The organism is Rhodopirellula halodulae (genome assembly GCF_020966775.1).
Lineage (GTDB): Bacteria > Planctomycetota > Planctomycetia > Pirellulales > Pirellulaceae > Rhodopirellula > Rhodopirellula halodulae.
The window spans coordinates 1,150,756-1,208,426 of sequence record NZ_JAJKFV010000029.1; the positions used below are offsets into that span (position 1 = coordinate 1,150,756).

Sequence of the window (57,671 nt, forward strand, 5' to 3'; positions counted from 1 at the left end):
GAGCATGCTCGAAACAGCAGGTTCCCTATGCTGGAAAGAAATGCTTCGTGCCTACCCCGTCATCAAAAATGGTTTCGATGAACTCGCCTCAAAATGTCGCTGGATCGCCAACTCCGGTTTCGCGTTTGCTTGCCAGCGTCGCAAAGTGCACGGTGGCCTGTGTCCTCCTTTTGCAAACGACAGGATGCGGTCGTCAACCCGAGGCGACCGATGGTTTGCAAGCGATCTCTGTCCAACTGAACTGGTACCCGGAAGTCGAGCACGGTGGCGTTTACCAATCCGTGGTGGATGGGACTTACCGATCGCTGGATTTGCAAGTTGCAATCGAGCCTGGCGGGCGAGCTACCCCGATTGCACCCGAACTCGAAATGGAACGCAGCCAATTCGCCATCACCAACGCGGATGACGTTGTGCTCTTTCGGGTTCAAGGGGCCGACGTGGTGGCGGTGGCTGCGGCGGTGCAAAATCATCCTCGTTGCATCTTAGTGCGTGCCGACAGCGGTGTGATGGAATGGTCCGACTTGGCGGGCATGACGCTTCAAAGGCAGGCCGGGCGTGCGTTTTTAGACTTTTTGGAGCAACGAGGGCATCTGAACGATGTGCGGCAGGTTCCCTATCACGGCAGCATCGCCGGAATGCTGACGGATCCAAAAGTGGCGGTTCAAGCTTACAGCGTTGCCGAACCGTTGATTGCTCAACAGCAAGGTTTGGAAGTCAAGACTTTGATGGTCAGCGACCTTGGTTGGAATCCCTACTCCAGTGTCCTGGTCACCACGGGAGATATGATTCGCGATCAACCGGAGGTGGTTCGTGCCATGGTGAAAGGCACCGTGGACGGTTGGCGTCAGTACCTGCAGTCGCCAGACGAGGCCAATGCAGCGATACTTCAGGCGAATCAACATGGAATGACTGCAGAGGCGTTGCAATTCGGAGCAGAGCAAATGCGACCGTTGGCGATGCCCAATGGAGACCTTGACGAGGTCGGGCAGATGACATCGGAGCGATGGACCGAACTGGTTCAGCAGATGTCTGAGTTGGGGCTGGTGGATCTGGAAAAAGTCCAACCGTCAGATTGCTTCACAACAGAGTTCTTGCAGCTCTGAGAATGAAGGCTTCGGCGTGTCTGGCCGCCCAGGGCGACTCATGAGATCAAGCGGCGTTTGAAGACGGTGGAGTTGCGGTGTTGCTGGCGGACAAACGTTCTGAGGAGTTGATTTGCATTTGACGCCGCTTTTCGCGTTTCTTTTCCAACCGAGCTGCAACCTTCTCCGGTGGAGTTCGCCAGCGTCGGTGCAGCCACCAATATTGTTCTGGCGCGATGTCGATCATGGCTTCCAGTTGTGAGTTGTACCATTCGGTCATCTGACCCACCGACTGAGCGTTCTCGTCATCGGTGATTGGATCGACCACGCCTAGCAATCCGGATTCGAATTGCATCGGCTTGCCATTCAGTCGACGGGTGTAGACGCTCAACATCGGTGCTTTCGATGTGAGCGAGAACAACGCCAGTGCCTTGTGGCAGGATGCGGGGACGCCACAGAAATCGGTCCAGTATCCTTTGTGGCCCGCATGTTGATCCGCCAACAAAGACAACAAACCGCCATCTTGAAGGTGTTGGTCGACGATTGGAGCGCAGCCAATTTTGTCGACCATGTCTTGACCCTTCGCACTCCGAAAATCTTCGACCCAGTCATGGAGATAAGGATTGTCCAGCCGACGGGCAATGGCCAGCGTGCGAACTCCCATCAACCCCATCGTGTAACCACCCACTTCAAAATTTCCGAAGTGACCGGTGACGTAAACGGAGGGACGCTCGCTCAGCATGTGCTGCAGCATCGTTTGGTTGCCGCGAAAGCGAACATGCTGGTGCCAATTGCAGCGATGCAGTCGACGCTGCGCCCACGCGACTTCGCAAACCATCAGCATCAAATGGTGCCACATGTCAAAAGTCAGTCGATGCTGGTCTTCCAATGACAAACCAGGCAGGACTTGTTGGAACGCGGAGTCAATCACGTTCTTGCGAATCGGCAGCGGGCCAGAAAGCAACGCCGCCACCACTCGGCAGAAGCGGTCTCCCATGTCCAAGGGCATGACTTGGATGACAGCAACGATCATCCGCACCAATGCGTAGGCAGAAGCGTCGATCAATCGTTGACGCATCGCACGCATGGGCGTCTTCACGTTGTCCGTCCTTGGAATTGAATGAGTTCGTGCAGGCTGGGATTGCTATCCCTTTCGCCTACCGCCGTGGCGGCAGCGATGATCGCTCGACCCCTCATTTTGCCGAAATTCGCAATCCGTCGCCAGACAGATTCAGCGTCTGCCCAACGCCGAAGACGCCCGTGGATTCATGGGAGCACGGACGGTCGTTTCGATCACCAAACGATTTTCGTCGCGAAATTCGGTGACGGTTCCAGTGATCGTCCAGCGGTCGTCGTTGGGGTCTTCTTCAATGGCCCGAGAAATTCGATCGAGCATCAAGTTTTCATTGACCAACGTCATCGGGACCGCGATCGCGACGGGAGCAATTGGCAGGGTGGGATCGTCCAGGTGAGACCCGTCCAAGGATTCAACGCCTCGCCCCATTGGAGTTTTGCGACCGAGTAAACTTTCTTCTTCATCGGTTGGCTTGCGAGCCAAACCGTGTTCCACCAGCGTGTCCACGTGCGAATCGTGAACCGAGTTGGATTGTTCGGGAATGAATCGCCAGCGTTGGCCACTCATGACGAATCGACCAGTGACCGGACCAACGCGGGTTCCCTCACGAAGAATGATCCCCGCCGCGGTCAACGGATCGGTCGAGCTTTCGCGGCCGGTGCCGTTGGCTGGACCGGCTGAGGAAGACTGTCGTCCGAAACCAGGCGACGCTCCGGCGGAATCCGCAGCACGGACCTGCGAAGGGTGGCTCTGTCCGGCAATCGCAACGGCGATCAATGCGGCAACAAAGAACCGATCATTTGAAAGACGCCACATGAGAGCACTCGTGAATGTTTGGAAGACTTGATTTCTTGGAATCACCCAGAGTGAAAACGGGCGTTCACTCTCGGGGCATGGCAATCGCGTGCAAGCTGACAACGGTTCCCACGGCGATCATGGCCAGACCCAACCAACGAGGTGGATGGACTCGTTTGGTGGGTTTGGGATGCACTTGCATCAGGAAATTGCTGAAGGAATCCTGGGCGACCACGTTCGATTTGCGCGACATCTTTGCCATCGCCCGAGTGGTGGGTTCATTCAAAACAAATGAGTCGACCATCCGAAACTGAACGCCCAGCAAAATGAGCAGAACGCCGATCAGGAAGTATTTGTTTCGATTCATGTCCATTGCGATCATTCCCATCACGCGTGAAGCCTACGCTCCGAATTGAGCGCTGCTGGAAATCATCGACTTGGACCACGGGAACGCTCGAACGTTCCGAGGGCGATTTGCTTTGTCGTGACTGGTGCAAATGTCACAAGCAGTTTCAATGCATCGATCGCAACGATTGCATCACTTGGCGAACAAGCCGTCGACCAATGAATGGACGTCGTTTCGAAAGCCAGAAAGAGCCGAATCGGACAGCACTTCAGAACGGTTGCTGTTCATGATCGCGGCCGCCAAAGGCTTGTGACCTTTCCAATCTTCCAGCGTGAATTCACGAATGTCGACGTAGACGTCCTGGAGGTTGTTGCTGATCTTCGGAACCAGAAAGAAACCGTCGTCGCCACGTACCAGGTGATAGTGCATCGACCCGTGCATCAGCACGGCACCGGTGATCATTCCGAAGAAAAAACGAGACATCCAACCATTCCTTGATCAACAAATCGAGGCTCAAAACACCTCGTCTTCCTTCATCGTTCGCCATCGACGCCGGAAAATCAAGGGGCTCAAAGTCATCGCGACGGTTGCGTTGGACCCGTGTGGACAAATTCGATCATTTGCTCGCAGACCCGATTCACCAACCATTTACGGTCTTCGCAGAGCATTGCGACGTGGTCCATTTCAGGCCGAAAATCCACCGTGGCATGATTCTTCCAACGCACACCGTGAAGCATGTCGAAAAACTGATTCTCGTAGTTGTAGTATTCCGAAACGCCGCCGGTGTAGACCAGATGCAGGCGACATCCTCGATCGACCAGCCTTTGAAATTCCCGCAACGCAATTTTTCGCGACGGGAATTCGCGAAGGTCGGTGCCCATCGGAATGCTGCGGTACGCGGGGGCCGAGTTTTTGCTGCGACGCGGCAACCGTCGACCGAGCATTCGTTTCCATGCGCGTGCGGACACCAAACGCGATGCGTAGTGGCCAACTCGATGAATCCAAAAGCGACCAGTTCGATAACCACATGCGTCCATGGCAACCACACCGCTGACGCGAGGATCCCGAACGGCGGCGTGCAGCGAATCGTCGGCTCCTGAACACAGGCCAAACAAGATGACTTGTTCAATTCCGTGCTCTCGTTGCAACCAGTCGATCGCCTGTCGAATCTCGTCGGTGGCTCGTTCGATCGATTGACCGCGGGATCCGACCGGCAAACTTTCCCCGATTCCCGATAGGTCAAAACGGAAGGAGGCGAGACCTCGACAGCCAAGCGTTCTCGCCAGATCGACATGCAGCCGAAATGGGCCGACATGATGCAGCATGCCAGGAGTGACAAAGATGGCGGCCGTTTTCGCATCGATGGATTGCGCCGGTTGATGATAGACGCCCACCAAGTGGTGATGACTCCCAAAAACCACCGCCTGTTCGGCGAATGTCTCACCGCCACGTGTGGTCGGCACGTCGGTCGACTTGGTTGCGGCAACCGTCGCGGGTGTTGTGGTGCTGGCGAAGGAGGCAGGAAAAAGATCGGTGGTACTCATGTGGTCACCTCCTGATTGGATGAACAGGTTTCACTGACTAGCAGCGAACTGATTTTTCGCATCGCGTCGGGCGAGGCAAACGCCGATTCGTTCCAGTGAGCGACATGCCACCCAATCTCATCACTCAAAGGCACTACCGTTTTGGACTCAAGGTGTGTTGCATCGATGCCTTCCATCGATGCGTAGTCTTGGCTGAGCAAAAATGTGCACGACGAATGGTCGGTCGATATGTCGGGAGCAAGCTTGAGTTCCTCCAGTTGCCGTCGTACGACATGGTTGAGTCGTACGCCGTAGGCTTGATCAATCGAGCCCGCCAATCGAGGTTGTGAGAATCTGGATCCATTGACCAGAGTTGCCGAATGCAGATCATCCAATCGCCGCAAGAACGTTTGGCCATTCACGACTGGGTCCCAAAGCAATCGTTGATCGACCATCGGGTGCTGGCATTGACTTGCAAGCGTGGCACCCAGCCGGATGCCCAACAGTGTCACCGGAGTGGTGGAATGACGTTGCGTCATCCACTGGACCGCGTCGTGAATGTTTCGTTTCATCACCTGCGGAGCGGCCTCCACCGCGGTGCCATGTGAATTTCCGGTTCCCGCGTAATCAAATCGAAGCACGTTCCATCCCTGTTGCGTCAGATGCACCGACAGTTGTTGTAAGTTTCGATAGGAACGTTGGTATTCGTGTCCGATCGAATGGCAAATCACGACAGATCGATTTGCGACCGGCTGGTTGGCCGGCGGTGTGTAGTGAACTCCGAATAGGTCGTGCGAGCCGCTTCGAAAGAAGAATGCTTCGACCTGAGGTAGCCGGGCCCGCTGTGCTTCCACTTGCGAAGAGTCGTTGTTTGCCGAGCAAGGTTGGTCACGCATCAATGATTGAAGATGGCGAGCCGCCAATTCAATCGTTGGATTCGCGAAAAAGTCTCGGACAGGCAGTTCGATACCAAGCTGGTCTTTGATCTTGGCCACAACCTGCGTCACCAACAGCGAACTACCGCCAAGCAAGAAAAAATCGTCGTCGATACCCATTTCTGGGATTTGCAGCACCGTGCACCAAATGTCGTGCAAGCGATGCTCTAGCTCAGTTCGCGGTGCCACCAAACGGTTGTCTCGTGCCACCACCGCCGCATGATGGTCGGGCAGTTGAGACCGATCGATCTTGCCATTGATGGTCTTGGGGAAACGATCCAGCAACACAAATCGCGATGGGATCATGTAGGCCGGCAATTCCTCACGCAGTTGTTCGCGTAGATCATGTGCGATTTGCGATCGCACCGCGTCAGACGATTGTTCGTAAGAAACTTGCGAATCACTGTCGAAACACAACGCAACGAATGCGATCAAGTTGGTTTGTCCATCGATCTTGTCGGCACGAACGAGTGCTTCGCTGACGTTCGTGATGGAGGTCAACGCGGCTTCAATTTCACCCGGCTCGATTCGGTACGAACCCAATTTGATTTGATGGTCCAAGCGTCCGCCGAAGTCGATGTTTCCGTCGGGCATCCATCGAGCAACGTCGCCTGTGCGATAGAGTCGACGTTGGACGCCAGTGTTATCTGTGTGCTGTACGAAGGCAGCCTCGGTCAAGTCTGGTCGATTCAGATAGCCGTCCGCGAGTGCTGGGCCGGCTAAAAAGAGTTGTCCCGTTTCCCCCATCGCGACTTCTCGCATGTCGGAATCGAGAATCAACGCTTCGTAGCCAGGAAGAGGCTTTCCAATCGGCATGTTGGCATCCGAAAACTCACCGTCGGGAATGAACACCGTCGCTGAGACGGTGGCTTCTGTCGGGCCGTATGCATTGCACCAGAGCACTTCTGATTCACAGATGGAAAGCCACCGTTGATAGTGATCGACACTGATCTTTTCGCCCGTCACGACCATCAGACGAATGCAATCGGGGACTTTCGCGTCGGTTGCGATCATCAAATCAACCCACTCGTGCCAGTAGGCGGTAGCCAGGTGAATGGCGGTGATTTGATGTTGCTGGATCAAGTGCGAAAGTTCGTTGACTGAATCGGCCCGCTCCAACGGACGCACGACGACGCAGCTCCCCACCAGCAACGGAGGAAAAATCTCCTCCATGGCGATGTCGAACGTGAGTGTTGAGAACTGAAGCGTCCGATCGTTTGGGAGCAAGCGGTAAATGTCGCAGTCAGCCAAGCAATAGGTGGTCAATGCGGTATGGTTGATCAACACGCCTTTGGGGCGGCCAGTCGACCCCGAGGTGTACATCACATAGGCGAGGTGATCGCTGTCCAAATCCGGAAAGTCACCGCGAAAAAAAGTGGTGCTCGAAAGGTTGCCGGTGACTAGGCGGTCGGCATCCAACCAAAGCCGTTGTTGATCTCCATCAACCTGGGGTGCATGGTCGTGGTCGACACTTCCGGGGAATAGCGATCGGTGATGTGCGTGTCCAATCAACGTGCGGATATCAGCGTCATCGACCATGTACTGCAAGCGGTCGGCCGGATAGTCGGGATCCAGCGGAACAAAGGCGGCTCCGGCCAAATGGGTGCCAAGCATCGAAGCAATCGCGATGGGTGTTCGATCCAAACACATTCCGACGCGGTCCCCCGGGCAAACGCCAACCTCTTTCAATTGCTCCGCGACCAAACAGCTTTGGACACGGAGTTCGCGGTAGGTCCATTCCTGGTCTCCTTGGACCACGGCAATTCGGTCCGGTGTCGCATCGCATTGTTGCCAGAAAAGGTCAATGAAGGGACGTGCCGGAGGAGGTGTTGTTGCGGCACTCACGAGATGACCTCACCATTGCAATCAACGGGGTTTGCAGCCTTCTTCGAGGCAGACGCTGTTTTGGGCGAGGTGCCACTTGCCATCGCTTGACGAAGGCTTTGACCGAATCGTTGAAGTCCTTCCTCCAGCAAAGGCATAGGGATGTTCAACGCCGGCATGAACTTCAAGACCTCATCCTGTGATCCCGAAGCTTCCAACAGCAAGCCATTCTTGAATGCGACATCGATGATGCGTCGAGCCAGCTTGCCGTCGCCCACATCCAGGCCCCAGATCATTCCTCGACCGCGCACATCCCAGTTCGGCTGAGGCGACTGCCAAAGCAGCGACGAGAGAAATTCCCGCAGCACATCGCTGCGTTGCTGGATGCCACGGACGAAGTCATCGTTTTGCCAGTTCTGAAGGACTTCCGTTGCCGCGATGAAAGCCAAGTTGTTGCCACGGAAGGTGCCGGTATGTTGTCCAGGCTGCCAAACATCGCATTCAGGACGCATGAGCAAAACGGAGAGTGGCAATCCTCCGCCGATGGATTTGGAGAGGCAAACCATGTCAGGTTGCAGTCCCACTCTTTCGAAGCTGAAGAACTCCCCGGTTCTTCCATTGCCAACTTGGATGTCGTCGACGATCAGCAACACATCGTGTTCGCGACACAGCGATTGAACCCGTTGCAACCAAGGGTCACTGGCAACGTGGATGCCGCCTTCACCTTGGACGGTTTCCAGAATCACCGCCGCGGGAAGTGGCAAACCACTGCTGCGATCGGACAACATTTTTTCGAGCAAAATGGTGGTGTCAAAATCACCAAGGTATCCATCGAATGGCAGGAAGCTGACGTTGTTGTGCGAACCGAAGTATTCGCTGTGGTAGCTTTGATTGCCAGTCACGGACAGTGAACCCAGCGAGTGCCCGTGGTATCCGTTCGTGAAGGCGACGATGTGAGAACGCTGCGTCCGCTTCTTGGCCAATTTCAGTGCCGCCTCAACCGCATTGGTGCCGGTTGGACCTGTGAACTGAAGCTTGTAGTCCATTGATCGTGGTTGCAGGATCACCTCGTCGAACGTCCGGAGGAACCGTTCTTTGGCCTGCGTCATCATGTCGAGCGAGTGAAGAATGCCGTCGCTAGACACATAGTCAATGAGGGCTCGCTTCACCTCGGGGGGATTGTGCCCATAGTTCAATGATCCCGCGCCGCAGAAGAAGTCGATCAGTTCTCGTCCATCGTTGGTTCGCATGACGGAACCCACGGCGGAAGTGAACACGTTCGGGAAGAGTCGGCTGTACCCACGGACTTTTGATTCCAAACGGTCAAAGGTTGCGGTGGGAACCGATGTTTGGAAAGACTGGCTCAAGCGATGACCTGCGATCAATGAAGTTGCCGAATAGAAATTGGGTTCGAGCGCAGAAGGCTGGCAAACTCGAAAAGCATTGAAAGCTAGGACGCAACTGATCGCCGCGATTTCGTCGTTGAATGACGTCGTTCAGTTCTGGCAGTGGGACGACCGGGTTTGAGGATTGTGCGGGTTGCACGGACGCGAATTGGTTGAGTCTTCGCAGACCGAGTCACGCTGAAGCATGAGCCCGTCGTAACTCAATCGTCGCCGGACTTCTGGTCTCGAAACCCCTTGCGGTCTGCTTCGTACTGCTCCGAATCGGGCAGGTCAATCGCATCTGGTTGTGCGGCTTCGAACAGCCGTTGCAAGAAGGGACGGCACCAACCGCAGCCGGTCCCCGCACCGTAGCACTGCGAGAGCTCACTTGCTCGGCGGGGTTTCTGAACGCGAATGAACTGCTCGACCTTGCGCCGCGACACATGAAAGCACAGGCAAAGGTCTTCTTCGGGCTTCATGAGAGATGCAGTTGAAGAGGTCGAGACGCGGAAGAGGATCTGCAATCAACGATGAGATCAGAACTTCCAACGATACTCCATTCTCGTTCCGTACACGTCAGGAAGATCGCTTCGCCAGCCGTGCATCACGTCGAATCGCAACAGTGTGCTGTTGGAAACCGGGAATTGATAACGTGCCCCCAATCCGAACTGATCGCCTTGAACAAACGGATTGGAATCGCCGTGTTCGGTCAGATAGGAAGCTTCCAAAAGCAACTGCCGGTCCAATTGGTTTCCGATCAAATCAATTCCGATGGAGCCACCGGCGGTATCAAAAGCATTCGGATCCAATGTGGCAAACCCGTTCAGGCCATCCGTGTCAAAGTTGATCCCGGTGTTTCGAAGGATACCACCACTCCCGCCTGCTCGTGCCACGGATTGAGGACGTCCCCAACCAAAGAAGAAGTTGGCGTACGGGACCACGGTCAATGGCGACGACGTGATCCAGCTATTTTCCCACAGAAACAAACCACCATCTGCGGTGACGTCGGCGTCGGAAAGGTTTTGGCCCGTGTTGATGATCAATCGCAATGAGTTGCTGATGCGATCGAAGTAGCGTTTCGTGAAGCTGACGGTCATGTTGTGATAGCTGCGACGCGAATCGTCGCGGTCACGCAGGTAAGCGTAGCCTGCCTCGATGTACCCGTTGTAGGCTTCGATAAAACACGCCGTGCCGAAGACTTGAGCTGCATGGTCGTCGGAACCAAATGCTGCGCTGTCAATTCGATCGATCGCAGCAAAGAAGGTCCAGTCGAAATTGGCCCAGTTCAACGCGCGACTGTGACGTGCCGGGAGTGCAAATGCGGCACCGGTCACAGCGTCTTCCATCCAAATGCCGTTTTGGAAAAGCAGCGGAATCAAACCAATGGTCACCGGCAATTCCGCGGGCGAGGATTTACCGTGAAAGCCTCCCCACATCGCACCCAGGTCACCTTCGAAGAACGCGGTGACAAAGTTCGGATCAAAGACGCCTTGGTAGTCGAATTTACCATCCTGAAAATCGACCCGAGTGAATTGCCCATTGCGATCCAAGGGGCCAATGAATCCGTGGAAACGCTCCGAATCCGTCAAGCGTAGATCGAGATCCAGGTTCAATCGCGATGCCCAGTTGTCGGTGCGTCCAGCGGCATTGCGGCCGGTGATGATTCCGGAACGCATGTCACCGTAGAGGTAGAACTGCGGCCGAGCCAAATTGGTTGGTCCGAACCAGTTTTTACCGCGAGGCGTGATGCCATTGCCGTAGAAGGTCCGCCCCCATTCGATCCAGGGACTCTGCGTGGGAACCGCCGCTTTCGCGTCATAAACCCACTGTTCGCGACTGCCGTCGTGCCAATCCGATTGATGCGGCAATGGCGTTGGCGAGAAGTCGTGAGCGAAATGCTTGAGACTACCCATCCCTGCTGCGTGAGCGAAATCCGCTGCGGTTTCCTCTTGCAATACGGAATGGCCGGTCAGAGACGGAGTGCCCAAAGAGGCGCTCTTCGAGGCAGTCGTTAAGCCAGGAAAAACTGCTGTTTCCGGGATGGATGTTTGCGCTGGATGGACAGAGATCGCTGGAGTTGGCTGTTTCTGTGTGACCGCTGCGGCGGTGGCGGCCGATGGATCCGGTGCAACGATTGGTAAACGTTGGGGACGGCGATGCGGTGATTGCGCACTCAGTGGTGTACCGACCAACCCAATCAGGCTGCCGGCCAAGACTGCAATCCAGTGCCACGGCTTTGAGCTGCGAATGAACCGCATGATCAACGCACCATGAACGTGTGCGAGCCATGGCAGATGTCAATCATCCGCTCGTTCATTCGTCGAATCATATCGGGTGTGCTATTGATCTGACGCATGAAGTACATCGGTTCGGTGCGGCTGCGCATCCGGACGCTCAATCGATAAGGTCCAGGAACACGAAATGCCTCCGCGGGAATCGTGTACTTGGCGATGCGGTGATCCAGTGGCGGGATGCTGTGCGCTTCCATGCGAATCAGCGGCGGATGGTTCAGCACGCTGATGGGCAGAGCCCCCGGACGCAGAAAGGCGAGTTGATCCAGACTGAAGTTCAGGGGCAGGGCCGCTTCACGGTCGGTGCCACGAACGTTGTTGATCAAAAACTTGGTTTGCAGGTTGAACAGGTTCTTGTCACGCGGAATCCGGCCTTTGGCAACTTCGACGCTGTGCATATCACACAGGTCGGCGTTGGCGTCCAAGTAGCCCGTTTCCCAAACCCGTTGTCCGTTGGGATTGATCAACACGGCATTGAGCCATAGCTGCGGCTGGGCACCCAGGGAACCGGTTGGCAAGTTGTGGCCAGTGCTGATGTTGTCGACTCGGTAGCCGAGTTTCAGCGGCATGCCAATTTGGGGCTTGGTGTAGAACATCGGGTCGCTAACGTGTGCTCCTGCTTCCAGCGTCATCGCGGAATAGCCACGCTTTTCGTTCATCTTCGCGATGTTTGTATCGATCACTTTTCTCGCGTCACGACGATCGTCGGCGTTGTCCCAAGGTTTGGGGAAGTGCATGCCGTCGGGAACATTCTTTTCAAACGCTTCCGTTCCCCAACCCGCGCGATCATCAAACGTCAGCCACTGGCGAGGCGTGAATGCTTTGGCCTTGGGGTTGTGTGGGAAAATTCCGGGATGTGCGATGGAATATCCCGGACCCCAGAACGTATGGTTGGAATGTTTGCGAGGTTCTCCGTAGGGCTTGCCCGACAGCTCAGCCACATGGCATTCCTCGTAGCCTTCGGCTTTTCCAGGCACCGCGCCCATGTGGCAATCTTGGCAGGAAATGCCCGCCTTCGCCGCCGGACCACTTCGGTATTGTGCGTGAACCACCTCCAGCCAAATGCCGGGGTGCACGGCGACTTGATGGCACGAGATGCAAATGTCCGTCTTCGTCAGCGGTTCGAAGAAGTAAGAACCATTGTGAATGGCTTGGCCGGTGCCCTTCTGCGACGCATCCGTTTTGAGTTTGTTCTTTTCCGCGTTTGCCAGAGCTTTCGCCAAGCCCGCGCCGTTTCCACCGCTGCCGACGGGAGCGTGAATGTTGCCCGGTTCGATGCGACGGTCGCCGTTGCTGCGGCCGTAGTGCTCGTTGATACGGTGGCAACTGATGCAGGTCACGCCCTCACGCGCAACGGGTGGTTGATCCAGAACGCTGACCGTGCGAGGAATGTTCAGTTGGGTTGCGACGGGCGAATGACATCGCATGCAAAAATGGCCAACTGTCCCTTCAGTCAATTCCGTCATGGCCTGTTCGAATCGCTGGAACATCGGGGAGACCGATGCGTAGGCGTGGCTGCTCACGCTCCATTCGTCATAGTGCTTGGGGTGGCATGCTCGACAGGATTCGGCTGAGGGATAGCAATCCTCCGTCCAAAGGTCTTCGTGAGGGTCCTTCTTACCAGCATCGTCAGGTGATTTCGCGGGAGGCGAAATTGGTTCCTCGCTGCCCAGCCCCGCAAGTGGATCATCGCCGAAGTCTCCCAGCGGGTCGACATCGGCCGCCAATTGCCCGGCGTCGTTGGCGGACACCGAATGCATGGGAACTTGGTTGCCGAACAGATGATGAATCGATGGTTCCACACCGCCCGTGGGGTGACGGTAGGCGGAAGGCGTCGGTTGAGAGGTTGGTCGATGGGCCGGTTCTGCCGTGGCGATTCGGGCCGCGGGTTGTCGTCCGTAGAGTCGGTTGCCAACGCCCAATAACTCGCCGACCTGCAGCAACTCTTCATCGCTCATCGATGGTTGCCCACGCCATGCCGAGCCGTCGTCCGCGGTGACGGACGGGGGCTGCGAGAGGATGCCTGCTATGCCAATCGCGGCAAACAGCGACATCAAACCATTGGTGATCGTTTCACGACGAGGAATGATGGGCATCACCGTGTGAACCTGAACAACCCGAAAGAGCCTGGACAATCGGCACAATGCCGACAAACACACTGCCTCCATCGTCTGGTGCTCAGCGGATTGTCCAGAAGCATCCGCGGGACGCGACCAAAGGACTCAATCGATAAACTTTGCCACCTTTGAGCATGCGCCGAAACGCATCCCGGTTTCACTGGCAATGTTTCACGATGGGGCGGCCCTCGGGCTGAATTCGCTATCGGCGAACGTGCTTCATTCGCCGCCGGCAGCACTCATCATTCGAATCGCCTCGGGCAGCGCTTCGCATTCAATTTCGAACACGCGAGCGGCTAGGTCATCTGGCGAATCAGTGGGCAAAACCGGGCACGTCCGTTGATGAATGATGGGACCATTGTCGTAGACGTTGTCCACGTAATGAATCGTGCAGCCGCTGATTTTGACACCACGCTGGATGGCGGCTGCGTGGACATTGTGCCCGTACATTCCTTTTCCACCAAAGGCCGGCAACAGCGACGGATGGATGTTGATCACACGATGTTCAAAATCGCTGGGGATCAACACATGTTTCAGAAAGCCTGCCATGATCACATGCGTCGCGCCCGCATCGCGGCAAGGCCCAAACATTGCGTCACGATAAGATTCATCCGTTGAGTGATCCGACTTGCGAACCACCTGAGTTGGAATCCCTGCGTCTTGGGCGATCTTGATGCCGCCCAATCCTTCGCGACTGGCGATCACCAAACGGAAATCGATGGGCAGTTTGTGTTCATCACGATGCCGAATCAGGTTAGCGAGCGTGCGGCCGCCCCCGCTGAGGAACACGGCCGCTTTCATGGCGTGGGAATCGGTCACGCGTTTTCCACCTTCGCAACAGACAGCTCGCCACCTTCGATCGTGGTCGTGGATGAACCGGGGATGGTTCCCGACTTCAACTCCTCGGCCAACGTTTCGTTGCAGATCATTTCGCGGTGAGCCTCGATCGCGGATTGCAAGTCAGCATCGGATGTTTCCACGGCAACGCGAATGCGATCGGTGTATTGGCAATCGATCTCTTTGCGTTGACTTTGGATCGCACGGATCAAATCCTTAGCCAAACCTTCGCGACGGAGTTCGTCGGTGACCTCGGTGTTTAGCACGACCACGCAACCGGCACCCTGTGCAGCCGCCCATCCATCGCGAGCTTGCAAACGCACCTCAATGTCATCGCTGTCGAGTTTCAACGGTCCCGATGGAAGTTCCAGTTCGACATAGCCGGTCGATTGCAACTGGGTGAGCAGCAGATTTCCATCGGCTTCCCCGAGCATCTTTTTGACAACCGGAATGTTCTTACCGACTTTTGGGCCAAGTCGTTTGAAGTTGGGAACGATGGTGTACTGCACGTAATCGCCGCCATCCGTGGTGTACTCCACCGATTTCACATTCAATTCTTCGCGAACCAAAGCGTCGTGACTTTGCAGCCATCCGATTGCGGAATCGTCGGTCAGGATGACCTCGACCTTGGAAAGTGGCAAACGAACTTTCAGCTTGGCATCGGCCCGAGCGGATCGGCCCATCGAAGCGATTTCTCGCAGCAGACGCATTGAGTCGGAAAGTTTCTGATCGACGCGTGAAGCATCGGGTTGAGGAAAGTCGCACAAGTGAACGCTGGGCAGGACTTTGTCACCAAACGGCGCGGTCAGCTCACGCCACAGTGTATCGGCCAAGAACGGCACAAACGGTGCGATGACCTTGGTCAGCTCCACCATGACTTCGTACAGCGTCCAATAAGCGTCGTGCTTGTCGGCCGAGTCCGAATCCGATGCCCAGAAACGATCTCGAGAACGACGAACATACCAATTGCTCAAACCATCCAGCAGATTCGTGATTGCTTGGCAGGCGTTGTAATTGTCAAACGCATCCATCCGATCGACGACGGTTGCCAACGTTCGATTCAACTCGGAATGGATCCACCGATCGATCTCACTACGTTCGCTGATGGGCCGGTAAGTCGGAGCCGATGCGAGCGAAGCCGATGTCAGCTGGTCATCCGCTTCGGTTGCGACCGTCGGATCAAAGCCGTCGATCTCCGCGTAGATGGAGAAGAAGCTGAACGTATTCCAAAGACGCAGCAGGAACTCAGGGATCGAATCGCGAATGGCTTGATCCGCGTAGATGATCGAATTCCATGGGGCTTGGTTGGCGAAGAAGTACCAACGCATCGCGTCGGCACCATACTTGTCAAAGATCTCCGACGGGCTGCGATAGTTCCGCAGACTCTTGGACATCTTGCCGGTCTTCTTGGTGAATTTGCCGTCGGCTTGTTCGACCTCCGCCTCTGAAAGCAGGACCGTTTTGGGTTGTCCCTCTTTTCCAGCCGACTCGTACCACTGCGATAGCATCAGTCCCAGCACGATGCAGTTTCGGAATGGATGCGGGTAGTCCGAATCGCTCTTGGGAGCGTTGACGTTGTCCGCCCCGGGCGTGCCGGCTTCTTGGATGGACGCCCCTTCGCCGAACAGCATCGTGCTGATCGCCAACTGGCTGTAGAACCAGCCTCGCGTTTGATCGATCGCTTCGCTGATGAAGTCCGCCGGGAATTGTTCGGCGAATTGATCCGCGTTTTGGTGAGGCCATCCCCATTGAGCGAACGGCATCGCTCCGCTGTCGTACCAGCAATCGATGACCTCGGGGACACGTTGCATCCGCGCGTCCGATTCAAACGGCGAATCGTAAGTGATGGCGTCGATGTAGGGTTTGTGAACTCGCAGGTCGTCGGGCAGTTCAGGGTTCGCGGCTTTGGCTTGTTCCCAAACTTCGGTGCCCTGCACTCCCGTCTTGGCCAGCAATTCATCGTAGCTTTCGATGGCTTCCATTCGGCCCGTCGACTCGCAGACCCAAATCGGCAGGGGCGTTCCCCAATAGCGTTCTCGCGACAACGCCCAGTCGACGTTGCTTTCCAAAAAGTTGCCGAACCGACCATCGCGAATGTGCTCGGGCAACCAGCCGATCTTGGAATTGTTCTTCAACATCAAGTCGCGGAACTTGGTCGTGCGAATGAACCAACTTTCGCGAGGGTACTGGATCAACGGGTCGTCTTCCGCACGCCAGCAAAACGGATAGTCGTGCAGGTACTGTTCGAGGTGCAGCAAGCGGCCCGCTTCACGAAGCGTTCGCGTGAGTGTCTTGTCCGCTTCCTTGACCCAGACGCCTTTCATCGAGGGGAATTCGTCCGTGAACTTTCCATCGGGTCCCACCGCGCACAGCAAACCGGGACGCTGGCCGTCTTTGAATCGCGTCCGCTCGGTGATCAACACCTCGTAGTCGACTTCACCAAAGGCCGGTGCCAAGTGGACCAAGCCACTTCCTGATTCCGTCGTGACAAAGTCCGCCGCGACAACTCGCCAGTACAACGATTCCTCACCACCGGCAACCAGTTCGCCGGTCGGATCGTTCAGTCGTGTGTGGTAGTCCTCAAACGGTGGTTGATACCGTTTCCCGACGAGCGATTCACCGGACACGGTATCGATCACGGTCAGGTCGCGTTTTAGTTTTCCGGCCAAGGTTTCCACCAAGGCGGCGGCTAAAACCAGCTCCTGTCCCGTTTCTGAGTCCTTGACAACGGCGTATTCCAAATCGGACTTCACCGCCGCATACATGTTGCTGGGCAATGTCCATGGTGTCGTGGTCCAAACGACCAACGATCGTTCGGGGTGATCCACCAAGGGGAACAGCACATAGACGCTGGGGTCGGCGACCTCTCGGTAGCCCTGTCCAACTTCGCCCGACGACAGCGCGGTGCCGCCTTGTGCCCACCACCAAACGATCTTGTGCCCTTGGTACAGCAAGCCACGATTGAACAAGTTCTTCAGCGACCACCAAACGCTTTCAACATACGATTGGTGATAGGTGACGTAGGCTTCTTCCAGGTTGACCCAGAACCCCAAACGTCGGGTGAGCGTTTGCCATTCCTGCATGTAACGCCAAACGCTGGATTGGCATTTTTGGATGAACGGCTCGACACCGTAGGCTTCGATTTCTTCTTTGCTATGGATGCCCAGTTCTTTGCCGACTTCGACCTCGACGGGTAATCCGTGCGTGTCCCAGCCCGCTTTGCGTTCGCATCGATAACCCCGCATGGTTTTGTAGCGAGGGAAAACATCCTTGATTGCTCGGGTCAAACAGTGCCCCGGGTGAGGCATGCCGTTCGCCGTCGGTGGGCCTTCGTAGAAAACGAAGGTGGGAGCATCGGCGCGGCGGGCGAGCGACTGCTCATAGATCGAGTGCTGGTCCCAAAAAGCCAGCACTTGTTCTTCGAGAGTCGGGAAATGGGGGCTCGCGGCGGCGGCCCGAAAAGCAGCGGTCGAATTCGCGGACACGTGATAACCGAACGAATGGGATGGGAATGTCAAAATCAACGCCTAGTTTTATGCGTTGAGAGGCATTTTCCCTACCCCCAGCGTTTTGGCCGGTGGCAAATTTTCGGTCGCGATGAGCTTGGTCACCAGTCGCCCACACAATCTGGGTGCGGCGGCTGAATCGGTCAGGACGCGGTGGCCGGATTGGAGCTGGCGGCGGCTCGTTTGGCCGCCACCATTTCTTGGTACTTCAGACGCAGGACGTTCAGCCAATACATCAAATACAAATTGGCAACGAAGGATACCAGCAGCAATGCGTTGAACAGCGTCTGCGTGGCCACTTTTTCTCGGTCGGAACGCGAATCTTGGTTGCCACTGTCCATTCCACCGCCGGATGTGCTCGTCGAGTTGCGATCTCCTGGCGAGGAGATCGAGCGATCGACGTTCGAGCTTCCCGTGGTGGGTGGCTGGTTCGCATTGGCGATCAGCGGGGGAACGGTCGGCGAGTAGCCGACGTTCGTGTAGGGCTGGCCCGTCATGGGTGCGTTGGGCTGAGCACCAGGAGCGTACGGCACCGTCGGTTGGTTGTAGTTTGGAACGGTGGGGTAGCCCGGTGCTTGGTTGGCGTAGGCTGGATGCTGGCTATTGGGGTTTGCCGCGTACTGAGGTGGCTGGTTGGTGTAGCCGCTGGGCGGCTGCACACCGGGGGTCTGAGCGTTGGGCTGATTCGTCGCTGTGTATCCTGGATGGGTTCCACCGTTCGCATTCGGATTGGGGTACAGCGAATTCGGTTGTCCAGAATTCGCATTCGCGTTCGTGTTGGCAGCGGACGAGTTGCCAGCGGACGAGTTGCCAGGATGGCTCGCGAAGGTCGGGTCCGAGTAGCCTTGTCCGAGGTGGTTGGAAGCCGTGTTGCCGGTAGCGGTATTTCCTCGAGAAGCGTTCGGCGACGCACCGGTTGGCGGGGTGTTGGCGAAGCCGTTGTTGGAACCCGGCGTCTGCCCGTTGGTGGCGGTGTAGTTGGTGTCGCTGAGGGGACGCCCGTAGGCATCGATTCGTTGACCGTATGCATTCAGGCGATTGCCTTCGCGATCGATTGGCTCGCCCGCGGCGTTGAAGGAGTAGCCGTTCTGCGGCAGACGATCCGCTTCCGCGGGCGTGAGTCGAGGGTCGTATTCGTTGGGCTGAATGGTGCTTGAGGAACTGTTGCTGGCCGATCCGGTGGAAGCGGCGTAGGCATTCGTATTGCCCAATCCGCTTGGGAATTGATTGAAATTGCCGGTGCTGAATCCATTGCCGCCGGCGGTCGGCGCGGTTGTTCGGTCTTGGGATGTGCTGGCCGCGGTGGCGTCGGTGCTGCTTCGCGGAGTGGTCGACGGGCGGCCTGCGGGACGGTTGTTCAGGGAGTACCAATCCTGATCGTCGCTTGCCCATGGGCGTTGACCGGAGTTTGTTGTGCTGGAAGCTCCCGTGCTGGGTGCGGTCGAAGGGCCACCGGCTCGCGCTGCGCGATCTGTGTTCATGCCGGTGTTGGTGTTACCGGTGAAGGGTGGAGGAGCAACGGTGGACGAAGCCGCGGTGTTGTTGGCGGAGTTGGCAGTGGGTTGTTTGTCCAATCCAAAGTTGCGACGTGCGGCATCGCTGAAGCTTTCGGCAGCGGAGCGAAGTGCGTCGTTCATGGTGCCTTGCATGGAACCGGCTGCGTCGTTCATCGCGTTTGCCGTGGTCGAGGCAGCCGGCGTGGCGCCTTGCGTCAACGAAGGTGGGATTCCGAATCCATTGCTGGGGGCGGCTGCTCCGGCGGCCGCGGAATTGGCGGCTGTGGAGGGTGCGGTGGATGGCATATCAAAACCGCCGGGCAGATTCATGCCGCCGGACTGCGGTTTCATCAATCGCGTGGTGCTGGGCGAATTGACGTTTCCCGGAATGATCGTGGGTTGGCCGAGGTAAGTTGGGCCGGTGGCGGGAATCGGAACCGGGCAAAGATCATCCGACGCCAGTGGCAGTCCGTGCAGAGCGTTCTCGTCCGAAACGACGTGGGAAACACCGGAGGGATGCGACGCGTTGGTGGTTTTCCAGGAAGCGGGCGTCACGCGTGGAACGTTCCCGTTTCCAATGCGGATGACGATTTCGCTGACACGTCCTCGCACCTCAGGCGATACCGTGCTGCTGATTTCGCCGACGCGGCTCAGCTGATCCAACTGGTCAGGCGGAACCTGGATGATGTATTTCACTCCATCGGCACCGTCCGGAGTCCATCCGAAGGTGATGCCCATTGTCGCGACCATCAATAACATCACAGCGCCACCCATGGCACAATCCTTTGCTGTGTTTGGTTCAGGCCTCGCAATCACACTCCCGGTGATTCAGCACGCGGCCCGTCAAGTTTCACGCCAAATCGTACCGGCGATGCCCGATCGGGGTAAAGCCCGATGTGGAATGAAATGAAAACTGCAATGCGATCGCGAGTCTTCGGTCCCAGACGACCACGCATTTTTAGGTTGGTTAGCAGTCAAGTTAAGTTTCTGCTGCACCCAAAATCGTCCGGACCTCCAGGTGTCCAGCGTTGCGCAAAACCGAATAATGTCGTTGGCGGGACCGGTTTCAGTGGTTTGGGGTCGATTATTTCTCGTTAATTCCGTCGGAGCGGAAGCGGGTTTCGCGTCCTGGTGCCGATTTGTCCCTAAGATGGAATATCGACGCTGCGTTTTTTGCAGTGCTTTCTTCGTTTTCGTTATGGGAGATTTCGTTATGAAACGATCTGAAGTTCGGCCACAGGGTTTCACATTGGTGGAGCTCTTGGTGGTCATCGCCATCATTGGCGTTTTGGTGGGGTTACTTCTGCCAGCTGTGCAAGCGGCTCGAGAAGCGGCCCGTCGAATGAGTTGCAGCAACAATTTCAAGCAATTGGGGCTCGCTATTCACAATTATCATTCGGCCTACAATCAATTGCCGATGCACGGGGCAGGAACAGACGGCCCTGGTGGTACACCAGCGATCGCTCGGGGCAATTCTGCCAATGCATCCACTGATTGGTGGGGCAACTTTGCTACCAACAATTCATGGCGATTGTCGGCGTTGGTTGGAATGACTCCCTTCATCGAACAGCAGGCAATTTGGGAAGAAATTAGCAATCCAAGCACATACAACGCGTTGGCGCCAGATACACCACTTGGAACTCCTTGGCCACCGATGGGGCCCACAATGGAGTTTCTCGAGTATCGTCCATGGGTGACAAACATTGCGACGCTTCGATGCCCAAGTGACCCAGGGCAAGGGTTGCCCGGTCAAGGACGCACGAACTACGGCATTTGCCTTGGCGATTCCATGGAATGGTCAGTTCGAGGGCCAGCGAACCCACCGATCCGCACCGGTGGAGGCGGGACGCCCAACTGGAAATACGCAAAACATAGTGGTTGGGCCCAAAGGTCGCGTGCCGCTGACCGAGGTATTTTCGTTCCGCACGACGGTGCCAAATTTCGTGACATCTTGGACGGTCTGTCCAACACGATTGCGATGGCGGAATTGGTGACTGATTTGGGAGACCGGGATACTCGTGGCATCCAGTCGATCAATGGGAACCCACCCAATGAAGTTCGCGCCAATCCCTCGTTCTGCATCGACGATGGCCAGATCGATGCGCAGCGACCTCAGTTTTGGGCTGCAGGCGTTCCCACGCAGAATGCAAATGGCGGACGTGGCTTTAAGTGGGCCGACTTCCGTCCGAACTTTAGCGGTGTGCACACGATCGCTCCACCAAATGCTGCCATCTGTGGTGGTAATAACGCGGGGCAAACTGGCATGTTCCCGCCTTCGAGTCGTCATCAAGGAGGTGTGCACGTGTTGATGGGAGACGGTGCCGTCAAGTTCATCACTGATTCGATCGAGGCGGGAAACCAGCGTCATGAGATGGTGTGGCAAAACGCGTCGACGCCCACGGCAGCCCCGGGGTCAAAAAGTCCCTACGGTATTTGGGGAGCTCTGGGAACCAAGGCCAGCAAAGAAGTGGTAGACCAAGAGTTCTAATTGGCAGTCTTCCAATTCGCTGCAATGCTCAGTTCTGTGAATTAGAAAAAAGCTCGCTCCAGGTTTGGGGCGAGCTTTTTTTGTTGAAAGACGGTTGGGCGTTTCTATTTGCTGCCGGTTTCCATTTCGCCGCTGAGTGCAGCTTGCTCTTCAGCTTGCAAGGCCATGTATTTGTCAATTTCGGATTGCTCAGCGTTTTCCACTGCACTGGAGTTGCTGCCGGAGCAACCGGTGTGGAACATCAATGTGGCTGAAAAGAGTGTGCACAGTAGAAGGCGTGTCATGGGTTGGCCTTTACGAAGAAGGGATGGAGAATATGTCTTTGATTATAGCGCGTTCATCTGCTCAGTTGTTTTGTTTTGAGTGTTTTATCTGATTGCCATATCCTTCTTTGTTTGCGATGTCCCAACAAAAAAATGCCGAGCCACGGAGGTGACTCGGCATTTGCGTTTTGGGAGTGGATTCGAGTTTCCAACACAGTGGCTTTCATTCGAATCGGCTCAGCAGCCTGGGCCGGAATCGCGGATCAGACGCCGGCGGGAACGTTGGCTGTCTTGACCGTTGCGATGATTGCGCTGGCGACCATGTAAGGGTCAGCGTTCGATGCGGGACGGCGATCTTCCAACCAGCCCTTCCAGCCTTTTTCGACAGTCGCGATTGGAATGCGGATCGATGCACCACGGTCCGAAATGCCGTAGCTGAACTTGTCGATCGATTGCGTTTCGTGCAGACCGGTCAAACGCTGATCGTTGTCGGCACCGTAGACGTCGATGTGCTCGGTGATACGAGGCTCGAATGCTTGGCAGATCGCTTCGTAAACTTCTTTGCTGCCACACGTACGCAAGGTCGTGTTGCTGAAGTTCGCGTGCATGCCGCTGCCGTTCCAGTCGCCTTTGACTGGTTTGCAGTGGTAGTTGATCTGCATGCCGTATTTTTCAGCGGTGCGGTCGAGCAGGTAACGGGCGATCCAGATTTCGTCGCCGGCTTGTGCAGCACCTTTGGCGAAAATTTGGAATTCCCACTGACCCATCATCACTTCGGCGTTGATGCCTTCGACGTTCAAGCCAGCTTGCAAGCACAGTTCGAGGTGCTCTTCGACGATCTCGCGACCGACGGCTTTGCCAGCACCGACCGAGCAGTAGTAAGGGCCTTGAGGACCGGGGAAACCTTCGGCTGGGAAACCGATTGGCTTGTTGGTTTCAGGATCGAAGATCGTGTATTCCTGTTCAAAACCGAACCAGAAATCGTTGTCGTCGTCTTTGATGGTCGAACGACCGTTGCTGCGGTGAGGCGTGCCATCAGCGTTCAGCACTTCGCACATCACCAAGAATCCGGTGCCCAAACGATCGGGATCGGGAACGCAGAAAACGGGCTTCAGCAAGCAGTCACTGGCACCACCAGGAGCCTGTTCGGTCGACGAACCGTCAAAGGACCACATTTCGGCGTCTTCCACTTTGCCGCTGAAGTCGTCGACGATCTTGGTTTTGCTGCGCATGCTCTGGGTCGGTTGATAGCCGTCGAGCCAGATGTACTCCAACTTGCACTTGGTCATGGATGCGAGTCTCCTAAAGACTTTTGGCGCTCGTGGCTCACTGGCCAGAGCAAAGAATGAAACTGTCAGACAAACGGTTCTACCCAACCGCAGCAATTGATCTCGATCCGACACGGGTCGATTCAGATCAGCCAACAGCACCTAAAATACCCGAATTGAACCGTTTTACCAATGCTCAGAAATCGAAGATTCTGGGGCGGTACCAAATCGCAAGCGGTTTGGGTTTAATGTTTGCACCTTTGGGGAACCCAGGGATTGTGCCAGCCAGAGAATTTGAACGGTTCCGCACAATGGTCCGACCACCAGAGACCGTGCTGTGAACGATTTACTTGTGCACAGGCGTGTGCGACCTTCGTTCGCGAAGTGAAAATCGACCACGGTGTCTGCTGTGATCGTCGTTGGGTTCTCAGGGAAGAATAGTCACCGTCCGTGGGCGAAAAGGAATCATGTCCAACACACCAAACGATCCGTTTGATCCTCATCGAGGGCAGGGCAACCCTTTGACGCCGGAAGTGGTGAACGCTTCGCCCGGCTTGGGGAATCAGCCCGCCGCGAAGAAGAGATGGCCGATGATCTTGGCAATCGTGCTGGGACTGGGTTTTCTTTCGATGATCGTCTGCTGCGGCGTCGCTTGGTATGCCGTCGGCCAAATGGGCGGCATGGGCATGGTGTTCGAGCCAGTCAAAGCCGAACTGAACCGGATGCCAGAAGTCACCGAAGAAGTCGGGCAAATCGAATCCATGTCGATGAACTTCAGCGAGACGGTTGCTGAAGCAGAAGAGAATCCCGATTTCATCGTTTTTGATTTGGAGTGCACCAACGGGCCCGCCAAAGCAGCTGTCAAAGTCGCCGATGACGGGGGCGTCGAAGAGGCCGTCCTGATTCTTCCCGACGGCACACGAAAAGAAATCAACACTTCGCTTCGCGGCGCAGCACCGGTCAACGAACCGCTCTCGTTCGAAGTCGAAGAAGGCACCATCGAGGATGCAACCGAACGCGAACTTCGTGAATTGGAATCTTCGCTCGAACTTTGAACGCTTGGTGAAACCAAACTGGTTTTCAACCTCGCGTCACCTTTCCCATTCAACGCCCCGTTTTACACCCCATCGAAAAAGCGACTGATGAAAGTAGCCACGTTTGATACCGATCGCGGAACAATTCGTATCGAGTTGTTTGATGACAAGACTCCCAAGACTGTGAAGAACTTCGAGGATCTCTGTGAGAAGAAGTTTTACGACGGTTTGAGCTTCCACCGCGTCATCCCCAACTTCATGATCCAAGGCGGGTGTCCCGAAGGCAGCGGACGTGGTGGTCCCGGATATCAATTCGAAGATGAATTTCATCCAGAGCTCAAGCACGACGGACCCGGTGTCCTGTCGATGGCCAACGCGGGACCCAATACCAACGGCTCCCAATTCTTCATCACTCACGAAGCCCAACCGCACCTGGACAATCGTCACAGCGTCTTTGGGAAAGTGATCGAAGGCCAAGACATCGTGGACTCGATCGAACAAGGCGACACCATGAAGACGGTTCGCGTCACCGAAGAGTGATCCGGTTTTCTGATCCAGTTTTATTGTCAAACGATGAAGCGTCCAACCGAGACGCGTCATACGACGAAGCTCCCCAGTGTTTCTCACCAGGGAGTTTTTTTGTGCCCGGCTGTTTGGTTGTGCCCCTTTCGCGCAAAAAGGTTGAGCGGCTTTGGGGCCTTAGAAGGACACTGGTTCCGGCTGGCCTTCAACCAGCAACCATTCTTGATCGGGCGTCACGCCCGAGAAAACCTGTCGCTCGTCGTTGGGCCAAATGACTTCGATATTCACCATTTCTGTCTTGGCAGGACAGCTCAGCAGCCATCCCGGTTGGTGGCTCGAAAGATAGCTGCCACCGGATGTGACCCAATGAGTTCGTTGCCAATCGCCGCTGCGTACCGTGAGGCGAGTTCCAATGGCGTCTCGCGAAGTGTTGGTTCCCGCCACACGAAGATGCAGTCTTGGATGATCGGCCTTGGAATGGTTGATCAGCAACGCAACCGGTTCCGTTTGATGTGTGACCGCGAGGTCCGGCCGCAGGTCCCGATTCGCATCGATTGACCAAACACTGCGCCCAACATGCGGCAGTCCCAAGTATTCCCCCGTGACATCAGCCAACTGAAAGCGGCCCGCTCCATCATGCCGAAAAATCTGCATGGGTTGGGCGTACATGGATCGTCGGTTGGATTTTGAGGAGGTTTCCGCTGCAGGGTCATCACGTTGAAAGATGTCGACGTGCCCATTGCAGACGACCAGTTCGTTCCGACCGTCTCCGCTCAGGTCGGTGCTCAGCGTGCCAAAGCCGACCAGGGGCAGCGTGTCCGGACCCAGCCCGACGGACATGGTGGAGTCTCGCCAGCTACCAGGCCCCGTTTGCAGGTGCAGCGTGTTGTATTCCTGGTCAAAGTTGGTGACATAGAAGTCGATCTTTCCATCACCGTTGAAGTCATCGCTGGCAATCCCCATTGAACCTTGAGCAACCGAGCGTCCGTCCACGGCCAAGCCTCGTGGCAATGCCGATTCCGCCCAGGTATCAACGTTGGAATCAGAATCCTCGTCCACCGATGCGTCATTGTCGGTGGGCGATTCCAATCGTGACCAATAGAAATTGCTGGTCATGTCATTGGCCACAAAAACTTGATTGCCCGGCGCGGAATCAAAGCGTCCAATCACCACGCCCAATCCTCGTCCCGCATCGGCCGGCAGCATCTTCCACTGCTGCGTTCGATCCACCAACTTTCCCATCGGACTAGTTTGAAAAAACTGATCATGGTCGCCGCTGAATCGCATGGGTGAGCAAGATCGTGCCGGTTCGTTGGCTTCGTCACCGCCGCATTCGAACGTGACCGGCGACAAACCCTCGCAGTAGTTAAGAATGACCAAATCGCTCATGCCATCCGAATCCAGGTCGGCAAAGGCGGCTCCCGTCGACCAGCGTGTTTCGTCAGCCGAAGCCAGCCATTGTTCGCTTGCATCGCGAAAGGTTCCGTCGCCTTGGTTGATGAGCAGCACGTTCGGCCCGTAGTTCAAACAGAGCAAATCCGGCAGACCGTCCTCGTTGATATCGCCCACTGCGGCACCCTGTGCAAATCCGCGATCGTGCACTCCCGCGTGAAAGGGTGTCTCGATGAATTGCCCGTTCTGATTGCGAAACAGTTTGTTCGGCGAAGAGTCTTTCTTCGGAGGCGTGCCGCCGGCGGTCATCAATGCCAAGTCGCACCAGCCATCCAGGTCAAAATCCAGACTGGCACCACCGCAACCGAGTGTTTGGTGCAAGCTGATTCCTGGTTGATCAAGATCGTCGCCGGTCGTGGCCATGAACTGAATGCCACGATCGGAGGCTTCATTGACGAGATGGATTGCAGAGCCATTGCCAGCACTTGGTTGCGTTTGAACTGGGCGGTCCGTCTCCTGCGCAATTCGCGGCGTGGGTCGAGAGGCAGACGACGAAGCCTTGCCCAAAAATCGTTCGATTGCCGGGTCGAACTCAAGATGAGAGAGATCCAGTTCCAGTTCAGAAAAGCCTTGAACTTGCTGCCAAGGAGTATCGCGTCGAAGTTCGCTCACCAACTCGGAACGCAATTGTTGGAGGTCGACGGAATCATCTTCCGGCAACTGCATCCCGACCGATGCCCAGGCTTCCGCTTCCCAGACGCGACCCATTTCTTCTGCGACGCCAGCCAATTCCGCGATCACGGAACGCGAGATTCGGCCGGAGCGATCAAATCGGCGGCGAAGTTGGTTGAAACGATTCAGTTGCTCGGCACGATTTCCAATCGCCTCGATGGTCTCTGGTGCCACACCTAGCGAAGGGTCCAATTGCAGAACCTGTTGCAGATTCAGCCAAGAGAGCGAGATATCCGGATCCAGTTTCGCAGCTCGCCAATAAGAGCGTGCTGCGGATGCTTGGTTGTCGATCGCTTCGGACCACATGCCGATTGCAATCCAAAAGTTTCGACGCTGAGTCACCTCGCTCGGCAAACTCGGCAGTGACGCTTCCAGTTCGGTCCAATCGGCTTGTTGAGCCAACAACAGCATTCGCATCGCCGCAGCGGTCGCGAATTTGGGATGTTGATCGACAATCTTGTCGAGACTTTCGCGTGCTTCGTCGAATAGGTTTTGGTCGATCGCCGATCGTGCGGCTCCGATGAGTGGTCGCAGGTCGTCGGGGTTGCGGCTAACCATTTCGTCCAAAGGTTTCGCGTCCATCGACCGGATTTCGGTGTCCGTCATATTCATCAACAGTTCAAGGTCGAACTGTCGTTCTTGAATCAAACGTCGGCCGTGTTGCAGTCCCGAGCCGCGTTCTTCCGTGCCCATCTGCAAATCAAACAGCACGCGACGTGTTTCGTGACGATCGGGATGGGCATCGACCACGCGTGACAAAAAATCCATCGCGTCGTGCGTTCGCCCGGCCGAGATCATGGCGATCAGTGTTTCGTCAACGCGCTTGGGCGATGCGTAATCTTCGACCGTCGAAGCCATCTCCAAGTAGTCCGCAGCTTCCTGAGCCCGACCGGTGTTGTGCGCGACGCGAGCCACGTAGGTGATGGCTTCCGCGTCGTCGGCATGAGCTTCGAGAACCATCTCGTGAAGCTTCCAAGCGTCTTCCCACTTACCGTTTCGGCCGAGCACACGCATCCGGCCCAGCGGACGTTTCACTTCCGACGGATCAAAGGTTTCAGGCGGTGTTTCTCGATTGCATCCAATCACAATTGCCACAAGCAAGCTCGTGGAAAGAAAAACGCGGCAGTGTTTGGTGGTAGCAAAGAGCATGAACGAGATGAAATGTGGTGAACGGGCTTGCCGGTTGCGAAACAGACCAAACCACGGTCATCGTGAACGGGGGCATCGTGATTGGGGCGTAGGCTCACCCGCATTGTATCCGACCATCACCTGGGGCCGGCAATTGCGAGTCGATTCGTTACCGAGTTAGACTGCAATGCCCAGACATTGAGGCAGTGATACGAGACGTTTTGAGGAGCGTTATTTTTGATTGAAAAGCGGCAGCCGTTCTGTGAAAAGCGAGGGATGATGTTTCGCGTTCTTGGAGTGATCAGCTTGCTCGTTCCGCTCGTTGAAGGATGCGGTCGTTCTGAAAATCACGAAAACCAAACGCCGCCCCAATCCAAAGACGCTGCGATTCCACCCGCCGGAGCCGCCGATGGCGAAGCGGATCCAGCTTCCGCTCGTGAGCGGTCTCGGATGGATGAACGTTTGGTGGAACGTGTGAGGCCGCAGGTCCAAGCCTTTTGCACCGCATGCCACGTGATGCCGTCGCCGGAGGGGGCTCCCAAGCACGAATGGCCTCAAGTCGTCGATCAGATGTACATGACGTACAAGGATTCCGGTCGAACCGATTTGGTGGTTCCTGACCGAACTGAAACGGTGAAGTTCTTTCAGTTGCAGGCACCCGAGACCAAAGGGTTGCCACTGAAGCAGCAAGAGTTTCCACCAACCGAAACTCAGTGGCTGACACGAGGGGTGGATTTGGGCACGTCTCGTCCCCCGGGAATCAGCCATTTGCAATGGATCGAATCGGGGCTGGCTGATGCACCGGCGCTGGTGGCCTGCGATGTCAACACCGGCGCGGTTTTCGCGACTTGGCCCAGCAAAAACACCAGCCAGGAGGAACGCGAACCCAAGCGGTTGGCCACTTTGTTTCAACCAGTTCACGCAGAACCATGTGACCTCAACGACGATGGTCGTTTGGACTTGGTGGTCGCGGACGTTGGTGAGTTCAACGCGGCCGATAGTGATCTTGGACAAGTGTTTGCGTTGATCCAAGACGAACCAGAGTCGGGTGAAACGGTGGGCACGATGCAAAGGGTGGTGCTGGCCGATGGTTTGGGTCGTGTGGCGGAAGTCCAACCGGGAGACTTCGACGGCGACGGTGACATCGATCTGCTCGTTGCGGTTTTTGGTTGGCAAAAGACCGGTGGGATCGTTTTGCTCCGCCGGGATGCTTCGGTAGAAATCTCAAAAGGCAGTCGGGCGTTCAGCAAAGAGGTCATCGACGAGCGTGCCGGCCCAGTCAACGTTCCCGTGATCGATCTGAATGGCGACGGTCATTTGGACTTCGTGGCTTTGGTCAGCCAAGAACACGAATCGGTCGAAGCGTTTTTCAACGACGGCGACGGAAAGTTTGAAAACGTCGTGCTCTACAACGCGCCGGATCCTTCATACGGATCAACCGGGATTGACTTGGTCGATTTGGATGGTGATGGCGATGTGGATGTGCTGTACAGCAACGGAGATTCGTTCGATCGAGGTCCCAAGAGACACCATACGGTGCAGTGGTTAGAGAACACGTTCGATGACCAAACCGATTGGCCGCGGGAACCGGCGAAGAAAGAAGGCCAGCCGTCGCGAGCGGAATTTGTGCATCATTCGCTCGCCAAGATGCCAGGCGTCTTGCGAGCCCAGGCGGGCGACTTCGACGGGGATGGTGATCTGGATATCGTCGCGGGGGCATTGCTTGCAACACCAACGATTCAGCGGTGGCGTGGCAGCCAGTCACCTTCGATCTTGCTGCTACGTCAGAATGGCGAGCAGCAATTCGACGGCGAAATCATCGAAGTCGATTTTCAACAACACCTGACATTGGAAGTCGCCGACGTGGACGGCGATGGCGCGGACGAATTTGCCACCGGCAATTTCTTTCGCGACGGCGAATCAGACGATCCGCACATGACTTGGTGGAAGCATCCGGAAATGAATTCGCAAGAGTAAGGATTGGGCCGCGATGTTGCGGTTCCTGGGTTGCGAAGTTTTGGCCCGCGAAGTCCAAGTCTGTGTTGGGGCTTGATCAAACGCTGGCTCGGGTCGGCCAAGAGTGGCCAACTTACTTTTCCTTGAGTCGGCCAGGAGTGGCCAGCCTGCTTTTTGGTGAGTCGGCCAGGAGTGGCGAACTTGCGTGAGGTTCATCTCGGCAGCGATGATCACGAACGAACGGGCGAGGCTCCGCTGGTCAGTTTTGCTTTGGCTTCTTGCAGGTACTGCCAGGCTTGAATTGGCGACATGGAATCGATGTCGATCGTTTCGATCTCCTGGATCAACGGGTGATCCGCGTAGCCAAACAAGGTCAGTTGGTACGTGTCGCCTGAACCCTTGGTGCTGGCATTGGGGGCCGAAATCGTTGGCCGGTCCAGGCTGTCTCGATGGTCTGCTTCGAGTTGAGCCAAGACGTCTTTAGCACGCTCGTTGACTTCCACGGGAATGCCGGCCAAACGCGCGACTTGGATACCGTAGCTCTTGTCGGCACTTCCCGGAACGATGCGGTGCAAGAACACAACTTCGTCTTGCCATTCCTTCACCGACACGCTCAGGTTCGCCACGCGAGGCAACGTTTCTTGCAATGCCGCAAGCTCGTGATAGTGCGTTGCGAACAGTGTTCGAGCACCAATTTGTTCGTGCAGATGTTCCGTGATTGCCCAAGCCAAGGACAGCCCATCGTAGGTGCTGGTCCCGCGCCCGATTTCGTCCAGGATCACCAAACTGCGTGATGAAGCGGTGTTCAAGATGCGAGCGGTTTCGACCATCTCGACCATGAATGTACTTTGGCCACGGCTGAGTTCGTCGCTGGCGCCGACACGCGCGAAGATGCGGTCGGCGATACCGATCTCGGCGGAGGTGGCCGGCACAAAGCTGCCCGTTTGTGCGAGCAACGTGATCAACGCGACTTGGCGGATGTAGGTGCTCTTGCCCGCCATGTTCGGTCCCGTGATCAACAGGATCATGCCTGTCTCGGGGCTTTGTTGGCAATCGTTCGGGACGAATTCACCTTGCGACATCGTGACGTCCAGCACCGGGTGCCGTCCGCCTTCGATGCGCAGCACGCTGTCATCGGTGAGTTTGGGACGTACCCAGTGATGCTGAGCCGCGACTTCCGCGAGTGCCGCGACCACATCGACCATCGCGATGGAACCGGCGACTTCTTGCAACACGCCCAAATGTTTGTGAGTGTTCTCACGTAGCAACGTGAACAACATTTGCTCACGGGAGGATGCTTTCTCGTCCGCCGCGAGGACCTTTTCTTCGTATTCCTTCAATTCCGGCGTGATGTATCGTTCGCAATTTTTCAGCGTTTGCTTGCGAATGAAATCGTCTGGGATTTTGTCTTTGTGTGCGTTGCTGACTTCGAGGTAGTAGCCAAAGACGCGGTTGTATCCGACCTTCAAATTCGGGATGCCGGTTTCATCCATTTGTCGCTGTTGGTATTCAGCGATCCACTGCTTGCCACCGCGAGCGAGTTCGCGAAGCGTGTCGAGTTCGGAATCGAACCCTTCGCGAATGAAGTTGCCATCGGCGAGCGACAAAGGGCAGTCGTCTTCGAGAGCGGACTCAAGTTGTTCGCACAACTCCGGACAGAGATGAAGCTGAGATTCCAAACAGGTCAAGCACTCGCTGTCACGTTCGGTCAGACGAGCTTTCAGGCTGGGTAGCCCACGAAGGGTCACCGCGATTTGCTTCAGGTCACGCGGGCCGGTTCGGCCGGTTGCCACTCGTGCGAGCAAACGTGTTAGGTCGTACGTGTCCGCCAGGATCGATCGCACATCCCCACGCAAATTGTGGTTGCGTACGAATTCTTCGACGGCCTCGGCGCGATACGTGATGGCATCGACATCGATCAGTGGCGCGGCCAAGTGATCCGCCAGCAATCGCGAGCCCATCGGCGTGACGGTGCGATCGATCACGCCAAGCAAAGCGCCTTCGCGGGAGCCCGAACGCATGGTCCGGGTGATTTCGAGGCTTCGCCGAGTCGCAGCATCGATTTGCAGCACCGGGCTTCGGTTATGGCAGGTCAGTGAACGGAAGTGATCCAGCGAACCTCGCTGGGTTTCTTTCAGATAGCACAACACGGCTCCGGCGGCGCGAATCGCCAAGTCACCGTTCTCTTCGAATCCGAGCCCTTCCAGGTTGGCGACGGCGAGCTGTTTGCAGAGTGATTTTTCAGCGTCCGCTGCGGCATAACTCCACGCGGGGCGAGGTGTCCACGACCAAGTTGCCGTGGTGTCCGGGTGAATCGTCGCGTCGTCTTCGCAGTGAAGCACTTCGGCGGGACCGACCCGCGCCAGTTCATCGTCCAGGCGTGCTCGCGGGAAAACGCCGGCTTCGAAACGGCCGCTGGAAAGTTCCGCCCAGGCGATCCCGACATAGTCTCCTCCGGCGGGATCGTTCGTTTTCGCGGCGAGTTTCTGAGCCTTTTCGCGAGCTTTTTGGCTGGGGGCAAAGACCGCTGCCAGGTAATTGGGTTCCTTCGGGTCCAGCAGTCCTTCGTCAGTGAGCGTCCCTGCGCTCACCACCCGTGTGATTTCGCGGCGGACCAGACCTTTCGCGGCCTTCGGATCCTCGACTTGTTCGCAGACCGCGGCTCGATAGCCGGCGCGGATCAGTTTCTGCAGGTACTGATCGAGCTGGTGATGCGGAAAACCCGCCATCGCCGTTGGGTTTTCGCTGTCTTTGTCCCGACTGGTCAGGGTCAGACCCAAGATCCCCGCAGCGACCTTGGCGTCGTCCAAAAACAGCTCGTAGAAATCGCCCATGCGAAAGAAGAGCAATGCGTCGCCGCATGCTTCTTTCGCCTCGTGGTACTGTCGCATCATGGGAGTCATGGTGCGAATCGTACCGGCAGGCCGCCGACGGGGACAGCCTCGCAGGGGTCACATTTGCGAGTAAGGTTTCGCCGCCAGTACGAATTTATCGATCCGGCTGACCGTTCCGCCGTAGCGAGGGTTCTTGCTGAGCACCTTCCAATCCGGATGGGCTCGGAACGCATCCCAGGCTTTTTCGCGGGCCGCTTCGTTTTTGTACACCGTCAGGTACGTCAGACTGGGAGTTTGAGGCCCCACCAAGGCTTGGCCGATAAAAATCGGCTGGATGCCACTGTCGATGAAAATCGGGACTTCGCCCGCGTTGAACATCTCGACTTTCAAGTTGCCAAGTCGCTCGTTGGCACTTTCGTACAAACGCAGTTCGTACACGCGTTCATCATTTTCCAGCGTGCCTTCGGGGACCACTGTCTTGGGCCAGCATTCCATCGCCGTCAGCAATTCGCTGCTGATTCGCGCGTAAGGAGGCGACTTCGCGTCGCGATTCAGGTAATTCGCTCCGGCGGTTTGGTAAGCCTCGTCTTTCGCCAAGGCTTTCTGCGACGCTTCGATTTGATCGAGGTCGGAGTAAGGAATGATCACGAAGATCGAAGAGGCCTTCTTCTGCGGCGATGTTTTAGGAGAGAACACGCCCACCGGCCCGATGCCCTGGCGTTCCAATGCGGGCAGCAACGCTTTTTCCAAGTACTGATCGATCGCTTCAGCGTCACCGTTTTCACCCAGCTGAATGGTGCGAACTTCGTAATATTCTTCGGCGGAAGTCATCGGCATGTGCAAACGAGCGGTCAGGGCAACCAAAGCCAGCCAACCCAAGGGTGTCGGAAATTTCATCGGGGGATGTGCCATCGAGGAAGGAGGGACAGGAGGGGAGATCGATTCGCATTCTAACCGCTGTCGAGTCCGGCATTCATCCATCGAGCAAGAGGGAATACGGAATTCACGGTCAGGCGGCGGAGTCGAGTTTGACGGCGTGGGAAGCAGGCGACGGTGTTGGTAGGATTTTTGTCTCTGGTTGAGCGTGTTCAAAGATCGAAGGTTGCCGTTGTCTGTTCCGCAAAATTTGTCGCCGGATGAATCCGTGAAGCGAAATCTCGATGCGGGACCGCTGATCGAGCTGCGTGGTGTCAGCAAACACTACGCCGATGGTGATGTGGATGCTTTGAAGCAAGTCGATCTGGCCATTCACGAGGGGGAATCTGTGGCGATCGTTGGGCCCAGCGGCGGTGGCAAGTCGACCTTGCTGAATATGCTGAGTGCATTGGATGAACCAACCTCAGGCGAAGTTTGGTTTGCTGGAAAGCTGTTGTCCCAGCAAGGCAGTCTCGATCAGTTTCGGGCTCATCACATCGGGTTTATCTTCCAGTCATATCACTTGCTGCCCAACTTGACCGCTCAAGAAAACGTGCAGCTCACCATGTTTGATACCCACCCCAAAGTGTCGGAGCGAAAAGCGGAAGCGATTCGTTGGTTGCAACGAGTCGGCTTGGGCGATCGAGTGAATCACCGTGCGGATCGATTGTCGATTGGGCAACGACAGCGGGTTGCCATCGCGCGAGCTTGCGCGGGAGGGCCTTCTGTGATTTTGGCGGATGAGCCCACCGGAGCGTTGGACCGGGCACGTGGCGACGAAGTGATGGACTTGCTCGATCAAATTCGGAAAGAAGACGGAACAACGCTGGTGGTGGTGACCCACGACGATCGAGTGGCACAGCGTGCTGACCGAATAATCTATATATGTGACGGAATGTTGCAGGCCGTCTAATATGTGATGTGGCATCGGCGGAACGATGTTGTTCGATCAATCGGACGTGTCGACTCCGGGTGCCGCTCCCGCCTCACCATTCCCGCCCGCGAGCTTGTTCACACGTCATGCGTGATCGTTCGATCTGTTTGAACTCCTTCCGCCAAACTTCACCCGACCGGATGGTGGTCGCGTGGATGGCAACCTGTCTGATGGGTTGGCTGTCACTTTCGATGGCCGCCGCAGAGGAGTCCACCGAAGCCAAGCCGACCATCCAATTCAATCGCGACATTCGGCCGATCCTGTCGGAAAACTGTTTTCATTGTCACGGACCCGACGACGAAAACCGGGAAGCCGGTTTGCATTTGGACACTGAAGAGGGTGCGAAAGAGTGGGCTATTGTCGAAGGCGATGCAGATGAGAGCGAAGTCTATCTGCGGATGATTTCGGACGATCCCGACATGCTGATGCCGCCTCCGGATTCGGAACGCAAGGTTTCTCCCGAAGACATCGAGTTGGTTCGTCGCTGGATCGAAGAAGGCGCGGAGTACCAGGGGCACTGGTCGTTCATCCCGCCTCACGAAGTTCAGGTGCCCGACGCGGTGTACGCGGAAGGTAAATCTGCCAGCTCCAACGAAATTGATCGCTTTGTGGATCGAGCGCTGGCGGAAGCTGGTTTGAAAGCGGAAGGGCCTGCGGACCAAGAAACTTGGCTGCGCCGTGTGACCTTTGACCTCGTCGGTGTTCCGCCCACCCTCGCGGAGATGGATGCGTTCCTGGCGGACAATTCGCCCATGGCGAAGACGCGAGTCATCGACCGTTTGCTGGCTCGTCCGGAATACGGCGAACGCATGGCAACGGATTGGCTGGACGCAGCGAGGTACAGCGACACCTACGGTTATCAAGTCGACCGCGATCGGTTCGTCTGGCCATGGCGAGATTGGGTGATCCAAGCCTTCAATGACAACAAACCCTACGACCAATTTGTCACGGAACAATTGGCCGGCGACTTGTTGCCCGACGCAACACGTGAACAGATTCTGGCAACCACGTTCAATCGCTTGCACCCACAAAAGGTCGAAGGCGGCAGCGTCCCGGAAGAGTTCCGAATCGAGTATGTGGCGGACCGTGCACAAACGGTTGCCACCGCTTTGATGGGGCTGACCTACGAATGTTGTCGGTGCCACAACCACAAGTACGATCCGATCAGCCAAGAAAACTATTTCGAGCTGACCGCGTTCTTCGACAACATTGATGAAGCCGGTTTGTATTCGTACTTCACCCCGTCCATTCCAACGCCAACGTTGATGTTGCCAACGGAAGACGAAGAACGCCGACTGAAACAATTGGAAGCCGACGTGGCCGTTGCCGAACGTCGTTTGGCGGAGACTGAATCAAAGAGAGCCGAAGTGTGGCGTCAGCTATTCGCGGATCGCAATGGGACGGCGGCTGACGAGTGGGTAAAGGCTTTGCCAGAGTCACTGTTGGCGGAGCCGGTGGAGTCACTCGATTTTGAAGACGCACCGAACTCACGCAACCAATCCGTTGAGGGCATTGTCGGAAAAGCTTGGAAGCTGACCGGTGACGATGCCGTCTCCACCAAGGTCGGTAACTTTGACCGCTCGCAACCGTTTTCGGTTTCGGCTTGGATTCAAGTGCCGGATGTCAAAGAGCGAGCCGTGGTTTGGCACCGTTCGCGAGCGTGGACGGATGCGGCCAGTCGCGGTTACGAGTTGCTGATCTTGGATGGCAAACTGCAGTGGTCGCAGATTCACTTTTGGCCGGGCAATGCGATCAGCGTGTCGATGAAGGATGCGGTGCCAGTTGGCGAATGGGTGCATGTGACCGCGACCACCGATGGCTCTGGTTCCGCTTCTGCGTTGAAGCTTCACATCAACGGCAAAGCGGTCGAAACCACCGTCGTGCGTGATTCGTTGACCAAACAGATCCAAGGTGGTGGCGGCGACAACATCACCATCGGCGAACGTATGCGAGACCGGGGTTTCAAAAATGGGTTGGTCGATCAATTTCGTGTCTTTGACGTGCAACTGAGCGATCTGGAAATCGAGCGACTCGCGAAAAACGATTTCCAGTTTCAGTTGGAAGACGAACTAAACGAAGACACCTTCGTCCATCACGCCTTGTTGAGGTGGGATTCCGAAGTTGCCGCCGCACGCAAACATCTTCGCGAAATTCGCGTGGCCAAGTGCAAATTGGAAGACTCCATCGATGAAATCATGGTGATGCGTGAGTTGCCAAAACCCAGGTCAACGCATCTGTTGGCACGAGGCGTTTACGACAGTCCTCAGCAGGAGGTCCAACCAGGAACCCCCGACTTCCTTCCGGAGATGCCGACCGCTGAGGAAGAAACGCTGGATCGTTTGGATTTGGCGCGGTGGTTGTGCGATCGGCAGCATCCGCTGACATCGCGAGTTGCAGTGAATCGTTTGTGGCAATTGAGTTTTGGGCGGGGTTTGGTTCGCACGCCCGAAGACTTCGGCAGCCAAGGAGCACCGCCAACGCATCCCGAATTGCTCGATTGGTTGGCGTTGGACTTGGTCGATCATGACTGGGATATCAAACGCATGATGAAGCAGATCATGTTGTCCGACGCGTATGGTCGAAGCAGCACGTCGACTCAGTCGAAGCTTGCCCTGACCGATCCGACAAACCGATTGCTTTCGCATTTTCCGGCGTATCGTTTACCCGCCGAAATGCTGCGTGACCAAGCGTTGGCGGTCGGCGGCAACCTCGTGCGAACCATCGGTGGTGCACCGGCGAAACCGTACGAAGTGGAAGTTTCGTTCAAACCGACGGATCGCGACAAGGGCGACGGGCTGTATCGACGGAGCATTTACACGTACTGGAAACGAACCAGCCCCGCACCTGTGATGACGACCTTGGACGCCGCGAAACGCGATGTTTGCCGGGTGCAGAGAGAGCGAACGGCTTCGCCACTGCAAGCCTTTGTGATGCTCAATGGTCCGCAAACCATCGAGGCATCCCGCGGGTTGGCTCAGCAGTTGTTGCGAGATGCGGGGGATGGCGAGATGGACGCGGGGCAGATGCTGAGCACCGCGTTTCGAACAACAACGAGCCGACGTCCAACGAACGATCAATTGCGAGTTCTGCAAGAACTCTATGATGAACAGTTGGCCTATTTCGACAACAATGCTGCTTCCACGAGCGAGTTTCTTTCCATCGGTGATTCGGAAACGGACGAATCGCTCGATGCAAACCGTGTCGCTGCCATGACGGTGGTGGTGGGAACGTTGCTGAACTTTGATCTGTGCTTGGTGAAACGATGAATCAATCTTCTTTCAATCCCGTATCGATCAATCGAAGGTCGTTGCTACAGAATTCGGCGTATGGATTCGGTGGCATGGCGTTAGGGCAATTGCTCGCCGAAAGTCTCGGTCAATCGACGGCTCATGCGAATCCTTCCGCCGGTGGAGCGTCGACTCCGGTGCCGGGGGCAATGGGCACGTTGCATCATCCGGCCAAAGCGAAACGGGTGATCTTTCTGTTTCAATCCGGCGCGCCGTCGCAGTTGGATTTGTTCGACTACAAACCCTTGTTGAACGAGAAGCACGGAACGGAATTGCCCGATGAAGTTCGAGGCGGACAGCGATTGACAGGCATGAGTGGCAACCAATCGAGTTTGCCACTGGTCGGGACGCCATTCAAGTTCGAGCAACATGGTGAATCAGGCACTTGGGTCAGCGACCAATTGCCATACACATCCAAAATCGTCGATGACATCTGCGTCGTTCGGTCGATGTACACGGAAGCCATCAATCACGGCCCCGCGGTGACGTTCATGCAAACCGGCAGCATGTTCCCGGGGCGGCCCAGCATGGGAGCTTGGGTGGATTACGGGCTAGGAAGCGAGAACGAAAACTTGCCCGCCTTTGTCGTGATGACGACCAAGGATCAGAGCGGTGGCCAACCGCTCGTGTCCCGATTCTGGGGCAACGGGTTCCTGCCCAGCGAGCATCAGGGCGTGCAGTTCCGAAGTGGCGCGGACCCCGTTTTGTACTTGAGCAATCCCGCGGGAATCGATCAAGCAAGTCGCCGCTCCGCGATGGATGCGCTCAACAAACTGCATCAGCAACAATTGGCATCCAATGTCGATCCCTTGGTGGAGGCTCGCATCGCCCAGTACGAAATGGCGTTTGCGATGCAGTCATCGATCCCAGAGGCCACCGACTTTTCAGACGAACCGGAACACGTGTTCGAGCTTTACGGAAAAGACTCCAAGAACCCTGGGACTTTCGCGGCCAACTGCTTGATGGCGCGGCGTTTGGCACAGCGCGGCGTCCGTTTCATTCAGCTCTATCATAAAGGTTGGGATCACCACGGTGGTTTGCCGAAGGGGCTGCCGAACCAGTGCAAGGCCACGGATCAAGCGTCGGCTGGTTTGGTCCAAGACCTCAAGCGATTGGGGATGTTGGAAGACACCTTGGTGATTTGGGGCGGCGAGTTTGGGAGAACCAATTATTGCCAAGGCAAATTGTCCGAGAACAGCTTCGGCCGAGACCACCACCCAAGGTGTTTCAGTTTGTGGATGGCCGGTGGCGGGATCAAACCGGGCATCGTCCACGGTGCAACCGATGATTTTGGGTACAACCTGACCGAGAAACCGGTGCACATCCACGACTTGCACGCCACGATACTGCATCAGTTGGGCATCGATCACGAACGCCTGACTTTCCGCTATCAAGGCCGTCAGTTTCGGCTGACGGATGTGCACGGCGAAATCGTGCACGATATCCTGGCCTAGTCGATTCTCCGCACGCAGGTCCTTTCGCGGAGGCGTTTTCTTCCGTTGAGGACAACAAACATGCGTCAGATGTTGGATTGGTTGGCAGTTTGCAGCTTGCTAGTCATCGCGTTTTCAGCCGTGTCCGTCACCACGGTCGCCGCGGAGCCGTCTCAATCGAAGCCTGTTCAGGTCTACATCTTGGCGGGCCAATCCAATATGGAAGGTCATGCCAAAGTTGAGACGCTGGATTATTTGGCGGACCACGAAGAGACTCGTGAGTTGCTGGCTCTGATCCGCGACGAAGACGGCGGTTACCGCGAAGGCGATCGGGTTTGGATTTCTTATCTCACCGGTCGCGGCGACAACAACGGCGAGGGCGTTGGCAAGCTCACAACCGGGTTTGGTTCCCGTTCGCAGCCTGATCAAGACGGTGGCAAGATTGGTCCTGAGCTGACCTTTGGTTTGACCATGGAGCAGCACACGGAATCTCCCATCTTGATCATCAAGACGGCGTGGGGCGGGAAGTCATTGTTCTACGACTTTCGTCCTCCGAGTGCGGGTATTTACCCGAGAACACAAAACGACATCGATCGCGATCGCAATCACGCGGCCGACTTGGGAAAGTATTACCGGATGATGGTCCAGCACGTGAAGTCGGTGCTGGATGACATCGGCCGAGTCGTGCCGTCTTACAGTGAAGACCAGGGCTATGAACTGGCGGGGTTCGTTTGGTTCCAGGGTTGGAATGATGTGGTCAATCGCGACGTGTACCCAGTCCTGCCCGCGGGTTCAGAGGAAAACCGATTTGCGAAGTATTCCGAGTGGATGGCGGATTTCATCCGAGACGTTCGTTCCGATCTCGACGCCGACGAGTTGCCGTTTGTGATTGGTGTGATGGGCGTCGATGGCAATCAACCCAGCGAGCACCACCAGCAATTTCGCGAAGCCATGGCGGCACCCGCGTCATTGTCTGAGTTTCAAGGCAACGTGGTCGCGGTGCCAACCGGTCCGTACTGGGACGAAGCTTTGGGAGCGATCGCCCAGAAGTATCAGGACGTTCGCCAAAAAGCGTATCACTTGCGAAAGCAACATCGTGACCACGAGAATCACGATGGTTCCATGGACGACGAACAGCAGCGTGCGTTCATCGAGAAGTACGAAAAGCAACTCATCACAGAAGACGAGTTGGCTCGATGGAAGCGTGGAGCTTCCAACGCGGGTTACCACTACTTGGGTTGCGGCAAAACCATGGCGCAGATCGGTGAAGCCTTTGCCAACGCCATGTTGGAATTGAAAAACGGCTCCCGTGAAGGAGCCGCGAATTTGAGCAATTAAGGATCGACCGAGCGATCGACCCTACACACTGGTGACGGCTGACGATCGAAAGATCAGGTGAGCGAAGGACGAGCTTCGCTGGTTCCGATCGATTCCTCGTGATCGACCAAGAACCGTTCGGCATCCAGTGCTGCCATGCACCCGGTGCCGGCGGAGGTGATCGCTTGGCGATAGTAATCATCGGCCACGTCACCCGCGGCAAAGACGCCGGCGACCGAGGTGTTCGTGCGGAAGGCCTTTTTCCATTGGATGTAGCCTTCGCTGTTCATCTCGACGGCACCGTCCAGGAACGCCGTGTTGGGCGTGTGACCGATGGCGACGAACATACCACCGACTTTCAGTTCGCTTATCGATCCATCCACGGTGTTCTTGATCTTCAAAGCGTTGACCAGTTTCTCGTCACCGAGAACTTCTTCGACCACCGTGTTCCAGAGGATCTTGATGTTCGGGTGATTCAGCGCGCGGTCTTGCATGACTTTGCTGGCACGCATTTCGTCGCGACGAACGAGCAAGTAGATCGTGTCCGCACCCTTGAGATTGGCCAGGTAGGTGGCTTCTTCGACCGCTGAGTCACCACCGCCGACCACTGCCAACGGTTTGCTGCGATAGACGGGAAGTGCTCCGTCGCAAACAGCACAGGCACTGACACCTTTGTTCTTGTACAGCTCTTCGCTGGGAAGACCAAGGTAGTTGGCTCGGGCGCCGGTGGCGATGATTACGGTGTGAGCCTGGATTGGTTCACCCGAAGCTGGGTACAGCGTGTGAGGTGGTCCCGAGAAATCGACCCGCTCGATGTCGTCGCCGATGACGCGGGTGCCGAAGTTCAGGGCTTGTTGCTTCATCAGTTCCATCAACTCCACGCCTTGCACGGCGTAGTGAGGCTGGCCCTCTTTTTCGTGTCCTTCGGGAACCATGGGCAGGTTCCAGTGGCGGTCCTTGTCGACGGCGGACTCAACAAACGCACGAATGTTCCCGGCGGGAAATCCCGCGAAGTTTTCGATTTCGGTGGTGTAAGCGAGTTGGCCCAGTGGGATCATTTCGGGCTTCACCGTTCCCTCGAACAAGACTGGATCCAAGTTGGCACGAGCTGCATAGATTGCGGCTGACCAACCGGCCGGGCCACTGCCGATGATCACTGTCTTTTCGATTTTAGGCTGGGCGTTTCCGTTGCTTGAAGCAGAGCTCATGATTCTGTCTTGATGAGGAAGTGGTCGCGAATGCGAAATGATCACGATTGGGCCAGCGGCATCGTTCGGAGCCCACTGTTTTCGCGTATTATAGGGGCCCAGCGGGAATCGACGACCGGCCGACGGTTGGAAATCCGCTCGGCGTGATCCGGCACGGCGGATTGCTTGTTTGCGATGACAAATTGTCAGCTTTGACGTCAAGAAAATGGTCGCAGCAGCTATTGTTCCGCCCTGGCGATTGGATTGGTTGCGAAGCTTGTTTTCGACCCGATCGCGACGCTGCAACCGTCCTTGCTGGGCTTTCGCAGTCCCCGCCCTGCCCTTCCCTCCCCACATTCGACGCTGCCGCTCGGCAGACCCATCCGTATGAGCACCTTTGCCATTGCCCTTGCATCGATGATCGCGTTCATCGTTGCTTACCACACTTACGGTCGTTATCTCGCGACCAAGCTATTCCGACTGCGTCCGGACGAGACGATGCCGAGCGTGGCGCAGCGTGATGATGTGGACTTTGTGCCCACCGATCGATCCATCGTTTTCGGCCATCACTTCACCAGCATCGCGGGAACGGGGCCGATTGTGGGGCCGGCGCTGGCTGTTTTTTGGGGGTGGTTGCCGGCGTTGTTATGGGTCGTGTTCGGTTCCATCCTGGTTGGCGGAGTCCATGATTTGGCGGCATTGGTCATTTCGATCCGCAACCGGGGTGAGTCGATTGGTCAGGCTGCCGGCCGGCTGATTTCACCGCGCACGAAGGTCTTATTCCTGATCGTGTTGGCGATGGCGTTGTCGATTGTCTTGGCCGTGTTTGGGTTAGTGATCGCCAACATCTTCAAACTGTATCCCGAGTCGGTGCTCTCGGTTTGGACCGCGATGCCGGTGGCGGCCTTGATCGGTTGGTTGGTCATTCGCCGCGGCGGCAATTTGGTGCTGCCCTGTTTGATGGGCTTGGCCATTTTGTATTTGACGGTTTACCTGGGGACGACCGCTTTGCCGCTGGATTTGGCGAAGGTCTTGCCTGCGGACGCGGTGTACGCGACTCCGGTGGTGGTGTGGACGATCTTCCTGTTGATTTACGCGTTCTTCGCTTCCGTGTTGCCGGTTTGGTTGTTGCTACAACCGCGGGATTTTTTGAACAGTTTGCAATTGGCGGTGGCCTTGGTGCTGTTGGTCGCCGGTTTGGCGATCGCTTCCTTCAGCGGCCAAGCGGATTTGATGACCGCGGCTCCGGCGATTGCGAAGCAGGTGCCCGCGGACGCACCACCGATGTTGCCGTTCTTGTTCATCACGATCGCATGTGGAGCGTGCAGCGGTTTTCATTGTTTGGTCAGCAGCGGCACAACGAGCAAGCAGCTCAAGAATGCTCGTGACGCGCAGATGATCGGCTATGGATCGATGCTGGGCGAAGGCATGTTGGCGGTGTTGGTGATTCTGGCCTGCTGTGCAGGCGTCGGCATGGGGCGTTTGACCCGAGACACGTCCTCCGGGGCGATTGAGATCACGCGTCAGGAGCCGGTGGCGGTGGCGGATGTGTCGGCGGAGGAAGCTGCCTTGGATGGATCGGCCGCTTGGCGATCGTACTATCGAACTGGATTGCCGACCGGCGAAGCAACCGCTGGGGCGGCTGCGGCTGCTGGCGGTGGATGGAAAGGCCAAGGCTTGGACAAGAAGCTCGCCGCGTTCATCGATGGCGGTGCGAACTTCATTTCATCGATTGGGGTGCCTCTTAAATTTGGAGTCGCCATCATGGCGGTGATGGTCGCCTGTTTTGCAGCCACCACCTTGGACACCGCGACTCGGTTGCAACGATACGTTCTGAGCGAATTAGCCATGGCGGCTGGGTGGAAAACTGGTGCGAACAAGTACGTCGCCACCACCATCGCGGTGGGCATTGGGATGGCGATTGCTGTATTTGCGGGCGACAGTCCCGGCAAAGGCGGGTTGATGTTGTGGCCGTTGTTCGGTGCGACCAACCAGTTGCTGGCTGGATTGGCTTTGATGGTCGCGGTGTTTTATTTGGCTCGAAGAAGCCGTCCCATTGCGGCGATTGCGATTCCAACCGGCATGATGTTGCTGTTGCCGGCATGGGCGATGGTGTTTGACTTGGTCAACAATTGGTGGCCCAATCGTGACTACGTCTTGATCGTTTTCGGAACCATCGTGCTGACCATCCAGGCTTGGATGGTGATCGAGGCTTGCCTATTGTGGCGTCACTTGCCTGACGATTTGAAGCAGGCCGGATCCGAAACCGATGCGGTTGATCCCATCGCCGCCGGGTGATGGTCTGGTTGAAATCGCTTCGGAATCGGCAACCGTTCAGCCCGTTTGCTGACTTCGCAAACGCTCTCGGCGACTGTTCATTCGGGGGGATTGGGGCATTCGAATCGGTCAGGGGTCCTGTCCCAGTCACCGTCGGTCGATTTCTTCATAATATCTTCAATCGTCATTTTCAGCCGTCAGTGGGTGTTTTTGGCTGACAAGGGGGCTTTGGGACTGCAAAAACCGGGGTTTTAGGTGGTGATGCCCGCTGGTGAGAGGCCGCTTGGGGTCCGTTTGTGAAGATGGTGGAGAGGACTACAATTCGTCCGCTCAGGCATCTTACAGGCTCCGCGTTGAGCACTGTGGAAACGCCGCAAAACACACCCATTCATCCTGTCGTCCCCAACATTCAGGCGATCCGAAAATGAAGTTCACCTCCTTTGCCTTGACCTGTGCGATCGCATTGGTCGCCGTGTCCACCGGATGCGACAAATCCTCAACCACGACCGACGGTGGAGCTGATTCTGCAGCACCCGTCGCTGAATCAACCTTGGTCGGTACGATCAAGATCGACGGCAGCAGCACCGTTCAGCCAATTAGCAACGCCATCCGCGAAGGCTTCATCCAAGAACACCCCAACGTTGATATCAACGTCAGCGGCAACGGAACCGGAAACGGGTTCAAGAGCTTCTACGACAAGGGCACCGACATCTCCGACGCTTCGCGTCCAATCAAAGCGGGCGAATTCGAAAAGTGCAAAGAGAACGGCGTTGAGTTCGTCGAATTGCCAGTCGCTTATGACGGTTTGACGATTGTGGTGAACCCGCAAAACGACTGGGTCAAAGAACTGACCGTTGACCAACTGAAGTCCATGTTCGTCGGCGACGACGCCGTGAAGAACTGGAGTGACGTGGATCCAAGCTGGCCAGAAGAAGCCATTCAAATCTACGCTCCTGGTACCGGATCGGGAACCTATGACTACTTCCATGAAGTGTTGGCGAAGAAGTCCGGCAAAGAACTTCGTGGCGACATGAACCTGAACGAAGACGACAACATTCTGGTCAAAGGTGTTGCGGACAACAAATTCTCGATCGGTTTCTTCGGCGTGGCTTACTACGCTGAGAACAAAGACAAGCTGCGTGCGGTTCCTATCGTGAACCCCAAAGACGAAACCGCTTACGAGCCAACGACCGAAAACATCGCTTCGAACAAGTACGCTCCTTTCAGCCGTCCCTTGTTCATCTACGTGAATACCGAGTCGTTGAACCGTGCCGAAGTTCAAACCTTCGTTCAGTACTTCTTGGCCAACACGCCTGAAGTCAGCGAAAAAGTGGGCTATGTTCGTTTGCCAGAAAGCGTGATGGCCAAAGCTCAATCGAACTTGGACGCCGTCAGCGTTGGAACCCACTTCGTCGACGAATCGGGCGAAGGACGCAGCGGTGCTCTGACGGACCTTTACAAAGACGAAAATCTCGTCAAGTAAGGAACCAAAGAAAGGACGGTCAGGTGGTTGTTTGGCCTGACCATCCTTTGATTCTCTCGTCGCCCGACCGTGGGCGGCGACTGCTTTTTTCCAGGCCAGTCGTTTCACGGATCGGGCGGAGTTGATTCCGCCCTCCGAGCGATCTCTTCACGGCCAAAAAGGACAGTTGTTTTGAATCGTCCAACAGCCCTCGTCAATAAGAAGTTTCGCTCCACGGGCATTGGTGTGGTGCAAGAGAAAGCCATGGTGGTTTTGCTTGCGGTCTGCGCCTTGATGACCATTGGAATCACGCTGGGCATCATCGTGATGTTGATCAGCGAAAGTTGGAGCTTCTTCCAGAGCAAGTACGTATCGCTAGGCAGTTTTCTGACCGGTACTGAATGGACGGCTCTGCAAAGCAAAGACATCGAGAAAGCACAATTCGGGATCTGGCCACTGCTGTCCGGAACTTTGCGGGTGACCATGATTGCGATGCTGATTGCATTGCCATGTGGTCTGGTCACCGCGATCTATCTGTCGGAATTCGCATCCAATCGTGTTCGAGCAATCTTGAAGCCAACTCTTGAGGTCATTGCGGGAATACCGACGGTGGTCTTGGGGTACTTTGCGGTGTTGGTCGTCAGTCCCTCACTGCAATTTCTCTCCGGCGGTGGATTTGACACGTTCAACGCGACCAGTGCCGGAATCGCGGTCGGCATCCTCTGTTTACCGATGGTTTGCAGTTTGTCAGAAGATGCATTGCACGCTGTTCCGCGAGCCCTCCGTGAGGGTGCCTACGGGCTTGGCTGCACTCCATTTGAAACTTCGATCAAAGTGGTTGTTCCTGCCGCACTGTCGGGAATCATCTCCGCATTCTTGCTGGCGTTCAGCCGAGCGATTGGCGAGACGATGGTGGTCGCGTTGGCAGCGGGAACGCGAGCAACCTTCACCGCGGATCCACGTCAACAATCACAGACGATGACCGGGTTCATCGTTGAGATGATCAAGAGCGAAAACGAATACGGGACGGTCCAGTATTTCAGTCTGTACGCCGTTGCGGTCACGCTGTTTGTGATCACCTTCGGGATGACCTTGGTTGGGCAATTGATTCGTCGTCGCTACCAAGAAGTTTATTCCTGAGCTTTTCATCGCCCTCTTCTCACTCAACCAACATTTTATGGCGACTGTTTCAAGCACACCGGTCGACGGCGGGAACTCACCTCACGGGACTGGGTTTGCCGCGGGCGAGTATTCGGTCACGACCGACAACTCGAAACGACGCAAGCTTTATAGCCGGTTGTTCTATTTGCTTTGCGTTTTCATTTCGGCACTCAGTGTCGTGGTGCTGGGTGTGTTGTTGGTTTCGATTGGATGGCAGGGACATTCTCGCCTGACGTCGGATCTGCTGCAGAATTCTCACAGCGAGTTGAATCCGGATTCCGCCGGCATGTGGCCGTCCATTGTCGGTTCGATCTTCATTTGCGGGATCTGTGCCCTGTCGGCTCTGCCACTGGGCGTCGGCACGGCGATTTTCTTGGAGGAGTTCAAGCCGACCAGCAAGCCGCTGAAGATGCTTCATAGCTTCATCCAGCTCAATATTTCCAACTTGGCTGGCGTTCCTTCGATCGTTTACGGGCTTCTTGGGTTGAGCCTGTTTGTGTTCATGTTCAATGTCTTCGGCCGGATCCAAGTCAACGAATCCAGCGGGACCGAGCTTTTTGGAGTCAGTCACTACTACCAAGTTCTTTCGTTGGCCGGTGGTGGTCACACTGTCCTGATTCCACAAGACGACGAATCGCAAGCCACCATCAGCGTCGACGCACCGATACAAGCCGTCGATCGCGATGGAAAGAAATTCGAATTGGCGATCTGGGATCCCAAGTCCGGCACGCCCAAACCATCTGATCCCGAAGTGCGACAGCGTACGGTTCGCAAAGGGCAGGTCGGCGGGGCCTATTCCGAAACTGAGTGGTACTACCTGCGGCTCCCCTTCGGAAAGAGTTTCCTCGCCGCAGGGTTGACCCTTTCTCTCGTCATCCTGCCAATCGTCATCATCGCGTCTCAAGAAGCTCTTCGTGGTGTGCCACCCAGCCTGCGGGAAGCCTCTTTCGGCTTGGGGGCGACCAAATGGCAGACCGTTCGAAACGTTTCGCTTCCCGCCGCGTTGCCGGGTATCATGACCGGGGCCATTTTGGCGATGGGGCGTGCGATTGGCGAAGCTGCACCGATCTTGGTGGTTTTGGGGGCTGCGGTGGCAAAGAACAGCGGTCCGCAAAACTTGATGGATAATGTGGTTACGATGCCGGTGTTGATTTTTAACTGGGCCGGTCGTCAGCAGGCAGCCTATCAAGAACTCGCCGCAGCGGCGATTATTGTGTTGCTTGCCGTGTTGTTGCTGATGAATTCAGTGGCGATTTATCTCCGACAGAAAATGCGAGTGGGTTAACACGGTCCAATGAATGCTCTAAACGCGAATACCTCAACGATGTCTGAAGCTACGCGATCGGCGGCACCCGAAACGGCAACCAAACCAGCGGAGGCACCGGAAGAAATCTGCATCCGGATTGCTGACTTCAACGCTTGGTACGGCTCCTTTCAGGCGATCCACAATCTGTCGCTGGAAGTTCCGCGGAACAAAGTCACCGCGTTCATTGGTCCCAGTGGTTGCGGGAAAAGCACGCTGCTGCGGTGGATCAACCGGATGAATGACATTGTTCCGTCGGCGAACAGTCGCGGCACTTTGATGATCGATGATCTGGACGTGTTGGCTCAGTCGACCGATGTGGTGAACCTTCGTCGCCGCGTTGGGATGGTGTTTCAAAAACCCAACCCGTTTCCAAAGTCGATCTACGAGAACGTTGCGTTCGGCCCACGCTTGCACCTGCACACCTCTCGCCGAGAGTTGGACGAGTTGGTGGAATGGTCGCTGCAGAAGGCCGCCGTGTGGGATGAAGTCAAAGACCGGCTTCATGCACCAGCGTTGGGACTGTCGGGTGGTCAGCAACAGCGATTGTGCATCGCACGTGCCATCGCGGTTGGTCCAGAGGTCCTGTTGATGGATGAGCCTTGTAGTGCTTTGGATCCCGCCAGCACATTGGCGATCGAGGATTTGATTTACGAGCTGCGTGAGCAGTACACCATCGTGATGGTGACGCACAACATGCAGCAAGCCAGCCGTTGTAGTGATCAGACGGCTTTCTTCTTCGAAGGAAAGTTGATCGAATCTGGTCCGACGCAGGATGTCTTTACGAAGCCGAAAGAAAAACGAACCGACGATTACGTTCGCGGTCGTTTCGGTTGATCGTCACTCTTCGTGACTTGCGTCCGAGAGATTCTGCGATAGGTATTTGAGCTTCGTGTCTTTGTGAGCACGAAGCATTGTCTGGATGACGCTTTCCTTGGAATGACGCATGAGTAAACACCTCAACCGAGCCGTTCTTGATCTCCGCAGCGACCTGGTGGAGCAGTTCGGCGTTGTGGAACAGATGATCGAGCTTTCGGTTCGTTCGCTGGTCGAGCGTCGTCCTGATTTCGCCGTGCAGGTGATTGAGACCGATACAAAGGTCGATGAAAAAGATGTCCGCATCGAAGAAGAGTGCCTGAAGCTCTTGGCACTCTATCAACCGGTCGCAATTGATCTGCGATGGATGGTGTCTGCCGTGAAGCTCAATGGCGAGCTGGAGCGGATGGCCGACTTGGCTTGCAATATCGCGGAGCGAAGTAAGGCACTGGACCTGTTCCCCCTGTTCAGCGTGCCCAGCGATATCAATCAGATGGTAACCATTGTGTTGGAGATGGTTCGTGCGGCGTTGGATTCTTTCATCGAACAAGACGCCGAGATGGCTCGCGATGTCATCGCACGGGACGATGAGGTTGACCGTTTGAACGTCGACTTGATTGACGAGCTGCAGGAGATGATGAAGTCAGAGACTGATTGGGTCGAGCCCGCCGTTCACTGCTTCAGCGCGACGCGTCACCTGGAGCGAATTGCAGACTTGGCCACCAACGTTGCCGAAGAAACCATCTACATGGTCAGTGGCGACATCATTCGTCACAAGCATCATTTGGAAGAACGGCAGGCTCGCTGAGCAGGTGCCGTAGCGGAGGTCACCGCCGGGTGGCAAGCAGGGCTGTTGTGTGTGGCAACCGCGAGCATGACCCTAAGAACAGTGCTCTCACGATCAACGCCCCCGCGAAGAATGCCCCCCGCGAAGAATCCCGGATGATTCGCTCACGGCAGTCAATTCGATCACGCTGCTTTTCGTTCATCTCAGCCAAAACTGACTGCCCAGTTTGGCAAAGCCGGCGGAACGCGATCCTTTCTCGTGTAAAATGTCTCGCCGCCTGGTTTCCCTCGTAACCATCGGGCGTCGCGAAAGCATGCGTGTTCTCATGCGTGAGAATCCTTGCTCGCTGTGTCTGCTTGGTTTCCAGCGGTTGCTGTGCGGACCTAGACAAGCAGAACTCGCGATGATCCATGAGCTGCAACGTCGTTTGGCTGTGCCGCCGGTGGCGAATATCGGTCAAAACGCAACGTGGTCTCACCATACGTCGCTGATCCCCTTCCTATGATCTGAATTTCAAGCATGAGTCAATTTAAACCAACAATCACTCGACGTTCCTTCATCAAGTCAGCTGCGGCCACGTCGGCCGCTTTGGGAACAATGGGGTTTCATGGCATCGAGGCGGCGGAATCCACCGACAAAGTGAATTTCGCGATCATCGGTTGCACCAATCGCGGCGCCGCGATCGGAAATGACGCGGTTAGGTCGGGGATGGTGAACGTTGTCGCGCTTTGCGACGTGGACCCAGAGCGAACCGCCAAGTTCAAAAAGGACCATCCAAACGCGAAGGTCTATGACGACTTCCGCAAGATGTTCGATGAGATGGGTGACAAGCTGGACGCCTGCACCGTTGGCACCCCAGACCACACTCACTTTCCCATCACGATGCGAGCCATCTCCGAAGGTGTGGCGGTCTACGTCGAGAAACCTTTGGCACATACGTTCGAAGAATGCGAGTTGCTGATCGCCGCCGAGAAGAAATACAACGCGGTTTGTCAGATGGGGAACCAAGGCCACTCTTCCTCGCAACGGTTGCAGTTCGAAGCTTGGGTTGAGGATGGCTTTATCAAAAATGTTCGTCGGGTCGATGCCTGCATGAACAAAGGGCGTCGCTGGCACCCATGGGGCAACGTCCAGGGCTACCCGCAGGCGGAAGCGATGCCGGCTTCAATGAATTGGGATGTGTGGACGGGAACCGCTCCCCTTCGCGATTACAGCGAGCGTCTGGATCTTGGGAATTGGCGTGGTTGGTACGACTACGGCAACGGAGCCTTCGGTGATTGGGGGCCTCACACCTTGGACACGGTGCACCGTTTCCTGAAGCTTGGTTTGCCGTACGAAGTTCGGGCGGACAAATTGGAAGGGCCGAACAAGTTCATTTATCCCATGGCGACCACCATCGCCTTTGAGTTCGCTGAACGCGGACCGGGCATGCCCGCGATGTCGATCAATTGGCACGATGGCGTGGGCAACAAGCCTCCACAGCCAGAAGGGTTGCCGAAAGGAAAGTCGGTGCCCGCGTGTGGAAAGGTGATCTACAGCGATGATCGCACATTCTTAGGCGGCACGCACAGCGCGAAACTCAGTGTCTTGACCGAAACTGAATCGCGAGATGCACCCGAGGTGCCTCACGGAACGACCAATCAGAACCACATGAAGAACTTCTTGCTCGCAGCCATGGGCAAGGAAGAATGCAATTCCAAATTCGCGGTATCGGGGCCGTTGACGCAAGTGTTCATGTTGGGATGCATCGCCCAACGATTAGGTGGAACGCTGAAGTTCGATACGGAAACTCAGCAGATCACGAACAACGAAACGGCGAACCAATTGCTGAAAGGTCACGAGCCTCGCAAGGGATGGGAGCAGTATTACACGATCTGATCCCCTGATCACTGCGCCGCACGCCAAGTTCGTTGCGTGATGTGGCAACGCATCTGAGCGTCGGGCCTGTGCAATCATCCAAAGAAAAACGAAAAACGCCGAGCAGGTCGAGCCCGCTCGGCGTTTAGTTTTTGGTGCGATGAAATGGAAGCGGCCTAGGTGGTTGGCAGTTCCACCAGCTTTTTCTCTTTTGCCATTTCGCGAATGTCTTCGGTGATCTTCATCGAGCAGTACTTCGGTCCGCACATGCTGCAGAAGTGGGCGCTCTTGAACGTGTCTTGCGGCAACGTTTCGTCGTGGTATCGCTGGGCCGTTTCGGGGTCCAGGGAAAGACGGAATTGCTCTTTCCAGTCGAACTCAAAGCGAGCCTTGGAAAGTGCATCGTCGCGATCCTGGGCGCCTTTACGTTGGCGTGCCACATCGGCGGAGTGAGCCGCGATCTTGTAAGCAATCACGCCTTGCTTGACGTCTTCATCGTTGGGCAAGCCCAGGTGTTCTTTGGGGGTCACGTAGCAAAGCATGGCCGCCCCGTGCATGCCCGCGTTTGCGGCGCCAATGCAGCTAGTGATGTGGTCGTAACCAGGAGCGATGTCGGTGACCAATGGGCCCAAGACGTAGAACGGAGCGCCGTGGCAAACTTCGATTTGACGTTCGATGTTCATTTGGATTTGGTCCAAAGGAATGTGGCCCGGTCCTTCGACCATGACTTGGGTTCCTTTTTCCCAACCGCGTTTGGTGCATTCGCCCAAGACATCCAGTTCGGCGAATTGAGCGTCGTCCGAGGCATCGGCGATCGAGCCGGGACGCAATCCATCGCCCAATGACCAGGTGACATCGTATTCACGCATGATGTCGCAAAGGTCGTCGAAGGCTTCCAGCAAGGGGTTTTGCTTGTTGTGAGCCATCATCCACTTTGCAATCAGCGAACCACCGCGGCTGACGATTCCGGTGACGCGATTGACCGTCAGGTGCAGGTGCTCCAGTTTGACACCGCAGTGGATGGTCATGTAGTCGACACCTTGTTTGGCTTGGTGTTCGACCATGTCAAGGAAATGCTGGGCGGTCATGTCTTCGATGTTGCCACCGAGTTCTTCCAGCATCTGATAGATCGGAACGGTTCCAATCGGCACAGGACTCTTGGCGATGATTTGGCGACGGATGTTGTCGATGTCTTTGCCGGTCGACAAATCCATGACGGTGTCGGCGCCGAAGTGCACGGCGGTGTGAAGCTTTTCGAGTTCTTCACCAACGTTGCTGGTCACGGCGCTGTTGCCGATGTTCGCGTTGATCTTGCACTTGGCTGCGATCCCGATCGCCATCGGTTCCAAAACGCCAGCGGCGTGAACCTTGTTGGCGGGAATCACCATGCGTCCCGCTGCGACCTCATCGCGGATCAGCTCGACTGGCAGGTCTTCGCGTTTCGCGACGTATTCCATTTCGGGGGTGATTTCGCCCGCTCGGGCAGACAGGAGCTGAGTCATGCGATTGAAACTCGAGTGTTCGGAGTGCAATTGGGTTCAAGAACGTTATACGCCAGTACCGCTGAATCGAGTAGGCCGCAACTCGCGTCAGGGACGCCGCATTCATTGCAAAATGTCACCTGCGAAACGCTCCGGTCGGGCGGGAAAAGCGTCGAACTAGCCGACGATTCCACCGTCAATTTCGCGACCGATTTGATCCCACGAGAGGGTGGCTGCTTCGTTCGGGACGCTTCCTGATAGCTGCAGAACCCACGACAACGCGTGGACTCGTTCGGCAATCACGCCCGGGTCGAGTCCCGCCGGAATCTCGTTTCCCGCCGCTCCTTCAAACGCCAGCTTCCACCACAGGCACACGTGCAAATCCGCCGCACGTAGGAGCTCTTCTTTGGGACGCAGGATCGCTTGTTGAATCATGTCCTCGTGCGGTAGCGTGAGGATCAAACGCAACACCGTTTCCAGGTCGCACCGCTGGTCGGGCCATTCCAAATCGGGCAACATTTGCAGAGCCCACTGGAGTGTTTGCAACGATTCGTATCGCCACGCCGCTTCGTCGACCATTTCCGGTGGAGGCGAAACCAAATCGAAAAAGTCTTTTTCGCGAGGTGACAAGGATTCGGCCGCGAGCGGAGAACGCTGGCGAACTCGCTCGAGATCCAGCGTTTGTCCATTGGCCATGGCTTCGGCTCGAGCGGCGACGGCAAAAAGACCGAGCATGCGGCGTGCAACCGTCGACGGTTGCATGGTTTGCGTTTCGCAGGTGCTCGGCAAAGGAGCCGTGCCCTCGACTGGATCCAAGTTGCGGTTCCGTAGCGTCATCTCCGATTCCAGACGACGCTGGCGAGATTCCGGTAGGAACGGGATCGCTGCCTGCTCGTCAAACGTGCCTGGGCCGAGAAGTTGACGGCCAGCCGGATCGCATAGTTTCGCCGGAGTGGTGTCTGAGGGCGGGTGATACCAAAGCACGTTGGCTTTCCAAGCCCAGTCCTGCCAATGCTGTGCTAGCGGAGTGTTGGCTTGGTCGGAGGCACCGGCAGGTTCGCTCATCCGGTACACGTGTTTGGCACGTTGAAGGTGCCGCTGAAGCGGTCCGGCGAGAGGCGACGGTGCAGCGGAATTGTCGCTGAGTTGAACCCAGCATTCCTCCAGCAGGTCTTCCGTCGCGTCCGGGTCAAGCTCCACGAGCGACCCGCTATCAAGCCCCGCGTGTTCATCCGACGGTTCGAGGACCGTCGAGATCGCAAAACAAGTCGTTTCGAGAGAGGGATCAGGCGAACTGCCCATTGGGCTCAGCCAATGCCCCATTTTTCCTGGAACCAAGCCACTCGGTCGGCACGACGAGGGCTGTAGTTCGCGGTTGGCTTGAACTTTTCACGTTTCAGGAAGCTGATCATCGCCGCCGCGGGAACGTATGCGTGCTGAGTGATCGCGTCGGTGGTTTCGCTGTCTGCTTTCCAGTTGTAAAGGATCGCTTTGTCACGCTCGAACCACTCGTCCAAGTAGGCGGCGTCGGTCGAGCTGCAAACCACGTGCTCGTAATCCTTTTTGCAAAGGAAACCCAGCATTCGGCCAGCCATGTCGCGAGTGCGTTCGGTGTCACCATCGCAGGTGGCCGATGCAACGTTCCAAACCGACGCGAAACCATGCTCGTCGGTGTCCTCTTTGTTGTAACGAAGGACGATTTCGACAGGGGCTTCTTCTTTGGGGGTATCTTCGGTTTGCTCGGTAGCCATAAAGCGTCAGGGCGCAGCATGTGTGGGGTGAAAGGGAAGTGCGTTATTGAACACCAAAATCGTCAAAAAGAGAAGTCCCCGCCAAGGAGCTGCGAGAGATTCCGCTTGGAGATTGCCTGTGAAACTGGCATAATTCGAAGGTTCGCAGCGATTAGGCTGGCGGCGCGTTTCCAAGGACGAACGTGGAATCAGGGATGGTGGCACAACGCAAAAGGCGCAAGAAAAGGCATTCTCAACCAGCCGATTTGCTGGATCAGCCCACCGACCGCGTTTGCGAGCCCGTGACGCCGCTCGACCTGTATCGAGAGCCTGCAGATTTACCGGCGGAATCAAAGACGGCTTCCGATGACACTTCCGTCCAGTCCAGCACACCGTCCGACGCGAATTTGGGGGAACGCCGATCGTCGGTGAATTTGGACCGCTGCCCGAGCGGTGTGCGAGTCCCGGTGCCGGCGATCTCTTCGCACTTGATCGAAGGCTTTGGTCCCGATCCGTTGGACCCTTACGGCGACCGGCCCGGCGACATGGTCGGGGCGAACGATCCGAAGAGCCTTCGTGACAAAGTTCGAGCGCTTTGCCCACCAGTGCCCGGAATTTACGGCATGTTCGATCGGCACGGGGAGCTGATCTACGTGGGCAAAAGCCGTTCGTTGCGACACCGGCTGATGAGCTATTTCGGCGAGGCGGCGGCGAAGGAAAAGGGCGGCCGGATCATCGAGCATTCGCGGGCCATTCAGTGGGAGACTCAACCCAGTGATTTCGCGGCACGACTGCGAGAGTTGCAATTGATCCGTCGATGGACACCGCGGTTCAACGTTCAGGGCGTGCCGCATCGTCAACGTCCAATTTATCTGTGCTTGGGACGCAAGCCGGCGGAGACATTCTTCTTGGCGGGTTCGCCTCCGACCAACGATTGCGTTGCGATCGAAGGGCCATTCTATGGCGCGGAGAGAATGCGATCGGTGGTCGATGCGTTGAACAAAACCTTTCAACTACGCGATTGCAGTCAACAAACAGTTTTCCAGTTCCAGGAACAGTTGTCGCTGTTTGATTTGAACCCACGGCCGGGATGTCTGCGTTTGGAGATCGGAACGTGTTTGGGACCCTGCGCGGCGGCTTGTTCTCGCGAAGATTATCTGCAGCGAGTCAACTCGGCACAAAGTTTTTTGGATGGCTTCAATGACGAGCCTCTCATCGCCGTCCGAGATTTGATGGAGTCGGCATCCACCAACCGCCAATACGAATTGGCGTCTCGCGCGCGAGATACCTTGAAGTCGTTGGAGTACGCCGCTCGCAAGCTATCTCACTTAGCCGATGCGCGTCGTGATTTCTCGTTCATCTACGCCGCAACCGGCTATGACGCTTGTTCCATTTGGTACCTGATTCGAAGCGGCGAGATCATCGATGTCGCAGCCGCACCCAAAGACCGAGATCAGTACCAGCGTTTGCGTCCGACGCTGAAGAAATGGCAATCGCTCTTGGGGACGCGGCACCAACGTGTGCGAGTCGATCAGCCACACAGCGTGGCGGTGGTCGCTTCTTGGTTTCGGAAGCATCGCAGTGAGCTCAAGCAAACGTTTGCACCCGAAGGTGCCGGTCGGCGCTACCACCGACTTTCGCACCACCGCGCGGAAGTGCTTTGAGTAAGGTCGCGAAGCGGCCTGATGTCTTTCAAGAGGGCGACGCCACCAGTGTTGCCGGTCCGTCTCTATTCTCCTTCGAATAGATCTCGAAGATCCAGTGCCGCTTCCGGTTGGATCTGCGGAGACGCGGAATCACCGATGTGAAATAACTTTCGATCGGCGTAGCTGCGACCGTTTGGTTCACGCATGATGTGCAGTTGTTGATGCGGGACGTCGACGACCCAGTATTCGCACAAGCCAGCCTCGGCGTAGAGCTCAGCTTTTTCTCCCAGGTCATAATCCAAGCTTGAGTCAGCCACTTCAATCGCGAGAACAACATCACTCACGCCAGGATGCCGGTCGCGATAACGTCTGCGATGAATCCAAAACACGTCTGGTTCGGGACGACTGCCAACCTCGGGCATGTTCACGCCAGACTGGCCTGTGACAAGAAAAGCAGAACGGTCCGCCTGATCGTGAGACCAATCGACCAAGTACATAATCAGGTCCCCGTGAACCGGTCCTGCTGGGTTTATCTGTCGCAATTCACCGCGAATCAGTTCGATGTGTCGGTCCATGCCCACGAACGCACCCGCATCGATCATGCGATCGTATTCTTCGAGTGACAGTTGCAGTGCGGAGCTCATCTCACGGAATTCCTGGAATGTCTTGGGATACTCTGTCTTTCATCGTGCTGCGGGTATCGCAGACGGGGGGAAGAGCGATTTCACGAAGCTCTGCAAGACGAGCGATCTGCGACCTTTGCCGGCTGATTCGAGTCGGCCGACAATCCGCTAAGCTAGTTCGAAATGTGACTCTGATTTTCTTGAAAGCCTTCTTTGATGCTGCCGCACGATGAATACGTTGAACAGGCTTATCTGTTTGACTTGTTGAAACAACGCATTGCCGAGCAAACTCCGATGCAGGAGTTGCTGGAGCAGTTGCGGTATGAGTTGTTGGCGACGACGCGTTTGCCGATGGCGATCGAGTTCATGCTGACTGAATTGCGGCACAGCGGTTTGATGGGCCCCGCCATGAAACGCATGGCTCACTACTTCTCGCCTTTTCAGACCTATCTGATCGAAGAGTCGGAGAAAGAATCTGGTCGCTTCACCATCCATTTGGCTTTGCAAATTCTGCAGGCGGATGCTGAACTTCGTGCCAAAATGAGTGAGCAGTTGGAGGTAGCAGAAGAAGGTGTTGTGCATCCGGGCAGCGGAATGCAGCGAAGTCGAAAGGACGCGACGCCCGA

The 57,671-nt window shown here is 56.2% G+C and carries 40 protein-coding genes and 1 pseudogene (1 of these 41 running past the window's edge); 18 read left to right on the forward strand and 23 right to left on the reverse strand.

Features of this window, described 5'->3' with window-relative positions; all coding sequences use genetic code 11:
* Positions 1-77 precede the first annotated feature (77 nt).
* On the forward strand, positions 78-1,103 hold the full coding sequence (locus tag LOC70_RS17110; protein ID WP_230255207.1) for an ABC transporter substrate-binding protein: 1,026 nt from the start codon (positions 78-80) through the stop codon (positions 1,101-1,103).
* 46 nt (positions 1,104-1,149) lie between these two features.
* Here LOC70_RS17110 and LOC70_RS17115 read toward each other — a convergent pair whose 3' ends face one another.
* The 13 genes and pseudogenes from LOC70_RS17115 to LOC70_RS17175 form a co-directional block, all read right to left on the reverse strand.
* A complete protein-coding gene (locus tag LOC70_RS17115) occupies positions 1,150-2,181 on the reverse strand; it encodes a lysophospholipid acyltransferase family protein (protein ID WP_230255208.1) in 1,032 nt (343 codons plus the stop codon).
* 132 nt (positions 2,182-2,313) lie between these two features.
* The gene (locus LOC70_RS17120; RefSeq protein WP_230255209.1) at positions 2,314-2,973 is read right to left on the reverse strand and encodes a hypothetical protein; all 660 of its coding nucleotides are present in this window, start codon (positions 2,971-2,973) and stop codon (positions 2,314-2,316) included.
* A gap of 64 nt (positions 2,974-3,037) precedes the next feature.
* On the reverse strand, positions 3,038-3,319 hold the full coding sequence (locus LOC70_RS17125) for a hypothetical protein (protein WP_230255210.1): 282 nt from the start codon (positions 3,317-3,319) through the stop codon (positions 3,038-3,040).
* 171 nt (positions 3,320-3,490) lie between these two features.
* A complete protein-coding gene (locus LOC70_RS17130) occupies positions 3,491-3,781 on the reverse strand; it encodes a hypothetical protein (protein ID WP_230255211.1) in 291 nt (96 codons plus the stop codon).
* Between the two features lie 92 nt (positions 3,782-3,873).
* Positions 3,874-4,842 (reverse strand): serine aminopeptidase domain-containing protein, encoded by a 969-nt coding sequence (locus LOC70_RS17135; protein WP_230255212.1) that lies wholly within the window; start codon positions 4,840-4,842, stop codon positions 3,874-3,876.
* Positions 4,839-7,601: an amino acid adenylation domain-containing protein gene (locus tag LOC70_RS24515; RefSeq protein ID WP_230255213.1), complete on the reverse strand. Its 2,763-nt coding sequence runs from the start codon at positions 7,599-7,601 to the stop codon at positions 4,839-4,841. Before LOC70_RS24515 ends, LOC70_RS17135 begins: the two co-directional genes overlap by 4 nt.
* Positions 7,598-8,947: a diaminobutyrate--2-oxoglutarate transaminase gene (gene ectB, locus LOC70_RS17145; protein WP_230255214.1), complete on the reverse strand. Its 1,350-nt coding sequence runs from the start codon at positions 8,945-8,947 to the stop codon at positions 7,598-7,600. The genes LOC70_RS24515 and ectB overlap by 4 nt, the downstream gene beginning before the upstream one ends.
* Before the next feature lie 239 nt (positions 8,948-9,186).
* Positions 9,187-9,444, reverse strand: coding sequence for a (2Fe-2S)-binding protein (locus LOC70_RS17150; protein ID WP_230255215.1), 258 nt, complete (start codon positions 9,442-9,444; stop codon positions 9,187-9,189).
* Positions 9,445-9,501: 57 nt separating this feature from the next.
* A pseudogene (locus LOC70_RS17155) lies at positions 9,502-10,959 on the reverse strand (hypothetical protein); the annotation flags it as partial.
* A 266-nt stretch (positions 10,960-11,225) separates the two neighbouring features.
* Positions 11,226-13,352, reverse strand: coding sequence for a multiheme c-type cytochrome (locus tag LOC70_RS17160; protein ID WP_230255217.1), 2,127 nt, complete (start codon positions 13,350-13,352; stop codon positions 11,226-11,228).
* 240 nt (positions 13,353-13,592) lie between these two features.
* Positions 13,593-14,174, reverse strand: a complete 582-nt coding sequence (gene purN / locus LOC70_RS17165) for a phosphoribosylglycinamide formyltransferase (protein ID WP_255716414.1) — start codon at positions 14,172-14,174, stop codon at positions 13,593-13,595.
* Between the two features lie 14 nt (positions 14,175-14,188).
* The gene (ileS, locus tag LOC70_RS17170) at positions 14,189-17,623 is read right to left on the reverse strand and encodes an isoleucine--tRNA ligase (protein WP_230256183.1); all 3,435 of its coding nucleotides are present in this window, start codon (positions 17,621-17,623) and stop codon (positions 14,189-14,191) included.
* A gap of 236 nt (positions 17,624-17,859) precedes the next feature.
* A complete protein-coding gene (locus LOC70_RS17175) occupies positions 17,860-19,986 on the reverse strand; it encodes a mu-protocadherin (protein WP_230255219.1) in 2,127 nt (708 codons plus the stop codon).
* A 439-nt stretch (positions 19,987-20,425) separates the two neighbouring features.
* Between LOC70_RS17175 and LOC70_RS17180 the strand changes: the two genes are divergently transcribed.
* Positions 20,426-21,700, forward strand: coding sequence for a DUF1559 domain-containing protein (locus LOC70_RS17180; protein WP_230255220.1), 1,275 nt, complete (start codon positions 20,426-20,428; stop codon positions 21,698-21,700).
* Positions 21,701-21,804: 104 nt separating this feature from the next.
* On the opposite strand, the gene LOC70_RS17185 is transcribed toward LOC70_RS17180, so the two are convergent.
* Both LOC70_RS17185 and LOC70_RS17190 read right to left on the reverse strand, forming a co-directional pair.
* Positions 21,805-21,984, reverse strand: coding sequence for a hypothetical protein (locus LOC70_RS17185; RefSeq protein WP_230255221.1), 180 nt, complete (start codon positions 21,982-21,984; stop codon positions 21,805-21,807).
* Between the two features lie 242 nt (positions 21,985-22,226).
* Positions 22,227-23,252, reverse strand: a complete 1,026-nt coding sequence (locus LOC70_RS17190) for a glutamine synthetase beta-grasp domain-containing protein (protein WP_230255222.1) — start codon at positions 23,250-23,252, stop codon at positions 22,227-22,229.
* A 446-nt stretch (positions 23,253-23,698) separates the two neighbouring features.
* On the opposite strand from LOC70_RS17190, the gene LOC70_RS17195 reads away from it, so the two are divergent.
* Positions 23,699-24,286: a hypothetical protein gene (locus LOC70_RS17195; RefSeq protein WP_230255223.1), complete on the forward strand. Its 588-nt coding sequence runs from the start codon at positions 23,699-23,701 to the stop codon at positions 24,284-24,286.
* Positions 24,287-24,373: 87 nt separating this feature from the next.
* Positions 24,374-24,805 (forward strand): peptidylprolyl isomerase, encoded by a 432-nt coding sequence (locus LOC70_RS17200; protein ID WP_230255224.1) that lies wholly within the window; start codon positions 24,374-24,376, stop codon positions 24,803-24,805.
* A 159-nt stretch (positions 24,806-24,964) separates the two neighbouring features.
* Here LOC70_RS17200 and LOC70_RS17205 read toward each other — a convergent pair whose 3' ends face one another.
* Positions 24,965-28,060: an FG-GAP-like repeat-containing protein gene (locus LOC70_RS17205; protein ID WP_230255225.1), complete on the reverse strand. Its 3,096-nt coding sequence runs from the start codon at positions 28,058-28,060 to the stop codon at positions 24,965-24,967.
* Between the two features lie 255 nt (positions 28,061-28,315).
* Here LOC70_RS17205 and LOC70_RS17210 point away from each other — a divergent pair, with 255 nt between their 5' ends.
* On the forward strand, positions 28,316-30,016 hold the full coding sequence (locus LOC70_RS17210; protein ID WP_230255226.1) for an FG-GAP-like repeat-containing protein: 1,701 nt from the start codon (positions 28,316-28,318) through the stop codon (positions 30,014-30,016).
* 209 nt (positions 30,017-30,225) lie between these two features.
* On the opposite strand, the gene mutS is transcribed toward LOC70_RS17210, so the two are convergent.
* A complete protein-coding gene (mutS, locus tag LOC70_RS17215) occupies positions 30,226-32,898 on the reverse strand; it encodes a DNA mismatch repair protein MutS (RefSeq protein WP_230255227.1) in 2,673 nt (890 codons plus the stop codon).
* 48 nt (positions 32,899-32,946) lie between these two features.
* On the reverse strand, positions 32,947-33,741 hold the full coding sequence (locus LOC70_RS17220; protein ID WP_315857273.1) for an NIPSNAP family protein: 795 nt from the start codon (positions 33,739-33,741) through the stop codon (positions 32,947-32,949).
* A 196-nt stretch (positions 33,742-33,937) separates the two neighbouring features.
* Here LOC70_RS17220 and LOC70_RS17225 point away from each other — a divergent pair, with 196 nt between their 5' ends.
* The 4 genes from LOC70_RS17225 (at position 33,938) to LOC70_RS17240 (ending at position 40,736) form a co-directional block, all read left to right on the forward strand.
* Positions 33,938-34,657 carry an ABC transporter ATP-binding protein gene (locus LOC70_RS17225; RefSeq protein WP_230255229.1) on the forward strand — a complete coding sequence of 240 codons (720 nt, stop codon included), beginning with the start codon at positions 33,938-33,940 and terminating at the stop codon, positions 34,655-34,657.
* Positions 34,658-34,848: 191 nt separating this feature from the next.
* Entirely contained in the window at positions 34,849-37,944 is a 3,096-nt protein-coding gene (locus tag LOC70_RS17230) for a DUF1553 domain-containing protein (RefSeq protein ID WP_390889080.1), read from the forward strand.
* Positions 37,941-39,419: a DUF1501 domain-containing protein gene (locus tag LOC70_RS17235; RefSeq protein WP_230255231.1), complete on the forward strand. Its 1,479-nt coding sequence runs from the start codon at positions 37,941-37,943 to the stop codon at positions 39,417-39,419. The genes LOC70_RS17230 and LOC70_RS17235 overlap by 4 nt, the downstream gene beginning before the upstream one ends.
* Before the next feature lie 60 nt (positions 39,420-39,479).
* Positions 39,480-40,736: a sialate O-acetylesterase gene (locus LOC70_RS17240; RefSeq protein ID WP_230255232.1), complete on the forward strand. Its 1,257-nt coding sequence runs from the start codon at positions 39,480-39,482 to the stop codon at positions 40,734-40,736.
* Between the two features lie 53 nt (positions 40,737-40,789).
* On the opposite strand, the gene LOC70_RS17245 is transcribed toward LOC70_RS17240, so the two are convergent.
* Positions 40,790-41,923, reverse strand: coding sequence for a thioredoxin-disulfide reductase (locus LOC70_RS17245; RefSeq protein ID WP_230255233.1), 1,134 nt, complete (start codon positions 41,921-41,923; stop codon positions 40,790-40,792).
* A 366-nt stretch (positions 41,924-42,289) separates the two neighbouring features.
* Here LOC70_RS17245 and LOC70_RS17250 point away from each other — a divergent pair, with 366 nt between their 5' ends.
* From LOC70_RS17250 to LOC70_RS17280, 7 genes are all read left to right on the forward strand, one after another.
* Positions 42,290-44,200, forward strand: coding sequence for a carbon starvation CstA family protein (locus LOC70_RS17250; RefSeq protein ID WP_230255234.1), 1,911 nt, complete (start codon positions 42,290-42,292; stop codon positions 44,198-44,200).
* 403 nt (positions 44,201-44,603) lie between these two features.
* Positions 44,604-45,662, forward strand: coding sequence for a PstS family phosphate ABC transporter substrate-binding protein (locus LOC70_RS17255; protein WP_230255235.1), 1,059 nt, complete (start codon positions 44,604-44,606; stop codon positions 45,660-45,662).
* 171 nt (positions 45,663-45,833) lie between these two features.
* The gene (pstC, locus tag LOC70_RS17260) at positions 45,834-46,781 is read left to right on the forward strand and encodes a phosphate ABC transporter permease subunit PstC (protein WP_230255236.1); all 948 of its coding nucleotides are present in this window, start codon (positions 45,834-45,836) and stop codon (positions 46,779-46,781) included.
* 37 nt (positions 46,782-46,818) lie between these two features.
* On the forward strand, positions 46,819-48,087 hold the full coding sequence (locus LOC70_RS17265; RefSeq protein WP_230255237.1) for a PstA family ABC transporter permease: 1,269 nt from the start codon (positions 46,819-46,821) through the stop codon (positions 48,085-48,087).
* Between the two features lie 39 nt (positions 48,088-48,126).
* On the forward strand, positions 48,127-48,942 hold the full coding sequence (gene pstB, locus LOC70_RS17270) for a phosphate ABC transporter ATP-binding protein PstB (protein ID WP_230255238.1): 816 nt from the start codon (positions 48,127-48,129) through the stop codon (positions 48,940-48,942).
* 109 nt (positions 48,943-49,051) lie between these two features.
* Positions 49,052-49,729 carry a phosphate signaling complex protein PhoU gene (gene phoU, locus LOC70_RS17275; protein WP_230255239.1) on the forward strand — a complete coding sequence of 226 codons (678 nt, stop codon included), beginning with the start codon at positions 49,052-49,054 and terminating at the stop codon, positions 49,727-49,729.
* A gap of 498 nt (positions 49,730-50,227) precedes the next feature.
* Positions 50,228-51,586 carry a Gfo/Idh/MocA family oxidoreductase gene (locus LOC70_RS17280; protein WP_230255240.1) on the forward strand — a complete coding sequence of 453 codons (1,359 nt, stop codon included), beginning with the start codon at positions 50,228-50,230 and terminating at the stop codon, positions 51,584-51,586.
* A gap of 155 nt (positions 51,587-51,741) precedes the next feature.
* On the opposite strand, the gene thiC is transcribed toward LOC70_RS17280, so the two are convergent.
* The 3 genes from thiC to LOC70_RS17295 all read right to left on the reverse strand — a co-directional run bounded on the left by thiC (position 51,742) and on the right by LOC70_RS17295 (position 54,797).
* Positions 51,742-53,067 (reverse strand): phosphomethylpyrimidine synthase ThiC, encoded by a 1,326-nt coding sequence (thiC, locus tag LOC70_RS17285; protein ID WP_315857274.1) that lies wholly within the window; start codon positions 53,065-53,067, stop codon positions 51,742-51,744.
* A 156-nt stretch (positions 53,068-53,223) separates the two neighbouring features.
* Complete coding sequence (locus LOC70_RS17290; protein WP_230255241.1) at positions 53,224-54,369, reverse strand: DUF4272 domain-containing protein; 1,146 nt, start codon at positions 54,367-54,369, stop codon at positions 53,224-53,226.
* On the reverse strand, positions 54,354-54,797 hold the full coding sequence (locus tag LOC70_RS17295) for a hypothetical protein (RefSeq protein WP_230255242.1): 444 nt from the start codon (positions 54,795-54,797) through the stop codon (positions 54,354-54,356). Before LOC70_RS17295 ends, LOC70_RS17290 begins: the two co-directional genes overlap by 16 nt.
* A gap of 281 nt (positions 54,798-55,078) precedes the next feature.
* On the opposite strand from LOC70_RS17295, the gene LOC70_RS17300 reads away from it, so the two are divergent.
* Positions 55,079-56,440, forward strand: coding sequence for a GIY-YIG nuclease family protein (locus LOC70_RS17300; RefSeq protein WP_230255243.1), 1,362 nt, complete (start codon positions 55,079-55,081; stop codon positions 56,438-56,440).
* A gap of 65 nt (positions 56,441-56,505) precedes the next feature.
* Here LOC70_RS17300 and LOC70_RS17305 read toward each other — a convergent pair whose 3' ends face one another.
* Positions 56,506-57,066: a Uma2 family endonuclease gene (locus LOC70_RS17305; protein ID WP_230255244.1), complete on the reverse strand. Its 561-nt coding sequence runs from the start codon at positions 57,064-57,066 to the stop codon at positions 56,506-56,508.
* 195 nt (positions 57,067-57,261) lie between these two features.
* On the opposite strand from LOC70_RS17305, the gene LOC70_RS17310 reads away from it, so the two are divergent.
* Positions 57,262-57,671 carry the 5' portion of a hypothetical protein gene (locus LOC70_RS17310; RefSeq protein WP_230255245.1) on the forward strand. The gene runs 508 nt beyond the window's last position, so 410 of the gene's 918 nt are visible here — the first part of the coding sequence; the start codon lies at positions 57,262-57,264; its stop codon lies off the right edge, out of view.

Bases quoted from the DNA above. Each gene is read 5' to 3' on its own strand.
- LOC70_RS17110 (WP_230255207.1), top strand. From the start codon at position 78: ATGAACTCGCCTCAAAATGTCGCTGGATCGCCAACTCCGGTTTCGCGT.
- LOC70_RS17120 (WP_230255209.1), bottom strand. From the start codon at position 2,973: ATGTGGCGTCTTTCAAATGATCGGTTCTTTGTTGCCGCATTGATCGCC.
- LOC70_RS17125 (WP_230255210.1), bottom strand. From the start codon at position 3,319: ATGAATCGAAACAAATACTTCCTGATCGGCGTTCTGCTCATTTTGCTG.
- LOC70_RS17130 (WP_230255211.1), bottom strand. From the start codon at position 3,781: ATGTCTCGTTTTTTCTTCGGAATGATCACCGGTGCCGTGCTGATGCAC.
- LOC70_RS17135 (WP_230255212.1), bottom strand. From the start codon at position 4,842: ATGAGTACCACCGATCTTTTTCCTGCCTCCTTCGCCAGCACCACAACA.
- LOC70_RS17150 (WP_230255215.1), bottom strand. From the start codon at position 9,444: ATGAAGCCCGAAGAAGACCTTTGCCTGTGCTTTCATGTGTCGCGGCGC.
- LOC70_RS17160 (WP_230255217.1), bottom strand. From the start codon at position 13,352: ATGCCCATCATTCCTCGTCGTGAAACGATCACCAATGGTTTGATGTCG.
- purN (WP_255716414.1), bottom strand. From the start codon at position 14,174: ATGAAAGCGGCCGTGTTCCTCAGCGGGGGCGGCCGCACGCTCGCTAAC.
- LOC70_RS17175 (WP_230255219.1), bottom strand. From the start codon at position 19,986: ATGGGTGGCGCTGTGATGTTATTGATGGTCGCGACAATGGGCATCACC.
- LOC70_RS17180 (WP_230255220.1), top strand. From the start codon at position 20,426: ATGAAACGATCTGAAGTTCGGCCACAGGGTTTCACATTGGTGGAGCTC.
- LOC70_RS17185 (WP_230255221.1), bottom strand. From the start codon at position 21,984: ATGACACGCCTTCTACTGTGCACACTCTTTTCAGCCACATTGATGTTC.
- LOC70_RS17190 (WP_230255222.1), bottom strand. From the start codon at position 23,252: ATGACCAAGTGCAAGTTGGAGTACATCTGGCTCGACGGCTATCAACCG.
- LOC70_RS17195 (WP_230255223.1), top strand. From the start codon at position 23,699: ATGTCCAACACACCAAACGATCCGTTTGATCCTCATCGAGGGCAGGGC.
- LOC70_RS17200 (WP_230255224.1), top strand. From the start codon at position 24,374: ATGAAAGTAGCCACGTTTGATACCGATCGCGGAACAATTCGTATCGAG.
- LOC70_RS17205 (WP_230255225.1), bottom strand. From the start codon at position 28,060: ATGCTCTTTGCTACCACCAAACACTGCCGCGTTTTTCTTTCCACGAGC.
- LOC70_RS17210 (WP_230255226.1), top strand. From the start codon at position 28,316: ATGATGTTTCGCGTTCTTGGAGTGATCAGCTTGCTCGTTCCGCTCGTT.
- mutS (WP_230255227.1), bottom strand. From the start codon at position 32,898: ATGACTCCCATGATGCGACAGTACCACGAGGCGAAAGAAGCATGCGGC.
- LOC70_RS17220 (WP_315857273.1), bottom strand. From the start codon at position 33,741: ATGGCACATCCCCCGATGAAATTTCCGACACCCTTGGGTTGGCTGGCT.
- LOC70_RS17230 (WP_390889080.1), top strand. From the start codon at position 34,849: ATGGGTTGGCTGTCACTTTCGATGGCCGCCGCAGAGGAGTCCACCGAA.
- LOC70_RS17235 (WP_230255231.1), top strand. From the start codon at position 37,941: ATGAATCAATCTTCTTTCAATCCCGTATCGATCAATCGAAGGTCGTTG.
- LOC70_RS17240 (WP_230255232.1), top strand. From the start codon at position 39,480: ATGCGTCAGATGTTGGATTGGTTGGCAGTTTGCAGCTTGCTAGTCATC.
- LOC70_RS17245 (WP_230255233.1), bottom strand. From the start codon at position 41,923: ATGAGCTCTGCTTCAAGCAACGGAAACGCCCAGCCTAAAATCGAAAAG.
- LOC70_RS17250 (WP_230255234.1), top strand. From the start codon at position 42,290: ATGAGCACCTTTGCCATTGCCCTTGCATCGATGATCGCGTTCATCGTT.
- LOC70_RS17255 (WP_230255235.1), top strand. From the start codon at position 44,604: ATGAAGTTCACCTCCTTTGCCTTGACCTGTGCGATCGCATTGGTCGCC.
- LOC70_RS17265 (WP_230255237.1), top strand. From the start codon at position 46,819: ATGGCGACTGTTTCAAGCACACCGGTCGACGGCGGGAACTCACCTCAC.
- pstB (WP_230255238.1), top strand. From the start codon at position 48,127: ATGTCTGAAGCTACGCGATCGGCGGCACCCGAAACGGCAACCAAACCA.
- phoU (WP_230255239.1), top strand. From the start codon at position 49,052: ATGAGTAAACACCTCAACCGAGCCGTTCTTGATCTCCGCAGCGACCTG.
- LOC70_RS17280 (WP_230255240.1), top strand. From the start codon at position 50,228: ATGAGTCAATTTAAACCAACAATCACTCGACGTTCCTTCATCAAGTCA.
- thiC (WP_315857274.1), bottom strand. From the start codon at position 53,067: ATGACTCAGCTCCTGTCTGCCCGAGCGGGCGAAATCACCCCCGAAATG.
- LOC70_RS17290 (WP_230255241.1), bottom strand. From the start codon at position 54,369: ATGGGGCATTGGCTGAGCCCAATGGGCAGTTCGCCTGATCCCTCTCTC.
- LOC70_RS17295 (WP_230255242.1), bottom strand. From the start codon at position 54,797: ATGGCTACCGAGCAAACCGAAGATACCCCCAAAGAAGAAGCCCCTGTC.
- LOC70_RS17305 (WP_230255244.1), bottom strand. From the start codon at position 57,066: ATGAGCTCCGCACTGCAACTGTCACTCGAAGAATACGATCGCATGATC.